A 57,493-nucleotide genomic window follows, 5' to 3' on the forward strand; every position below is an offset into this window, starting at 1 on the left:
GTCATTGACCTTGTCGGCCAGCAGCAGCAGGGCGCTATCGGCAAAAAACAGCAGGCCCGCACCGATCAGCGTCGACCAGAACAGCAGTGCGCCGGACCGACGTGCGCCGGTCAGCCGCGCCAGCGTCGGCGCCACCAGGCCGATGAAGCCGATGACGCCGACAGCGCTGGTGACGAAGGCCGCCAGCAGTACGGCAAGCGCAATCGCCATGGCCCGCAAATGGCTGGTCTTGACGCCAAGCGCGGTTGCCCCCGCCTCCCCGAGCTCGATCAGCGCAAGCGGCCGCAGCAGCAGCGCCGAGGCGACGGCGGCAAGACCGACCTTGGGCAGCAGGCTCAGCGTCGGCGTCCAGCTTTGCTGGGAGAGCGATCCCGCCCCCCAGATGAACAGACTGACCAGATAGCGCTCGTTGAGCAGCACCAGCACGCTCGACAGCGCCCCGCACCAGAGGCTGACAACGAGGCCGGCCATGACCAGCGAAAACGGCGAGAAGCCGCGGCGCAAGCCCATCAGCAAGACAAGGCAAGCGGCAAGCGTACTGCCGACCAGCGCCACCAGATCACGGCCCCAGCCGATCAGACCGGGCGACAACAGCAGGGCCAGCACGATGGCCAGATTGGCGCCGGCGGAAACACCAAGCGTGGTCGGCGAAGCCAAGGGATTGCGCAGCACCTGCTGGAAGAGAGCACCCGACAGCGCCAACGCGCCGCCGCAGATCAGCGCCATGGCCAGGCGCGGCAGGGTGGCGTTGTAGAGCACGACATAGTCGGCGTCATAGCCTTGCAGTTCCGGCCGCGCCAAAATCGGCGCGATGCCGTGCCAGGCAAGCAGAACACCAAGGCCCACCAGAAGGACGGTGACGAGAGAAGGACCGGCATGGGACGTAAGGCTCATGGATGCGCATCCAGGTAATCGGTCAACAGGCGGGCAAAGCGCATGGCTTCTACCACCATTCCGAACATCAGGGTCGACGGCAAAACGGTGAAACGATCGGGCTTTGCCATCGGCAGGGCCTGCCAGAGCGGGCTCGTGGCAAGCGCCGGCATGACGTCTGATGGCACAGGCTCGAAGGCGATCAGCCGCGCGCGCGGATCGGCCACGCTGGCCAGGCTCTCGATGCCGATCAGCTCGAAGCCCCAGTAATCGCCTGGTTTCTTCCAGGCATTGGCAAGGCCGAGCCGCTGCAGCACATCGTGATAGAGGCCCGGCGCGGTATAGACCCGCACATGTCTGGGATCCATGAAATTGACCAGCGCCAGCGGCGGCACATTATGCCGGGCCAGCCTATCGCGGCAGGCATCGAAGAACCGATCTGCCTCGGCGAGGAAGGCCTCGGCCTTGGCCTCCATCCGCATCGCCTTGCCGAGGTCCCGCGTCGCGCCGTAGGAGGCGTCGAGGATATTGTTCGCGCCCGGCACATAGACATTGGCGCGGTAAAGCGGCGCCACCTCGGCCAATCTCGGGTTCAGCGGGTCATTATAGGCAGTCGACAGGATCAGATCGGGCTTCAGCGCGATCAGCAGCTCGAAATTGACCTCCCAAGAGGAACCGAGATCGATCACGCCTGGCGGCATGCGCGGCTCTTCGACCCACTTGTCCCAATCGGCAAGTGCGGCCACCGCCAACGGCTTGACGCCGAAGGCCAGTAAGGTCGAAGCAAGCCCGTAATCGAGGCAGACGACCCGCGAAGGTGCCGCATCGGCGGCAAATCCCTCGGCCACAAATCCGTGCGTAGCGGCAAGCAGGGTCATGCCGCCAGCCAGCATCTGGCGGCGGTTGAGCATCAAAAAGCGATCAGCAGACATAGGCGAGCGGGATCTCCAGGGCCGGGTGACGGGTCACGTCCATGTCGACGCCGTAGATGTCGTTGAGCGTCTCCCGGGTCATCAGGGTCGACGGGCTACCCTCGGCGATCAATTGCCCGCCCTTCAGCGCAAACAAGCGGTCGCAGAAGCGGCTGGCCATGTTGATATCATGCAGGACGATAATGACGCTCAGGCCCTTTTCGCGCGACAACCGCCGCACCAGCGCCAGAACTTCCATCTGATGGGCGATGTCGAGCGCAGACGTTGGCTCGTCGAGCAGCAGGCAATCGCTGTTCTGCGCCACCAGCATGGCAATCCAGGCCCTTTGCCGCTCGCCGCCCGACAGCGTGTCGACCATGCGTTTTGCCATCGGCTGGATGTGAGTGAGCGCCAAGGCCTCCTCGACCTTGTCACGGTCGGCCTCCGTAAAACGGCCAAGCGCGCCATGCCAGGGATAGCGGCCACAGGCGACTAGTTCGCGCACCGTCATGCCATGCGCCGCCGTCACGTCCTGAGGCAGATAGGCAACCTTGCGGGCAAAATCACGCGCGCCAAGGGCCGCGACATCGCTGCCGGCAAACAGGATCTTGCCCGCTGTTGCCCTCTGCTGGCGAGCCAGCAGTTTCAGAAGCGTCGATTTACCGGAGCCATTATGGCCGACGAGACCGGATATCTCGCCTTTGCGAAACGAGATCGACACATCCTGCAGCAGCGCCCGCTCTTCGACCGCAAAGCCCAGGGCCCGGGTCTCGAAAATCGCCTGGGCGTCGCCTTCAACGGAGTTTATCCTGTTGTCGCTCACCATCGAATATCCCTAAATAAGCAGTGACGCCCGGCTTGAACCGGAGCGAAAAAACATGATAATAAAATTCAACTATACGCAGACTTGATGCTGCGCAAGCCTGTTTTCACCCCTGGCACCACAAGGTTGCAAGCGCGCCGTGCGGCTGTCGGGGCTGTTTGTTTTTGCTGGCCTTTTCCGGAGAGCACTGCGTTTTCTCTTCGTAATAGAGCCCATCCGCCATGCCTTGCGCAGACGCGCCCGGAACACCAGATGTCCTACCTGCCCCGCATGACCAGCAAGATCGACGGCCTCTCCGTCGCCTCCGGCCTGCATCGGCGCTATTGGAACGGCATGGTCGCCGATCTCTGGACGGTCGATTGCGAGACCGATGCCGGCGGCCATTATCTCAGCCGCGATCCACGCCTGTTCATCCTGCTCGACGCCGAGGGCGAAGACGGAGCCAATCTGCACCTGACGGAAACCGGCGGACGGCGCATTTCCGGCGCCATCGCCCGCGCCGCCCATTTCATTCCGGCGGGGCTGGAAATGTCGAGCGCGATCCGGGGCGTCAAAAGTCTCCGGCATCTCGACCTGCATTTCGATGCCGACAGCCTGCTGCGCCGCCTGGGCGAGGATGCCGACCGGGCAAGGCTCGATGAGCCGCGCTACCTGCTGAACGATGCGCGCATCCTGGCGCTGGCAGACCTGATTGCCGCCGATATCGCCAGTCCGGAACCGCTGCACGATCTCTATGGCGATGGCCTTGCCTCGGCACTTCTGATCGACGTGCTGGATCTCAGCGCCAAACCGGTGCGCAAGCGCAGCAAGCTGGCGGTCTGGCAATTGCGCCGGGTCTGCGATTTCATCGAGGCCAATTGCCTGCGCAATATCCGATTGGAGGAAATCGCGGGGCTGACCGGCCTCTCCCCCAGCTATTTCAGCCACGCCTTCAAGGCCTCGACCGGCGTCTCGCCGCAGCAATGGCAGATGAAGCGGCGGATCGACAGGGTAAAGCAGCGCCTGTCGGACCCCACTGTGCCGCTGACGGCGATTGCCGCCGAGACCGGCTTTTCCGATGCAGCCCATTTCGCCCGCAGCTTTCGCCGCGTCACCGGGCTTTCGCCATCGGAATGGCGCCGGACCCGGCTGCGGTGACGCAACATCGCGCACCAGGCAAACCCGTTAAAATTCTGTGCAGGTGGACGAGGTTTGCCCAAATCCGTTCAAGCCATCCCGGCTCGAGACAAGCGCCAAGTTAAAACATGAATTATTCAGTCATCAATTCTCAAGTCCCGCTTCGGCAGGGCCTTGCTGGTGATTGACGACAGGGGATGAAGGCGCATGGGGACGATGAGCAACCAGGCTTGCACAATATCGCAACGGGCAGAACAGGGCCGCTTCGGCCACGCCGGTAACCGCCGTCGCAGACATCTGCTACTGGCAGGCACCGCCCTTCTGGCGCTCGGCCTCAGCTTCGCCCTGCCCCACCCTCTGCATGCCGAGGAGGCCGAAACGCAGCTCTCCACCATAACGGTCAAGGGCAAGAGCGACACGGCAACCGGTCCGGTCGACGGCTATGTCGCCACCCGCACCGCGACCGGCTCGAAATCCGACACGCCGATTTCCGAAGTGCCGCAATCGGTCTCAGTGGTCGGCGCACAGGAAATGACCGATCGCGGCGTGACCAACAAGGTGGATGAGGCGCTCCGCTACACGGCGGGCGTCTATACCCAGCCATTTGGCGCCGACGGCGACACGAACTGGATCTATGTGCGCGGTTTCGATGCCACCCAGGCCGGCAGCTTTCTCGATGGCCTCAACCTCTGGAGCTACGGCTTCGGCGGCTTTCTGGTGGACCCTGTCGTGCTGGAGCGGGTGGAAGTGTTGAAAGGCCCGGCCTCGGTCCTCTATGGCGGCGCCAATCCCGGCGGCATCGTCAACATGGTCGGCAAGCGCCCGACCGGCGACAAATTCCTGACCACGGAAACCGGCATCAACAGCAATGGCAATGCCTTCCTGACCTTCGATGCCGGCGACACGTTCAAGGACAGCGACCTCAGCTACCGCCTGACCGGCAAGATCGCCGGCGGCGACAAGGCCGAAGACTATGCCCATGATTTTCGCGGCGTGATCATGCCGCAGCTGACTTGGGCTCCGGATGACGGCACCAAGCTGAATGTCTACGCCTATTACTCCTATCTCGACCAGACCTCGGGCACCAACGGCTTCCTGCCCTATGTCGGCACGGTGGAAAAGGCTTCGTTCGGGCGCATCTCGCGCGATGCCTATTATGGCGAGCCGGACAGCGATTACAGCTATTCCCGCCAGACCATGGTCGGCACCGATTTCAGTCACGAGATGGAAAACGGCTGGACCTTTTCGCAGACCGCGCGCTACGCCCATCTCAACAAGGCGGAAAATACGCCCTATACCTATGGCTATTACGATCCCGCCACCGGCAGCAATTATCTGAACGAACCGGCGAGTAGCCCGGCCTATCTCACCCGCCTCGGCTTCAATCACCATACCGAGGTCGATTCCTTTGCCATCGACAACCATGTGAATGGCGAGGTCGAGACCGGAGCGCTCAAACACGACCTGACCCTGGGCTTCGACTATAAATTCTACCAACTCGACCAGGTGCAGGCGAGCACGACCGATACGCCGATCAGCGTCACCGATCCGGTCTATGGCACGGTCCAGCCGGCCAATTCCGTCTATCTCAATCAGGTTCTGCGCCAGCAGCAGATCGGCGCCTATGTGCAGGATCAGATCCATTTCGGCGGCGGCTTCATTGCAACGCTGAACGGCCGCTACGACTATGTCTATACGACGTCAAACGACCGCACCGCCACCAATGCCGACTATGACGGCAGCGACAACGCGGCCAGCGGCCGCGCAGGCCTCGCCTATCAATTCGACAACGGCGTGACGCCCTATGCCAGCATCGCCAGCTTCTTCAACCCGCAGATCGGTGCCACGCAAGGCGACCCGCTGAAGCCGGAGGAAGGCGAGCAATACGAGGCAGGCGTCAAATATGAGCCAACCGCCTTTCCCGGCATGATCACCGCCTCGGTTTTCCAGATCAACAAGCGCAACTGGACGGTGACCGATCCGCTGACCTTCCTCTCCAGCCAGATCGGCGAAGTGCGCTCACGCGGGTTCGAGCTGGAAGGCAAGGTGGACCTGAATGCCGATTGGAAGGCGCTTGCCTCCTTCACCTACCAGGATCTTGATATCCTCGAACATGCCGACCGCTCGCTGATCGGCAATTCACCCTATCTCGTGCCGAAAATGCTGGCCTCGGCCTGGCTGGATTATGCCGTTCCTACCAACGTCCTTGCCGGAAAGCTCGACGGCGTCAGCCTGGGCAGCGGCATCCGCTACCAGGGCGAAAGCTGGGCCGACAACGCCAATACCGCAAAAGTGCCCGATGCCGTGCTGTTTGATGCCGCCATTCGCTACAAGAAGGACGATTGGGGCGCTGCACTCACTGTCACCAACCTGTTCGACAAGCGCTATGTCTCGGGCTGCCAGGGCACGCTGACCTGCGGCTACGGCGAAGGCCGCACCGTTACGCTGAAGATCTCGAAAAGCTGGTAGGCGGCACATATTGGCCAGATGGTGCCATGTGTGTGACGCGAAAGCCGACAGGCGGTTGCCCGCCATGAATCGTTCCGCAGATTTCGGCCTTATCAATAAAGAACCAGATTTCGCCTTATAGTCGAAATTTGCCAGAGAACTTGCACTGAGAACGATGTGGTCGCCGCCAGACATTATGTCGTCTTGCGGCGATTCCACTTTATTCTGCAGGCAAGACGCAAACCCGATCGGGCTTAGCGCAACAGATCCAGGCTGCGGCTGGTCAGCGGGGCAATCGACAGGGTCTGCATCAATTGCGCCAGTTGCTCTGGCTTTGCCTTCGGATCGCAATAACGCAGGGTGACGCGCACAGGCAGTTTCAGCTCGGTCTTATCAGCGAGGCTGACAGCCGTCTTGAACGCACGTGTGTCCTTCACCGCCTGCCAGGCATAGACGCAGGCGCCGCCACTCTTGCCAATCGCGCCGGTCGCCACGCCAAACTGCCCATAGACATTCTGGTGCAGGCCAGCATCAATCACCATACGCATGCCGGGAAACTGTTTTTTCACCGCAGTAGACGCCTCATTGGCCATCGTGGTCTGCCGGAAACGGTCGCTGTCGGAGAGACCAACTTCGATGGCGAGACTGTTTTCGCCGAGCTTGCCGCTGGTCGGATAGAGCAGTGTCTGGTAGGCCGAGGCAGCTTCGATATGATGCCGGTTGCCGGTAACGGGCGCAGACAGCCCGTTGAGCTTGACCATCGCCAGCTCCGGCGCGCCCTTTTCCGTCACGATTGCCTTGGCGGCCGGTGGCCGTTTTTTGGAAACCGAGGCGGTCGATAGCGGATCGACCCCGCCGGCGACGCAGGAAGATGCAGCAAGGGCAATGCCGAGCACCGACAGCAACATCCCTGCCCGGCGGATATGCCGGCGTCCGGCCGGATGCCGCGGATTACCCGCGCGACATGTCATCATCGGATCCACCGCCTGCAGCATTGTCACCCCACCACCCTTGCCCGGCGTACCAGCCGGGCCATGGCCGGAGCGTTGCTGATCTTTGGTTTTCATAGCCTGTACCTCGTCAAACCCATCTTACCGCGGTCGGATCAAACTCCGGCGCACAACGTCCTACGGCAGAGCCGAGCGTCAGGATCAATCAGGCGCGAAATGACGCCGCCAAGACTGTTCTGCTCCGTCCAACCGTTGTCGGCAAGAGGGGCATTTCCATCTTTGTGGCACGCTTTAGTGAAAGAAGTGTCAACAGAGCCTTAACGTCACTCGCGTTGGCGACGAGCAGGGCCAACCAAGGATTGACGGAAGCGAGACCATTCTTTCGAGAGTGGCGGCCGTAAAGGAAATGAAAACTTTTCGTTAAATTTTAGCGAATAGGATGAGGCGTGATAGAAGAGGCTTGTTTTGTAATGCGTAAAATCCTCATCATCGCCCTCTTGCTGGCAGTGGCAAGCTGCGCCCGGCCTCCGAGCCAGATCCGCAATGCCTGCGCGATCTTCGAGCAGAAGGATGGCGCCTTCGACAATTGGAAACGCGCGGCCCGTTCGGCCGAGCGCGAATACGGCGTGCCCGTGCCCATCTTGATGGCGACCATCTATACCGAATCCAGCTTCCGCGCCCGCGCCCGTCCGCCCCGGCGCTACATTCTCGGTTTCATTCCCTGGAAGCGTGTTTCGACTGCCTATGGCTATTCGCAGGCACTGGACGGCACCTGGAACCGCTATCAGCGCGAAACCGGCCGCTATCTGGCCCGGCGCACCAATTTCGCCGATGCCGTGCGCTTTATCGGCTGGTATCACTACCAGAGCCATCTCAGAAACGGCATTCCCTTCTCACAGCCCTATAACATCTACCTGGCCTATCATTCCGGTCAGGACGGCTACAGCCGCGGCGCCTATCGCGCTCGCCCGGAAGCGCTCGCCGGCGCCAAGCGCTTCGCCGCCATTGCCGCCATGTATGCCGACCAGATGCGCCGCTGCCCTTGAGGGGCGGCGGTGACGGGCGGACTTGGGGCTTGGTTTAAGGGCAGCCGACCTGAAGGCTGCGTAACGGCGAAAGCCTAGCGATGTCACGTACCTGCCATAAAAAACCTGTCGAGAGCGGCGGCAGTAGACGCCACATCCAGCTGGCTTGTCAGGGAAAATACGGCACCATAGCTACTCGGTGAGGCTTTGCTCTTACACAAGAGCGAGATTAACGGGCCGAATACGTATCATGATCACGCTTGAGATAAAGAAAACCCGCACGGGCTGTCAGCAACCGTGCGGGTCTAATTCATCATCTAGCGGAACGCTTATGGCAATTAGCCGCTACCGGAAGCATTCCATACAGGGGAAAAAGCGACTTAGTTGCGCTTAAAAGCCACCGTTACCAGCCGCCTCACGGAGACTGGATAGCGGAGATGCTCCAGCCGCTGCCGGGGCGGCGCACGAAGGTCCAGATCTCGACCGACTGCTGCGGATGCACGGCGTCACCATCGACGATCGCACCACTATTGCGGTCACGCATCACGTCGATCGCTTCATAGCGCATGGCGACAGTAGCGTAATCCACAGGGCCTTCGCGCCAGGCTTCGGCAAGGTCGCCCTGCAGCAGGCGCACGTCATGCACCTCGTTGCGCAGGCCCTTGGTGGCGTGTTCGCTCAGTTCCTCGGCAAGATAGGACATAGCTTCCGGCGTGCAGATCCGGCGCAGGGCCGAGTAATCCTCGGCGCCATAGGCGCGCTGCATCTCTTTCAGCAGCTCCTCGAAAGTTGCGAAATCCTTCTGACCGATGCCAACGTCATCCGTGCCTGACTTGACGACAGCGGGCGCAACGCCAGCCGGCTGCTGGCCAGCGCCGAAAGCTCCACCGGAGCCGATCTTCGGGACCGAGAAACCACCGAAGCCGGAGCCCTGCGGCGGCGGGCTGGACGGGGACGCATCACTGCGCGACGTGGGGCCGGCATAGGAGGACGCGGTGCGGCGACCAAAGAAACGCATGGCCAGCATGATGGCGCCACCGATCAGCAGCAGCTGGAACAGCATGCCGAACATGCCGGCCGCCCCGCCGAAGCCGCCGCCGAGCAGCATGCCGAACAAGCCACCCATCAGCAGGCCGCCCATCAAACCGCCGCCAAGCCCACCAAACAGGCCGCGCGAAGGGGCCGGCTGCTGATATCCTGGCGAGTTCACGCCACTATTGGGCGTCATGCTGCGCTGAATGGGTGCTGCCGTTGTCGGTGCCGTGCTTGTCGTTGGCGGCGCCGTATAGGTGCGCGTGCCGCGGCTGCCGAAACTGCTAGAGCTGCCGGCCCGCCGGGCCTCTGCGAAATCGACGGCCGACACTGTTACTGCCAGTCCGATTGCGACGATGCCCAAGATCCTGCCTGCTTTGCCCATAACATCCTCTCTCCAAAATGCCCTTTTGGGGGCGTTACCATGCATATGGCGATGGCAGACAAGGATTTTAAGGGCAGGACCGGCGAAAAGCGACCAGCTCCACCGACAGGCTTGAGCAGAGGTTAATTATGCATCAGCACCAGCCGGATCGATGCCGCAACGGCACCGACCACGGCAACACCGGCGATCCAGAAGATCGCGAACCACAGGAGCTTCTGCTTGACGGTCTTCGGTTCGCTGACCTCGTCTTGCGTCATCAATGATATCCTTCTTCCGGATCGATCTTGCCCCTGAATACCCAGTAGGCATAGGTCGTATAGATCAGAATGACCGGTACAAGGATAGCCGCCCCGACCAGAAGGAATTTCAGGCTGGTATCGGGTGCAGCCGCCTCCCAGATCGTGACCGAAGCCGGCACGATATAGGGATAGAAGCTGATGCCGATACCGACATAGCCGAGCACGAACAGGCCGAGCGAGGCAACGAAAGGCAGCCAGTCACGCCCATCGCGCAGGCCCCGGAAGATCAGGTAGAGGCAGGCAAGCACCAGAGCCGGCACGACGAAAGAGAACACCGCCGTGGGCAGGCTGAACCAGCGATCGAGATAATGCGGCTTCAGCCAAGGCGTCCACAGGCTGAACACGCCCATGGCGCCAACCGTCAGCACGGCAGACAGCAGCGCATAGCGCTGGGCCTGGTCGCGCAGCGGCCCCACGGTCTTGAACACCAGCCAGGTGGCACCGAGCAGAGTATAACCGAGCACCAAGGCGACACCGGTGGCGATGGAAAACGGCGTCAACCAGTCCCACCAGCCGCCGGCATAGGCGCGGTCGACAACCGGGATGCCTTGAACCAGCGCGCCGAGCGCCACCCCTTGCGAAAAGCCCGCCACCAGCGAACCGCCGGTGAAGCCCACATCCCACACACCCTTCCAGCGCCGTGTGCGCCAACGATACTCGAAGGCGACACCGCGAAAGATCAGGCCCAGCAGCATCAGGATAATCGGCATGTAGAGCGCAGGCAGGATGGTGGCATAGGCCAGCGGAAACACCGCCAGCAGCCCGCCGCCACCCAGCACCAGCCAGGTCTCGTTGCCGTCCCAGACCGGGGCGACCGAGTTCATCATCTGGTCGCGGTCATGCTCGCTCTTGAAGAAGGGAAAAAGCAGGCCGACGCCAAGATCGAAGCCGTCGAGAATGACATAGGCCAGCACCGCAAAGGCGATGATCGCAGCCCAGATGAAGGCGTAATCAATGGGCATGGGAGCCTCCTTTGCCACTCATATGCGGACCCGGATGCTGAGCTGGCCCGGGCGTGATGCCGGCCGAGCGCAGCGGTGCATCGCCGATTTCAGGCGTCGGATCGCGCGGCAGGCGCGCCATCAGCCGCAGGATGTAGAAGGTCCCTGCCCCGAAGACGAAGAAATAGACGATGATGAAGGCGATCAGCGAGGTCGCCACCGCAGGTGCTGCAATCGGCGAATGCGATTGCGCCGTCAGCAGATGACCGTAAACCGTATAAGGCTGGCGGCCAACCTCCGTGGTGATCCAGCCGCTCAGCACCGCGATGAACCCGGCCGGACCCATGGCAAGCGCTGCGCGATGCAGCCAGGCATTGCTGGTCAGCGTACCGCGATAACGCGCCCAGAGGCTCCAGAGCCCGAGGCCCAGCATGGCGAAGCCAAGGCCGACCATCACCCGGAAGGACCAGAACAGCACCGCGACAGGAGGCTGCAGCTCAGGCGGCACCGTATCGAGGCCGGCAAGCGGCGCGTTGAGATCGTGCTTCAGGATCAAACTCGACAGCTTCGGCACTTCGATTGCGTAATCGATCCGCTTTTCGGCGGGATTTGGAATGCCGAACAGGATTAATGGCGCGCCATCGGGATGGCTGTCGTAATGACCTTCCATGGCCATGACCTTGGCCGGCTGATGTTCCAGCGTGTTCAAGCCATGCGCGTCACCAGCAAAGATCTGGATCGGCGCGACGACGGCAACCATGCCCATGGCCATGGAAAACATCATGCCTGCCCGGCGCGGCGCGGTCTTGCGCAAGAGGTGCCAGGCGCCGACCGCACCAACCACAAGCGCCGTGGTGAGATAGGCGGCGAGAACCATATGCACGAGGCGATAAGGAAAGGATGGGTTGAAGATCACCGCCCACCAGTCGAGCGGAATGAACTGGCCCTTGTCATTCATGCCGAACCCGGCTGGCGTCTGCATCCAGGAATTGACGGCGAGGATCCAGGTAGCCGAAATCAGCGTGCCGAAGGCAACCATGCAGGTGGCAAAGAAATGCAGCTTAGGTCCAACCCGCTGCAAGCCAAACAGCATGACCCCGAGAAAACCTGCCTCAAGGAAGAAGGCCGTCAGCACCTCATAACCCATCAACGGCCCGATGACCGGCCCGGCCTTGTCTGAAAACACCGACCAGTTGGTGCCGAATTGATAGGACATGACGATACCGGAGACGACGCCCATGCCGAAGGCAACGGCGAAGATCGTCTTCCAGAAATTGAACAGCTCGAAATAGACCTCGTTCTTCGTGCGCAGGTAAAGCCCGTTCAGCACGGCGAGATAGCTGGCCAACCCGATGGAGAAAGCCGGAAAGATGATGTGGAAAGACACCGTGAAGGCGAATTGCATCCGGGCGAGAAGGACGGCGTCGAAGTGATCGAACATGACAGTTGCACTCCCCCAAAACCGGATCTGCATCTGCATCAGGCAGGGAAGATCCGTGTTTAAGCAAAGATAGAACAGCCCGCACCGAGATCAATGCGACAAGCCGCCATGCGACATCTTGACGGATATCAAGCTGCGAAGCGACATGAAAAAGCCCGGCGAGGATTTCTCCTGCCGGGCTTCTTTAACATCAAGGCTTTTGAGGCCGCTTATTCGACCGCGAAGGTCAGAAGCCGGGCCTGCTTGATCGCCGGGTTGGCGGTCAGCTGGTCAAGCACAGCCTGTTCGACCGGGCCGTCGACATAGAGAAGCGCGATGGCGTCGCCCGACTCTTTTTCACGGCCAAGCTGGAAGTTGGCGATGTTGACGCCGGCATTGCCGAGCGTGGTGCCCATGAAGCCGATCATGCCGGGCACGTCGGTGTTGGAAATGTAGATCATATGCGGGCCGACATCGGCGTCGAGATTGATGCCCTTGATCTGGATGAAGCGCGGCTTGCCGTCGGAGAATACGGTACCGGCAATCGAGCGGGTCTGCTTTTCAGTGGTCACCGTCAGCTTGATATAGCCGTCATAGACACCTGTCTTGTCGCGCTTGACCTCAGAAAGGACGATACCCTTTTCCTTGATCATGATGGGCGCGGAGACCATGTTGACATCCGACACCTGAGCACGGATCAGGCCGGCCAGCAGCGCAGACGTCAGCGCCTTCGTGTTCATCGTGGCCGTCTGGCCGTCATAGAGGATCTCGATTTCCTTGATCGCACCATCGGTGACCTGACCGACGAAAGCACCGAGAACATCGGCAAGCCGGATGAACGGCTTCAACAGCGGTGCTTCCTCAGCGGTGATCGACGGCATGTTGATCGCGTTGGAAACGGCACCCTTGACCAGGTAATCCGACATCTGCTCGGCGACCTGCAAAGCGACATTTTCCTGGGCTTCGGTGGTCGAAGCGCCCAGATGCGGGGTGCAGACCACGTTTGGCAGGCCAAACAGCGGGCTCTCGGTGGCAGGCTCGACTTCGAACACGTCGAAACCGGCACCGGCGACATGACCGGACTTGATGGCTTCGGCAAGCGCTGCCTCATCCACCAGGCCGCCGCGGGCGCAGTTGATGATGCGGACGCCGGGCTTGGTCTTGGCGAGGTTTTCCTTGCCGAGAATGCCGCGGGTCTTGTCGGTCATCGGTACATGCAGGGTGATGAAATCGGCCTGGGCGAGCAACTCGTCCAGCTCGACCTTCTTCACGCCCATTTCCTGGGCGCGCTCAGCCGACAGGAAGGGGTCATAGGCGATGACATGCATGCCAAGGCCAATGGCCTTCTTGCAGACGATACCGCCGATATTGCCGGCACCGATAACGCCCAGCACCTTGCCGGTGATTTCGACGCCCATGAACTTCGACTTTTCCCACTTGCCGGCCTGGGTGGAGGCATCGGCTGCGGGCAACTGGCGGGCAACAGCGAACATCAATGCAATCGCGTGTTCGGCGGTCGTGATCGAATTGCCGAACGGCGTGTTCATCACGATGATACCGCGACGCGAAGCAGCCGGAATATCGACATTGTCGACGCCGATACCAGCGCGGCCGATGACCTTCAGGTTGGTGGCGGCAGCGATCAGCTTTTCCGTGGCCTTGGTGGCCGAGCGGATGGCCAGACCATCGTAATTGCCGATGATTTCGGCAAGCTTGTCCTTGTCCTTGCCGAGTTTCGGCTGGAAATCCACTTCAACGCCGCGATCGCGGAAGATCTGGACGGCGGTTTCCGACAATTCGTCGGATACGAGAACGCGAGGTGCCATGACGAGGCCTCCAATGAGAGTTCGTTTGTAACGATCAGGAATGAGAAGAAAGGTTCCGCCACAGGGCGGAACCGAAAAATGCTTTACGCCGCAGCCTTGGCAAGCGTCGCCTTCTGCGTCTGGTAAGCCCAGGTCAGCCAAGGCATCAGCGCCTGCATGTCGGCGGTCTCGATCGTCGCACCTGCCCAGATACGCAGGCCAGCCGGCGCATCGCGGTAAGCACCGATGTCATAGGCCACGCCCTGCTTTTCCAGAAGCGTTGCAATGCCCTTGGCAAACGCGGCCTGCTCTTCGGCAGGCAGTGCCAGAACCTCAGGATCGGCAATGGTCAGGCAAACAGACGTGTTGGAGCGGGTCTCGTCAAGCTGCGCAAGGTTGGCGATCCAGTCATTGGCAGCCACGAAATCGAAGATCACCTTGGCATTGGCATCCGCACGCGCAATCAGCGCATCCAGGCCACCCAGCGACTTTGCCCAGTTCAAGGCATCGAGATAGTCTTCGACGCAGAGCATCGAAGGCGTGTTGATGGTTTCGCCCTTGAAGATGCCTTCGATCAGCTTGCCGCCAGAGGTGAGGCGGAAAATCTTCGGCAGCGGCCAGGCCGGAGCATACGATTCAAGACGGGCAACCGCACGGGGGCTGAGGATCAGCATGCCGTGACCGCCCTCGCCGCCCAGAACCTTCTGCCAGGAGAAGGTCACGACGTCGAGCTTGGAGAAATCCATTTCCTGCGCAAAGGCAGCAGAGGTTGCATCGCAGATGGTCAGACCCTTGCGATCAGCAGGAATGAAATCGGCATTGGGAACGCGAACGCCTGACGTGGTGCCGTTCCAGGTGAAGACCACATCGCGGTCGAAATCAACATCAGCGAGGTTTGGCAGCAGGCCGTAATCGGCATTGAACTTGCGAATATCGGCAAGCTTGAGCTGCTTGACGACGTCTGTGACCCAGCCGGCACCGAAGCTTTCCCAAGACAGCATGTCGACGCCACGCTCACCGAGCAGCGACCACAGCGCCATTTCAACGGCACCGGTGTCAGAAGCGGGAACGATACCGATGCGGTAATCGGCGGGAACCTTGAGGATTTCGCGGGTCAGGTCGATGGCCAGCTTCAGCTTGTCCTTGCCGACCTTGGCGCGGTGCGAACGACCGAGCGGGGCATCAGACAGCGCGTCGAGCGACCAACCGGGGCGCTTCGAGCAAGGGCCAGACGAAAAATGAGTGTTTGCCGGACGTGCGGCGGGGGCGAGAATCTCAGCCATAATCAGATACCCTTCCAGGTAATTAGCCTCTCGTTGGGGAGAGGTGTCCCGCCGCTGTTGCTATTCGAGTTTGATATTTCCGTCAAGCGACTTTTATCGGCCTGCAACCGACAACGCGGCATCCAACAAAAATGTGATCCACAACCCATGGGCGATCTTGACCGAGATCAAATGGGATTGCCGGAGCCTCTGGCAGGATCATGGCGAACCGAGATCAAGCCCCCAGGGCACCTTCAGGAAAAGCGAGTCGGCGCTCTGGAAAATACGTCAAAGCAGCCGCTTAACGCAAAGGACATACACCGCCATGACGACCGAAACCATTTCCCCGGCACCCACAGCCAGATCCGGCATTGCACAACCGTCGGCGGCCCAGACCAGGGACACGAAAGCGCCTCGGCTGATCCTGCCGTTCATGGAAAAATTCTATTCCGGCTTCGCGGAGCCGCTGGCCTTCACGGCCTTCCGTGTGGCGATCGGTGCCATGCTGGTCATCGAGGGCTACCCGAAGATCATGGCGCCGATGGCGCAGATCGGCTTTGTCGAAAACCTCGGCTTTTATCCCGGCTGGCTCTGGTCACCGATGCTGGCCGCCATTCAGTTTTTCGGCGGCATCCTGATTGTCCTGGGGCTGTTGACCCGGCCGGTGGCGCTGGCCAATGGCGTGATGCTGGCAATCACGCTCTGGTTCCATGTGCATTTTCCGTACGGCCATGCCTTCCTGACCCCTGATGGCATCGCCGCCCTGAAGGCAGGCAGCGGGTTCTTCACGCCCGAGGCTGCCAAGCGACTGGCCGACGGGGGAACCGCTTTCCTGGAACAGGTTCAGAGCAAGGCCGAGATTGCCTCGCTGTTCTGGACCGGCGGCGCGTTGTTTTACGCGGCCTTTGGCGGCGGCGCGCTGTCGCTGGACAGGGTGTTAATCAAGCGCGAGTTCTGAGCATCCGTGCTGGCGGCAATCACAGGCTCCGATGCCGGTCGGGCGCCCAGGATCTGCCGCTGGCCCTTCACGGTGAAGGGCTGGACCAACTGGCCGATAAAGGTGTCGGAGACCTTGCCGCTGATGCCGATATTGGTGCTCGGGCCGTGGGCCGGATTGTAGTAGGTGCGAAACAGCAGGTCGAAAAGAACGAGGTTCTCGCCGTAGTTGGTGTTGCCTTCGCGCAGGTCCTTGGAATGATGCCAGCGATGCAGGCGCGGCGTGCTGAACACATAATCGAGAATGCCGGTCTGCACCGCAACGTTGCAATGCGTGAGAATGCCGACGAAGGCGGTGACGGCGCCGATCCACAGGAACACCGAGACCGGTGCGCCCAGTAGATAGAGCGGGGCCTGGCTGAGCGCCACCTTGAACAGCGAATCCATCACATGGAACCGCCCGGTATTGACCACCCAAAGCCTGGCAACGCTGTGATGCAGCGCGTGAAAGCGCCAGAAATACAGCCGCTCGTGGGCGATGCGATGCGCCCAGTAAAGTCCGAATTCGGCAATGATCAAACCAAGCACCACCTGCAGCGCCATAGGAAGACCGGTGGGCCAGAGATGGAACTCCAGCGCCGCAAGCGGCTGCAATACCTTGGCAGCGGCCATTGGAAAGATCACCGTCAAACCGGAAACGAACTCCACCAACCCCTTGGTCAGCAGCGTGTGGGCGACATCGTTGAAGGTCTCGCCATCGCCATCAAGCCATTCGGGCTCATAGGGCAAAAGCCGCTCGCTAAGACCAAGCAACGCGAAGGCGCCGATATAGACGGCAACGAACGCAGCCAGCGGATGTGGACTGGAAAAGGCGAAATAGGAGCCCGTTAACCCGAACAGGAAAACGCCCGGCCAAACGAGGAAGGCGGTGAATGACTTGAGGTGGACCATGACACGGTGCTTCGAAACGATGTTGCCAGTGAAGGCGATGATGGAGACGGCGATAACAATGACTGATGCAAATGGATGCGGAAAAGTTTAGGTCGGCGGAAAACCCAATGCACCGCCGATAGTCTCTTTTCCGGAGCTAGCTTTAGAACGAGCCGCGAGAAAAGCAAGCCGCCCGCACCTTACGACCTGACACATTCCAGACGAACGGCCGGACGAACGGCCCGACAAGCAACCCGACAGACGAAAAAACCGCGCATCCCCTGGGGATGCGCGGTCCGTTCAAATGACAGTGATGAGCCGAAGCGATTACTTGTATACGAGCGGTTGCGGCGGGGGCTCATAGGCCACCGGTGTCGGGCAGCCGCCGAACTGGTAGCGGGCGCCAACATGCAGGTCGTGGCTGTAGAAACCCTTGTCACTGCCGGGGCCGCCATTGGCCTTGTAGCCGAACATGTTGCCCGAGGAGGTCTGGCGGAAGCGATAGCCGATATCGGCCTTCCAGTCGCAAGTGATGTCGATCGAGGTGCCGACCATCAGCTGGTAGGCAAAGCGCCAGCTGCCGCGGCCGCCATGTTCTTCCGAGCCATCGCAACCGCTGCCGTCGTCGGCGCAGGAGGTGTTCTTCAGCTTATCCCATTTGACATAGGAGCCGCCGATGCCAGCGCCAACATAGGGCGTAAATGCAGCATAGGTGCCGAGGTCGACATAGGCATTGGCCATCAGCGTATAGGCCTGCAGCGACGACAGGTCACGGGATGTACAAGCGGTGGAGACGCCGCAGGAGCCGTGGGTAGAGCCGGTAAAGTCTGACTTTCCGAGATAGTCGAACGTCAGATCGGTGCGCAGATGACTGTTGATCTGGTAACCGACACCGGCGCCGAGGCTATAGCTGTTGTCGAGATCGTGGCGATCGAAGCTTGCCTGGGTCGCATTGGAGCCCTGGTAGAACTTCGCGCCGCGCAGCTGGTTGAAGGAATAGCCGACGTCACCGCGCAGGTACCAGCCGCTCGTGTCGGCAACCCGAACTTCCGGCGCATCCTGCAGCGGCGGTTCTGGCTGGTAGAGATCCGCGGCACCGGCCTGACCGGCCAGGAGGACGGCGGCAAACATTGCCCACAAATGTCTTTTCATAGGAAAGGCCCCAAAAAATCCAGGAAGATCGGGGCCGCGCCCCATGTTTCAACCGTGGATAATGGGGGGTAAAGGTTAACACGTCATTAAGCGTATCGCTTAACCATAACGCTGCGTGAGACTGTTTTCAGGCCGCAGCGCCGGCCGCGTTTTGCAGACCTGCAAACAGCCGGACGGACTTGAGCCGCGCCTCGATGTCATGGATCGGCATGGAAACAATGACTTCATCGGCGCCGGTGTCGTTCAAGAAGCGTGCAAGCTTGGCCTTGGCTGTTGCCTCGCTGCCCACGACCGCATGTTGCAGCGTGTGTTCGACACCGAACCGTTCCATTTCGCTCCAGACCCCGTCCATGGTGTCGACCGGGCGTGGAAATTTTGTTCGCACGTTGCGCCGCAGGTTGATGAACTGCTGCTGCGCGGAGGTAAACAGCCGCTGCGCTTGGGCGTCCGTATCTGCCACCGCTGCCATGACCCCGACAATCATATAGGGCTCGGCCAGGCTCTCGGACGGCTGGAACCGGTCGCGGTAGATCGAGATCGCTTCAAACAACTGGTCCGGCGCGAAATGCGAGGCAAAGGCGTAAGGCAAGCCCAAGGCAGCAGCCAAGTGGGCGCTGTAAAGGCTCGAACCGAGCAGCCAGACCGTCACGTCGCTGTTGACGCCGGGCACCGCCATCAAGCTTCCATCGCCGACTGGCGGCCCGAGCAGCAATTGCAGCTCCTGAATATCCTGCGGAAAGTTTTCAGCGCCCGCCTCCAGATTGCGCCGCAACGCCCTGGCCGTGCGCATGTCCGAGCCCGGCGCGCGGCCGAGCCCCAGATCAACACGGCCTGGAAACAGCGCGGCCAGCGTGCCGAACTGTTCGGCGATCACCATCGGCGAGTGATTGGGCAGCATAATGCCGCCGGAGCCGATGCGAATGCGCTTGGTCGCCGCACCGACATGGGCAATGACAAGCGCGGTCGCAGCGCTGGCAATGCCCGGCATGCCGTGGTGCTCGGCCAACCAGAAGCGAGTATAGCCACTGTCTTCGGCCGCGACAGCCATGCGCCGCGACGCCTCCAAGGCATCGGCCACCCCCTGCCCCTCGCCGATCGGCGACAGGTCAAGAATGGACATCGGCACGGTTTTGGACGCGATCATGGTGCTTGCTCCGGAACTGGTGATGGTCGTTATGTATGGATAGCCACCACCAATACCAAGGGCCGGACAAGACACGGCCGATCAAATCTTCCCGTGCAGGCTGTAAGCAGTTTGTTCATTCTGGGATAAGAACCGGGTAAATGTTTTTGTTTTGTTCACTTTTTGCTGGCAAATCTGACGCAAAACGGACTAGAGTCGGCTCGGTGCAGATTGAACCGGAAAGACCGTCGATTCCTCTATCTTCGTTTGTGTTTTTGGAAAAACCGGACTTCACTTCTGCTGACAACCTCTAGGATTTTGCATGACAGGCGCGATTCGCATCATCGGCATCGACCCGGGACTTCGCCGCACCGGCTGGGGCGTGATCGAGACGCTCGGCAACTCCTTGCGCTTCATTGGCTCGGGCACGGTCACGTCGGATGGCGACATGGATCTCGCCTCGCGGCTCTGCCAGTTGCATGACGGGCTTGCCGATGTCGTGCACCTCTATCAACCCGAGGAAGCCGCTGTCGAACAGACCTTCGTCAACAAGGATGCGGTGGCGACGCTGAAGCTCGGCCAGGCGCGCGGCATCGCCATGCTGGTGCCGGCCCGCGCCGGACTGCCCGTTGCAGAATACGCGCCGAATGCTGTGAAGAAATCGGTGATCGGCGTCGGCCACGGCGACAAGCAGCAGATCCACATGATGCTGAAAATCCTGATGCCAAAGGCCGAATTCAAAGGCAATGATGCGGCCGATGCGCTGGCCATCGCCATCTGCCATGCCCATAATCGCGGTGGCGACCGGATGCGCAAGGCATTGGCCGGCTGACCCTCACTTCTTTTCTCTGGCTTTCTGGATGATACCTAATGATCGGCAAGCTCAAAGGCACCATTGACGAGATCGGCGACGACCATGTTCTGGTCGATGTGCACGGCGTCTGCTACGTTGCATATTGCTCGGCACGCACCCTGTCGCGGCTCGGCTCGCCCGGTGAAGCGATCGTGCTGTTCATCGAGACCTATGTGCGCGAGGACCAGCTGAAACTCTATGGTTTCATGAGCGCGCTGGAACGGGAATGGTTCAACCTGCTGCAAAGCGTCCAGGGCGTCGGCGCCAAGGTGGCGTTGGCGATCTTGGCCACCCTTACCCCCTCGGAACTGGCCAATGCCATCGCGCTTCAGGACAAACCCGCCATTTCGCGCGCGCCCGGCGTCGGCCCGAAAGTGGCGTTGCGGCTGGTCACCGAGCTGAAGAACAAATCCCCAGCCTTTACCGGCGACGCCGGCAGCGCCATCGGCCTCAAGCAGGAACTCGGCGAAGGCGTGGCCTCGGCTCCGGTTTCCGATGCCGTCTCGGCGCTGACCAATCTCGGCTATTCCCGCGACCAGGCCGCCAATGCCATCGCCGCCGCCTTGAAAAATGGCGGAGAAGGTGCCGACAGCGCTAAGCTGATCCGCCTCGGCTTGAAGGAACTGTCGCGGTGATTCCTTGCTTTCGGCATCATTCCTTACTATTGTGAAAATGTAAGGAATGCAGTCAGCAATTCGCTCCTTGGGAGGCAGAGCATGAATGTCTTCTACGCCACGATGACCTCCAAGGGTCAAACCACGGTGCCCGCCGAAATCCGCGAACTGTTAAAGTTGAAGCCGGGCGATCGGCTTCGCTATATCGTGAAAAACGGTGAGGTCACGCTAAAGGCAAAGAACAAGCGGCTGAGCGATCTCGCCGGCATCCTGCATCGTCCTGATATGCCGACCTTGACGGTCGAGGAGATGAATGATGCCATTGGCGATGCGATCGTCGACCACGTGATGGAATGCGAATGATCGGCATCGACACCAATGTCCTGCTGCGTATCACCATGCAGGACGACGACGTACGGACAAAACAGGCGCTGACGTTTGCCGAAAGCCTGACGCTTGAGCAGCCCGGCTTCATCAACAGCGCCGTCTTATTGGAATTTATCTGGACGGCCCGCCGGCGGCTCAAGATGTCCAAGGACGAGTTGAAGATCATCCTCTCGGGGCTGCTCGATTCCGAAAATCTGGTGCTGGAAGACGAAAACGTCATCGAGCTGACACTGGATGAAATGGATCGCAGCAACGAGGAATTCGCCGATATTTTCATCGCTCTCAAGAACCGGGAGCTTGGCTGCAGGACGACAATGACATTCGACCGAAAGGCCGCAAGGACAGTGCCCCATATGGAACTCCTCGCATGAGCACGCAAAACCCGATCCTCACCCCGGAAAAGCGTGGAGAAGACGTCGATGCGGCGCTGCGCCCGCAAACGCTCGACGATTTCACCGGCCAGGCGGAGGCACGCGCCAACCTGAAAGTGTTCATCGAAGCGGCCAAGAACCGGGGCGAAGCGCTGGACCATGTTCTGTTCGTCGGCCCGCCCGGGCTCGGCAAGACGACGCTGGCGCAGATCATGGCAAAGGAGCTTGGCGTCAATTTCCGCTCGACATCAGGCCCCGTCATTGCCAAGGCCGGCGATCTCGCCGCACTGCTGACCAATCTCGAAGAACGCGACGTGCTGTTCATCGACGAAATTCATCGCCTGAGCCCGGCTGTCGAGGAAATCCTCTATCCGGCCATGGAGGATTTCCAGCTCGACCTGATCATCGGCGAAGGCCCGGCGGCCCGCTCGGTAAAGATCGATCTCTCCAAATTCACCCTGGTCGCCGCCACCACCCGGCTCGGCCTGTTGACGACGCCGCTGCGCGACCGTTTCGGCATTCCCGTGCGCCTGTCCTTCTATACCGTCGAGGAACTGGAGCTGATCGTGCGGCGCGGTGCCCGCCTGATGGGGCTCGGCATGACCGATGACGGCGCCCGCGAGATTGCCAGGCGTGCCCGTGGCACGCCACGCATCGCCGGCCGGCTATTGCGCCGGGTGCGCGATTTCACGGAAGTCGCCCGCGCCCCGGCGGTGACCCGCGAGATCGCCGACGAGGCGCTCACGCGCTTGTTAGTGGACAATATGGGCCTCGATCAGCTCGATAAGCGCTACCTGACGATGATTGCCGTCAATTTCGGCGGCGGCCCTGTTGGCATCGACACCATTGCAGCCGGGCTGTCGGAACCGCGCGATGCCATTGAGGATATTATTGAGCCCTATATGATCCAGCAGGGTTTCATCCAGCGCACTCCGCGCGGTCGTGTTCTGACCGCAATTGCCTGGAAACATCTGGGCATGCTGCCGCCAAAGGATATGGAGGCCGCGCAATTCCGCCTGACCCTCGAGGATGACGATTGATCAGCCGCCGCACCTTTTTCAAACTGCTGGCCGGCACCGCCGCCGGCATCCTGTCGCTCGGCGGTTATGCCGGCGGGGTCGAGCCGCTGCTGCGGCTGGAAACCACCCGATACAAGCTGTCCCCGCGAGGCTGGCCGAAGGGCCGGCCCCTGCGCATCGTCGCCCTTGCCGATTTCCATGCCTGCGAGCCCTGGATGCCGGCAGAGCGCATCGCCCGGATCTGCGATTACGCCAACACGCTCGGTGGCGACGTCATCCTCATGCTCGGCGACTATATGTCCGGCATGAAGCTGGTGACCGGCGTGGTGCCGCCGGATGATTGGGCAAGAGCGCTCTCGGTGCTGAAGGCGCCCTACGGCGTCCATGCCGTCTGCGGCAATCACGATTGGTGGCAGGATAGCCAGGCGCAGGAACTGCGTCTGAAGGAGACCGTTGCCCATAAGGCACTGCGCGCCGTCGGCATCAATGCCATGTCCAATTCGGCCGCGCGGCTCGGGCCTGCCGACCAGCCTTTCTGGGTTGCCGGGCTTGAGGACCAATGGGCCTATCTCACCGGCAATCACCGCATGCGCGGCCTCGATGACCTGCCAGGCACGCTTGCTCAGGTCACCGACACGGCCCCGGTCATCCTGCTGGCCCATGAGCCGGATATCTTTCCAAGCGTGCCCAATCGGGTCTCGCTGACGCTCTCGGGCCATACCCATGGCGGCCAGGTCAATCTGTTCGGCTGGACCCCGGTCGTGCCCTCGCGCTACGGCTCGCGCTATGTCTATGGCCATCACGAAGAGGGCGGTCGCAACCTGATCGTCTCGGGCGGGCTTGGCTGTTCGGTCGCGCCGATCCGTTTCGGCTCGCCACCGGAAATCCTGGTGATCGACCTTGTCTAAAAAGCCCGACGACCGCATCCGCATCAAGCAGGGCGGCCGCGTCTTCCAGATGCGCATCGCTGGCCTTGCCTTTCGCAACGGCCATGTGCTGGTCCACCGCGCCGCGCATGAAAAATTCTGGACCTTTCCGGGCGGGCGCGCCGAAGTCGGCGAGACCTCGCAAGAGACATTGAAGCGCGAAATGGTCGAGGAACTCGGCGTCGAGGCTAAGATCGACCGGCTGCTGTGGAGCGTCGAGAATTTCTTCCACTACGAAGGCCGCGACTGGCACGAGCTTGGCTTCTATTACCTGATGCATCTGCCTGACACCCTGCCCTTCCACGAGACGGACATCATCCACCGCATCCAGGACGGCAAGAACGCGCTGGAATTCAAATGGGCACGCGCCACCGGCCAAGCCTTGACCGCTCTCGACATCCCTCCTTATTTCATCGCGGACGAGATCGAAACTCTGCCCGCCTCCCCGCGCCACTTGGTGTGGAACGATGGCAATCTGGACGAGAAATGACCCTTGAGCGCCACATGATCCGGCTCGACAGGAAGCCACAGCTGTTTTCCTTCCGGGTGGCGGGTCTGATTATCCGGAATGACCACGTCCTGGTGCAAGCCGGCGTCAACGATCGCTACTGGGCCCTGCCCGGCGGGCGGGCCGAAATCGGCGAGACCAGCGAAGAAACCATCGTTAGAGAAATGCAGGAAGAGCTTGATCGCACGGTCAGGATCGAGCGGCTGCTCTGGGTGGTCGAGAGTTTCTTCGGCTTTGACGGCTACAGCGCGCATGAGCTGGGATTCTATTATCTCCTGACCCTTCAGGATGCCTTCCCCTTCCACCCAGAGAACATCGTGCATCGGGTTGTCGATGGTCCCTCGGAAGTCGTATTTCGCTGGGTACCCGCTAAAGCCGACGCTTTCCTGGCTCATGATGTCAGACCGGCTTTTCTGGGCGATGCGCTCACCAGGCTGCCGGAAACGGTCGAGCACCTGATCATCAACGAAGGCCAGCCACGATCATGACATCAAGCACAGCCTACGACCCCTGCCGGACCTATCGCAAACTGGCGCGCAACAACGCACTCGCCAATGCACGCCTTCTCTCCGCCTGTGCAGGGCTGCAGCCCGGCGAATTCGAGGCTGTCAGGACCAATTTCTTCCCATCCATCAAGACAACGCTCAATCATATCCTCACCGTCGACTGGTTCTATGTCGATGCACTGGAGGGTGGCAGGCTGGGCCTGGCTGCTTTCGATGAAGAAGAGCCCTTTGCCGATCTGAAAAGCCTGCATCAGGCTCAATCTGCCGTGGATCTGCGCCTTGTCGCCTTCTGTGACGGTCTGACGGCAGAGCGCCTTCTGGCCAAGACCACCGTCGATCGCGGGTCTCGGCTGCAGATCGAGCGAACCGACGATCTCTTATCCCATCTTTTCCAGCACCAAACCCATCATCGCGGCCAGGTCCATGCCATGCTGGCCGGAAGTACCGTCAAGCCGCCACAGCTCGACGAGTTCATCACCGCCACAGACTTCCGCGACCGGGTCGACATCATGGAAATCCTGGGCTGGACCGAAGCCGATCTCGGGCATTAAACAGGTAAGATCATGACCGAAACCTTTTCCCTCTCCGGCCACCTGATCGAAGGCGGCCATCGTCTGCATCAACGGGTCTATTATGAAGACACGGATTTTTCCGGGTTGGTCTATCACGCCCGCTATCTGCATTTTCTCGAGCGTGGCCGCACCGATTATCTGCGCTGCCTGGGCTGCGAGCAAAGTGAATTGATCGGCGTCGACGAGGAAGGCCTGGTCTTCGTCGTTCATCGCATGGAGCTCGATTTCAAGAGCCCGGCGCGGATGGACGATATTCTTGATATCGAGACGATCACCGAAAAAGCCGGCGGCGCCAAGATGGTGCTGCGCCAGACCATCCATGCCGGTGAGCGGCGGTTGATCGAGGCGAAGGTAACGATTGCCGTCGTCAACCGGCTCGGCCGCCCCCGCCGCCTGCCCGATACCATCGCCGAGAAATTCCTCGGACGCCCGATCGAACAGGCATGATCGTCGAGCTTAATCGCCCTCGATAACCGATCGTTAACGATAATAGTGTCTTAATCCCGCTGATACAGATTGTGCGCTGCACGCCTTCCTTTGACCAAAATTTGCGGCAAGAAGGCAAAGCGGGTGTATGGGGTCTGATTTGCGGTTCGCCGCCGCGTGACGATCTTCGGTCGGCTTCGATTAAAGATCAGGCGGTCGATGAGCGAGCGCTTATCTCCGTGCGCCGGCAAGGGTGCATGTCGCCGCAAGGCAGCCACGCCCAATCTGATTTGAAGGTTTCGGAGCATTGTTCCTTAAATCCACCGCGATTTACGGAATGATGCAAGCCGTATGGAAATGGTGAAGCGACCGGTTTTCTTATGGAAACAGGGCGCGTCTTGGCCGCCCGGGCGCATGTATCTTGCATCATGCACCATGCCCTGGGCATTTGGTATTTGGGAACGATAGAGCGATGGAACAACTAGGAGCAGTGGCCGCGAGCCATGACGTCAGCCTCTGGGCCCTGTTCATGCAGGCCGGCTGGGTCGTGAAACTGGTAATGATCGGGCTTCTGGGCGCCTCCGTCTGGACCTGGGCGATCGTCATCGACAAATATGTCAGCTTCTCCAAGGCACGCCGCCAGTTCGATCAGTTCGAACAGGTATTCTGGTCCGGCCAGTCGCTGGAAGAATTGTATCGCACGCTGGCCGAGCGCAACAACACCGGCATGGCGGCAATCTTCGTATCCGCGATGCGCGAGTGGAAGAAGAGCTTCGAACGCGGCGCCCGCTCCCCGATCGGTCTGCAGATGCGTATCGACCGCTCCATGGACGTAACCTTGGCGCGCGAGGCCGAGCACTTCGAAGCTCGCCTTGGCTCGCTTGCCACCATCGGTTCGGCCGGCCCGTTCATCGGCCTGTTCGGCACGGTTATCGGTATCATGACCTCGTTCCAGGCGATTGCTGGATCGAAATCCACCAATCTGGCGGTTGTCGCGCCCGGTATCGCCGAAGCGCTGCTGGCCACCGCCATCGGCCTGGTTGCGGCTATTCCAGCCGTCATCGCCTACAACAAGTTTTCCGGGGAGGCAGGCAAGCTGTCGGCCCGCATGGAAGGCTTTGCCGACGAGTTCTCCGCCATACTGTCGCGACAGATCGATGAGAAACTGCAGCCGCGCCAAGCTGCAGAATAACTCGAGAGCATAAGACGCAGGCGAGAGGCCAGCGATAAGGAATTGATCAGATGGGCATGTCGGTTGGAGCAAATGGAGGCGGCGGTGGCCGTCGCGGCGGCAGACGCCGGGGCGGCGGCAAGCGTGGTCCCGTGTCCGAAATCAACGTGACGCCGCTGGTCGACGTCATGCTCGTTCTCCTGATCATCTTCATGGTGGCAGCACCGATGATGACCGTCGGCGTGCCGATCGATCTGCCGGAAACCAAGGCCAGCGCCATGAATTCCGATACGCAGCCGATCACCATCTCGGTCAATCCGGCCGGTGAAATCTATCTGCAGGAAAGCCCAATCGCCATCGATGAAGTCGTGCCGAAGCTGCAGGCGATTGCCACGACCGGCTACAATGAACGCATCTATGTACGCGGCGATACCGCCGCAGCCTATGGCACCGTCATGAAGGTCATGGCGCGCATTTCTTCGGCTGGCTACAAGAATATCGGCCTTGTGACCCTGCAAGAACAGGACAAGTGATCTTTCGAAATGAAAGGCAGTCTCGTCACATCCGCGATTTTGCACGTAACGCTGCTGGCCATGGCGCTGGTGACGCTGAGCGCGCCTGCGCCCATGCAGGTCGCCGATGTCGAGGCATTGCCGGTCGATATCGTGCCGATTTCCGAGCTGACGCAGATCCAGCAAGGCGATAAGAAGGCCCCCAAGCGCGAAAAATCCGCGCCGACCCCCACCAAGAAGCCGGACACCGTGGCGAATGCCGAAAACATGGGCGACAATGAAGTCGACATGAAGACGCCGCCGACGCCGTCCAAGAAGCCGTCGCAGCAGCAGACGGCGGCTGCCCCGGAAAAGGTCGACAAGGTCCTGCCCAACAAGGACACCGAAACCAACGACGTCAAGGACATCACCAAGGAAGAGACGGCCGTTGCCCCTTCCAAGGATACCGTGCCTCTCCCGAAGGACGTGCCAACCCCGACGCCAGAACCTAAGCCCGAGCCTCCCAAGCCGGAGCCGCCGAAGCCTGAGGCAAAGCCAGAGCCGAAAGCCGAGGCCAAGCCGCAGGAAGTGGCCAAGACCGAGGAAACCCCGCTGCCGTCGAGCATCCCGCTGCCGGCCGTGAAGCCCAAGCCCGAGCCGCCGAAGCCTGCCGAGACCAAGGTGCCCGAAGCAAAGCCGACCGAGGCAAAGCCGAAGACGGAGACCGCCAAGGCGCCTGATGTGAAGAAGGCCGACAAGAACCAGCAGATGGCCAAGGCCAAGACCTCGAAGGAAAGCGACTTCAACGCCGACGAGATCGCAGCTCTGTTGAACAAGACGGATGCGGCTGGCGGCGGTGCCAAGCGCTCCACCCAGCAGGCAGCTCTCGGCGGCAAGAAGACCACCGGCGGCTCGACGCTGAGCCAGAGCGAAATGGACGCCCTGCGTGGTGCGATCCAGGAGAATTGGACGGTGCTGTCAGGCATGGCCGATGCCCAGGGCATGGTCATCCGCGCCCATTTCAAGCTGGACGAAGGCGGCAACCTGATCGGCGAGCCTGAAGTGACGGCCACCGGCGGCTCTCCCAGCGCCCAGCAGGTGCTGATCGGCAGCGCCCGGCGCGCCATCCTCAAGTCCGCTCCATTCAAGAACCTGCCTGTCGAAAAATACGATGCCTGGTCCGAAGTGGTCGTCAACTTCGATCCAAGCGAATTCATGTAATGCCAATTCATGCCTGGCGAATCCGTGCCTAGCCAATTCATGTAAAAAGCTGAAAGGCTTGTCCTTATGAAGACATTCTCACTCCTGCGTATCCTGATCGTCCTCGTCGGCATGGCTGGCGCCTTTGCCACGCCGGCCATGGCGCTTGTCGAGATCAACATCAATAAGGGCAATGTCGAGCCGATGCCGATCGCCATTCCCGACTTCCTGTCGAGCAATGGTATCGGCGCGAAGATCTCGGCGGTGGTCGAGGCCGATCTCAAGCGCTCCGGCCTGTTTGCCCCGGTCAATCACGGTGCTTTCATCGAAAAGCAGATCAATCCCGACCAGGCTCCGAACATGCAGAACTGGACGGTGCTGAACGCCCAGGCGCTGGTCGTCGGCCGCATCACCCAGGAAGGCGATGGCCGCTTGCGCGCCGAGTTCCGCCTGTGGGATACCTATGCCGGCCAGCAGATGAGCGGTCAGCAATTCTATACCCAGCCGGAAAACTGGCGCCGGGTCGCCCATATCATCGCCGACGCGATCTATGAGCGCATCACCGGTGAAAAGGGCTATTTCGACACGCGCATCGTGTTCGTCGCCGAAAGCGGCCCCAAGACCGACCGCAAGCGTCAGCTGGCGATCATGGATCAGGACGGCGAGAACGTCCGCATGCTCACCAACAATTCCAACCTGGTGCTGACGCCGCGCTTCTCGCCGAACCGGCAGGAAGTCACCTATATGTCCTTCGAAGGCGGCCAGCCGCGCGTCTATCTGCTGCAGTTGGAAACCGGACAGCGCGAAGTGGTCGGCAATTTCCCCGGCATGACCTTTGCGCCGCGCTTCTCGCCTGATGGACAGCGGGTCATCATGAGCCTGCAGCAGGACGCAAACAGTAACATCTACACGATGGACCTGCGCTCGCGCACCACGACACGGCTGACCAACACGGCTGCCATCGACACCTCGCCCTCCTATTCGCCTGACGGACGCCGGATCGTGTTCGAAAGCGACCGTGGCGGCCGCCAGCAGCTTTATGTGATGAATGCCGACGGCTCCGGCCAGACGCGCATCTCCTTCGGCGAAGGCTCCTACTCCACCCCGGTCTGGTCGCCGCGCGGCGATCTGATCGCCTTCACCAAGCAGTCTGGCGGTTCCTTCTCGATCGGCGTGATGAAGCCGGACGGTTCGGGCGAGCGTCTCCTGACCACGGGCTTCCACAATGAAGGCCCGACCTGGGCGCCGAATGGCCGCGTGCTGATGTTCTTCCGCCAGGCAGCAGGCTCCGGCGGTCCGCAGCTCTACTCGATCGATCTGACCGGCTATAACGAGCAGTTGATCAAGACCCCGAGCTTCGCTTCCGACCCGGCCTGGTCACCGCTTCTCGAATAGTAACGCCTCACAACGCCTTCCGGCCCAGCCGGAAGGCGTTTGCATTTGCCGGATGGCCGTGAATTAAGTAAACTTTAACCATGACCATTTGCTTCTGGTTAACCAGAAATGATTAGAGTTCGGCAACCACGATTGACACGACCGTCAGTCGAGACGCTTTCCCCGGACGGCCTGACCGTCGTCCATCCAACTGCACCGAAGACTGCCCCACACTACTTGCAAGGAGATCGGCCATGAGCCGCACTGTCACCCCGGTAATGAGCCGCATGCAAAAGCTGGCCAGCAATCCCGCCGTCGTCGCTCTCGCCCTGACCCTGGCGCTCGCTGGCTGCGCATCCAAGAAGAACATGCCCAACAGCGCGTCGGAGCTCGGCCTGAACGGCGCTGGCGCCGCAACCCCCGGCTCGACCCAGGACTTCACGGTCAATGTCGGCGACCGCATTTTCTTCGACACGGACTCGACCTCGATCCGCGCCGATGCACAGCAGACGCTCGACCGTCAGGCCCAGTGGCTGCAGCGCTATTCGAAGTATCCGATCACGGTTGAAGGCCATGCCGACGAACGCGGCACGCGCGAATACAACCTCGCGCTCGGCGCACGCCGTGCGGCCTCCACCAAGGCCTATCTCGTATCGCGCGGCATTCCTGCCAACCGCATCAAGACCATTTCCTACGGCAAGGAACGTCCGGTCGCTACCTGCGACGATATTTCCTGCTGGTCGCAGAACCGCCGTGCCGTTACCGTCCTCGGCGGCGCTGGCATGTAATTCACGCGATCGTGCAACAAACGGTCGAGAATTGGGCGGTCTTCGGGCCGCCCTTTTGTTTTGTTCACACTTTGGCCGAACTCCGGTTGCCTTTTGCAAAGATCGGAGAAAAGCTTTAAGGGCAGTCACGAGTCCGCGGGCTCGGGGTCAGCAGGCTTGGGCACGGGCATAAGGGTCATGATCGCCTTGGCCAATGCCTGGCTCTTGAGTAGCAACAACACGGGAAACGGGAACCATATCGATGAAGAGACTTGTCGTGGCTGGGATGGTGGGCATGGCCGCAATCCTTGGCCCTCAAGCGAGCACCAGCGCATCAGCCTTTTCGCTGTTCAGTCACCAGCATGCTCAGCAGGTGCCGCCAAGCGATCTTCCGGTACAGCAGGTCCAGCAGAGCGGCAATGACATCGTCCAGGTACAGCAGCTGCAGGATCAAATCCGCCAGCTGAACGGCCGGATCGAGGACATGAGCTACCAGCTGCTGCAGATGCAGGAATCCATCCGCAAGGCGCAGGAAGACAACGAATTCCGATTCCAGGAGCTAGAAAAAAAAAGAAGTGACGCCGGCTCGCCGGGCCAGTCCAGCCCGTCGGTAGCCTCGCGCCAGCAGCCTTCTGCCGCATCTGGTAACGGTGCGGGCGGCGGCGACAGCGTCGGCCAGATCATCGGCGAAACCGCCGGCAGCCAGGCAAGCAGCCAAGGCTCCGGTGGCCGCTCTGCTGCGCCCGGCGAAATGACGCTCGGCTCGATCGAGATGGACAAAAGCGGCAATCCCGTCGGTGCCAATGTCAACGGCCAGGCCGGCGCCAATGCCAGCACGATGCCCGGCGCTGCCGGCGGCCAGGGCTCGGCGGGCACCAAGACTGCCTCGCTGGGCGGTGAGCAGGACCTTTATCAGGTCGCCTACAGCCATGTCCTCTCAGGCGATTACAAATCCGCCGAAGGCGAATTCCGCGATTTCATCAGCCGCTATCCGAAGAGCAGCAAGGCCGCCGACGCCAATTTCTGGCTGGGCGAAGCCCAGTATTCGCAGTCGCGCTACAAGGATTCGGCCGAGACTTTCCTCAAGGCCTACCAGACCTACGGCAAGACGCCCAAGGCGCCTGAAATGCTGCTGAAGCTCGGCATGTCGCTGGCCGCCCTCGACAACAAGGACACCGCTTGCGCTACGCTGCGCGAAGTCGGCAAGCGTTACCCCGACGCCTCCAAGGCGGTTCAGAACAAGGCGATCAGCGAACAGAAGCGCCTGGCCTGCTGATGCCGGCACGTGGCGCCCAAACGCCGCTGACGGAACCCCGTCCCGAGGGGCCAGCACATGACGCCATGCCCATGACCGACCCTGCCGCAGCTATCCATACATTCCTTGACCGCATTGCGGCCCGCCGTCTTGAGACCGCCGACAACAAGCCGCTGCGCCTGTTGGTCGCTATATCGGGCGGTAGCGATTCGACCGGACTGCTCCTCCTGCTGCACCGCACCCTGGCCTCATGCTCCGACACTCAAATCAGCCTGCAGGCCGCCACCATCGACCACGCCCTGCGACCGGGCTCAGCCGAAGAAGCGCAAGGCGTTGCTGATCTCTGCGCCCATCTCGGCATTGCTCATATGACCCGGCGCTGGGACGGTGACAAGCCAGCCACCGGCCTTGCCGCCCGCGCCCGTGCCGCCCGCTACCGGCTGCTGGCTGAGATTGCCGAGGAGACCGGCTGCACCGCCATCCTGACCGGCCACACCGCAGACGATCAGGCCGAAACCATTGCCATGCGAGCCGCTAGAGCGCGCCCCGATCCTGAGACCGGTTCGCATCAATCGGCTCCCGGTCTTTCCGGCATGGCGCAAAACGTCCTCTACGAGAATCGTGTCTGGATTTACCGACCGCTGCTCGCCAGCCGGCGCCAAGCCATCCGAGACTGTCTGCGGGCGCAAGGCCAGGACTGGATCGACGATCCCAGCAATGACAACCCTGCTTACGAACGCGCCCGTGTTCGCGCCGATCTGGCGCGGCGAAGCTCGGGAGACACATTGCCGCAGGCAGGGCGCATCGACCGCCTGGAACTGTCGCGGCAGGCCGCCGATCTGCTTAGCCGCCATGCCACCATGCCTGTGCCGGGCTTGTTTCATCTCGATACGGCTCTGTTCGAGGCAGAAGGCGCTGCCCTGCGGCACGGGTTGCACGCCCTGGTCGCCACGGTCGGCGGTCAGCCGCATGGGCCAGAAAGTGCTGCACTCGAGCGCCTGCTACAGCTCGGCCGCCAACCGCCGGGCGCCCGGCTGACCCTTGGCCGCTGCCTCGCCCATCGCCACCGCAGCGGCGTGTTTTTAGTCCGCGAAGCGCGCGCCCTGCCGCATCTCCTTATCAACCCAAGCGAAACGGCGATCTGGGACGGCCGCTGGCGGGTCACCAACACGGGCAAAGCTATTGCCGAGGTTTGTCCTGCGGCACCCGAACAGCCGCTTCAGACAGCAGAGACACTGCCTGCCTCGCTTGCGGTACTCGCCTTGATGTCGGAGCCGATGAAGGCGCCAAATCTGGAAGTAGAACCGGTCATTGCACCCTATCAGGGGTTTCTCCCGGGCTTTGATTTGCCGCTCGCCCAGGCTTTGGCGGATCTTTTCAGGGCGAGGCGCTTTTTATCGCCCTGTTTTTAAATCTTATTGACGGAAAACGAAGCAGAGACCGCGCTTTGCCTTGGCAAGGCGCTTCAGGAAACCTATGTTACTGGACGACGATACGGCGCCTTTACGCGCCGAACATTTTTTCCGGGGAGTTCGATGAACCCAAATTTCAGAAATCTCGCGCTGTGGGCCATCATAGCTTTGCTATTGATCGCGCTGTTCAGCATGTTCCAGACGTCACCGTCGCAAACAAGTTCCCGCGAGATTCCCTATTCGCAATTCCTGCGCGAAGTTGATTCCGGCCGTGTGCGTGACGTGACCGTCACCGGCAACCGCATTATCGGCAGCTATGGCGAAAACGGCGCCGCCTTCCAGACCTACGCACCTGTCGTTGACGACAACCTGCTCGACAAGCTGCAGACCAAGAACGTGATGATCGTCGCCCGCCCCGAAAGCGATGGTTCCTCCGGCTTCCTGAGCTATCTCGGCACGCTGTTGCCGATGTTGCTGATCCTTGGCGTCTGGCTGTTCTTCATGCGCCAGATGCAGGGCGGCTCGCGCGGCGCGATGGGCTTTGGCAAATCCAAAGCCAAGCTTCTGACCGAGGCGCATGGCCGCGTGACTTTCGAGGACGTCGCCGGCGTCGACGAAGCCAAGCAGGATTTGGAAGAAATCGTCGAATTCCTGCGCGATCCCCAGAAGTTCCAGCGTCTTGGCGGCAAGATCCCGCGCGGCGTGCTGCTGGTTGGCCCTCCCGGAACCGGTAAGACGCTGCTCGCCCGCTCCGTGGCTGGCGAAGCCAATGTGCCCTTCTTCACGATCTCAGGTTCTGACTTCGTAGAAATGTTCGTCGGTGTCGGCGCCAGCCGCGTCCGCGACATGTTCGAACAGGCCAAGAAGAACGCGCCATGCATCATCTTCATCGACGAAATCGACGCTGTCGGCCGCCATCGTGGTGCCGGTCTCGGCGGCGGTAACGATGAGCGCGAGCAGACGCTGAACCAGCTTCTGGTCGAGATGGACGGCTTTGAAGCCAATGAAGGCATCATCCTGATTGCCGCGACCAACCGTCCTGACGTGCTTGACCCGGCCCTGCTGCGTCCCGGCCGTTTCGACCGTCAGGTCGTGGTGCCGAACCCAGACATTATAGGCCGTGAGCGCATCCTCAAGGTGCATGCCCGAAACGTGCCGCTGGCACCGAATGTCGATCTGAAGGTTCTCGCCCGCGGCACCCCCGGTTTCTCCGGCGCCGACCTGATGAACCTCGTCAACGAAGCTGCCCTGATGGCCGCACGCCGCAACAAGCGCGTCGTCACCATGGCCGAATTCGAAGATGCCAAGGATAAGATCATGATGGGTGCCGAGCGCCGCTCGTCCGCCATGACCGAGGCCGAAAAGAAGCTGACCGCGTATCACGAAGCCGGCCATGCGATCACCGCCCTGAATGTGCCAGTGGCCGATCCGCTGCACAAGGCGACGATCATTCCGCGCGGTCGTGCATTGGGCATGGTCATGCAGTTGCCGGAAGGCGACCGCTATTCCATGAGCTACAAGTGGATGGTTTCGCGCCTCGTCATCATGATGGGCGGCCGCGTTGCTGAAGAAATCACCTTCGGCAAGGAAAACATCACCTCAGGCGCGTCTTCCGACATCGAGCAGGCTACCAAGCTTGCCCGTGCCATGGTCACCCAGTGGGGCTTTTCCGACATCCTCGGCCAGGTCGCCTATGGTGAAAACCAGCAGGAAGTGTTCCTCGGCCATTCCGTGTCGCAGAGCAAGAATGTGTCGGAGTCGACTGCCCAGAAGATCGACGTGGAAGTTCGTCGGCTGATCGATGAAGCCTATACCGAGGCGCGCCGTATCATCACCGAGCAGCACGACGCCTTCGTCACGCTGGCAGAAGGCCTGCTGGAATACGAAACCCTGTCGGGCGAAGAGATCAAGGCCTTGATCCGCGGCGAAAAGCCGGTGCGCGACAGCGGCGAAGATGGTCCCACCAGCCGTGGTTCCGCCGTGCCCTCCGCCGGCAAGAAGGATGCGCCCAAGGGCGGCGAGCCGGAAGGCGGATTGGAGCCGCAAGCTCATTAAGCCTTCAGATCTCGGTATGATCTTGAAAAACCGCCCGCGACAACGGGCGGTTTTTTTATGGTAACGGCTTATAATCAATGTTGATGGTAATTTAAGTGAATATAGCAGCGAAACATGCGATGAGCGGATGATCAGCAGCACGATCAATGGCATCGTCTGCCAGCCATATTGTAAACGTAGGCTCTGCCGTAAAAGGTGTGACGCGACGGTTGCGGGCGGATTGTGACAGGAAAGCGGGCCTGAGGGGTACGCACCGGGCATAGCTTGACGTGAATTCAGGAGACAGCATGACACGACGTTACTTCGGAACCGACGGCATTCGTGGCCAGTCCAACGTGTTTCCCATGACGCCGGATCTCGCCATGAAGGTCGGCATTGCCGTCGGCACGATCTTTCGCCGTGGCCATCACCGCCACCGCGTGGTGATAGGCAAAGATACGCGCTTGTCGGGCTATATGCTGGAAACCGCACTGGTCGCCGGCTTTACCGCCGCTGGCCTCGACGTCTTCCTGCTCGGCCCGATCCCGACGCCTGCTGTGGCCATGCTGACGCGCTCGCTGCGTGCCGATATTGGCGTCATGGTTTCTGCCTCGCACAATCCCTTCGCCGACAACGGCATCAAGCTGTTCGGGCCCGATGGCTACAAGCTCTCCGATGAGCTTGAAGGCGAGATCGAGGCGCTGCTCAACCAGGAAGCCCCGCTGCCGCTCGCCAAGGCCGAGGATATCGGCCGCGCCAAGCGCGTCGACGGCGACATCTACCGCTATATCGAATTCGTCAAGCGCACCCTGCCCCGCGATGTCACGCTGAGCGGATTGCGCATTGCCATCGACTGCGCCAATGGCGCCGCCTACAAGGTCGCGCCGCTGGCGCTGTGGGAGCTGGGCGCGGAAGTCGTCACCATCGGCAACGAGCCGAACGGCACCAATATCAACCTCGAATGCGGCTCAACCCATCCGGCGGCACTGCAAAAGAAGGTCCATGAAGTGCGCGCCGATATCGGCATCGCGCTCGACGGCGACGCCGACCGGGTCATCATCGTCGATGAGACCGGCGCTATCGTCGATGGCGACCAGCTGATGGCCGTCATTGCCGAGAGCTGGGCCAATGACCAGACCTTGAAGGGCGGCGGCATCGTTGCGACCGTCATGTCCAATCTCGGCCTGGAACGCTTCCTCGGCGACAAGGGCCTGACGCTTGCCCGCACCAAAGTCGGCGACCGGCACGTGGTCGAACACATGCGCCAGAACAATTACAATATCGGCGGCGAACAGTCCGGCCATATCGTGCTCTCGGATTTCGGCACGACCGGCGATGGCCTGGTGGCGGCCCTGCAGATCCTTGCCGCCGTCAAGCGCACCGGCAAGACCGTCAGCCAGATTTGCCATCGCTTTGACCCCGTGCCGCAATTGCTGCGCAATATCCGCATTTCAGGCGGCAAGCCGCTGGAAGACAGCTTCGTGCGCCAGGCGATTGCAGAGGCCGAGCACGAACTATCGCGCAACGGCCGCCTGGTTATCCGCCCCTCCGGCACCGAACCCCTGATCCGGGTGATGGCCGAAGGCGACGACCGCAGCCAGATCGAGCGTATCGTCAACGACCTTATCGGCGTCATCGCCAATAGCCGCAACGAAGCGGCTTGAAGCCCTCCCGGCTCCAACGGTAAATCGTTCCGCACAACAAAAAGCCCGGTCATGTCACCATGACCGGGCTTTTTACATTGGATTATCGAGAGTGGATCAAGCCGAAAGCTTGGCCATGACCTCTTCGGAGACTTCGAAATTCGAATAGACGTTCTGCACGTCGTCATCGTCTTCCAGGGTCTCGATCAGCTTCATCAGCGACTGGGCCTTTTCTTCATCGACCGGCACGGTGTTCTGCGGCTTCCAGACGGCCTTGACCGAATCGGCTTCGCCAAGTGCAGCTTCAAGCGCCTTCGACACTTCATTCATGTCTTCAAAGCCGCAGATGATCGTGTGGCCGTCTTCGTCGCTGACCACGTCTTCGGCGCCGGCTTCGATAGCGGCTTCCATGACAGCGTCGGCATCGCCGACGCTGGCCTTGTAGACGATTTCGCCGACCTTATCGAAGGAGAAGGACACCGAGCCGGTTTCACCGAGCGCGCCGCCCGACTTGGAAAAGGTCGAGCGAACGTTGGAAGCGGTGCGGTTGCGGTTATCGGTCAAAGCTTCGACGATGACGGCGACGCCGCCCGGGCCGTAGCCTTCGTAGCGGACTTCGTCATAGTTCTCGCCGTCGGCGCCCGAGGCCTTCTTGATGGCGCGCTCGATATTGTCCTTCGGCATGGACTGCGCCTTGGCGTTCTGGATGGCCAGGCGCAGGCGGGCATTCATGGTTGGGTCCGGCAGTCCACCCTTGGCCGCAACCGTGATTTCACGGGCGAGCTTGGAGAACATTTTCGATCGCACAGAGTCCTGCTTGCCCTTGCGATGCATGATATTCTTGAACTGTGAATGGCCTGCCATGGCACCCCTGCATCATCTGTTCTGCGGCAACCCGCGTGGTCGGTGGCGACACGGCGGATGCGCTCTAACGCTGTTCATCTTCTGCACGATCGTGAGCCGGCAACCGGCTGACGTATCGATGCACGCTCGAATTGGCGCCCTTATACGGCCCTGCCGCCCGCCATTCAAGAGGGGGCGATGGCAGGAAGAGCCGTTGCTGACCGGAACAATTAGCCTTTCCTGCCGTTGCTCCCCCGAAGCAGATTAGCAAGACGAAAGGAAGACCCATGGTCAATCTCACGGAAGCCCGCGAAGAACCCGCCCGTCAGCTTTGGGAGGAAATCGAAGCCATCCACGCCGGCATGCTTGGCCTTGAAGGCTCGACCATGCACATGCAGCCGATGGCGCCCTATGGCGACCCAAAGACCAATACCGTCTGGTTCTTCACCCGCACGGATTCCGAACTGGTCCAGCAGATCCGCCCCGGCAGCCGGGCGCATTTCTGCGTGGTCGGCAAGAACCACGACTATCATGCCTGCCTGTCTGGCGTGATCGATGTGCGCCGCGACCCAAACAAGATCGACGAATACTGGAGTTCGGTCGTCGAGGCCTGGTATCACAATGGCAAGAAAGACCCCGACCTGACCATGCTGGCTCTGCATATCGACGATGCAGAGGTTTGGGCCTCCACCGGCAATCCGCTGAAATTCGGCTGGGAAATCGCAAAGGCCAATATGAACAGCGACAAGATGCCCGACGTTGGTCAGCACCACCACCTGACTTTCGCCTGATCAAGCGCCATATACTGAGCTGCAAGAGCCGCTTCCCACCGAGAGTCTGTCAGGTTCAGATTGAACCAGAGAGGCTCTCGATTCTTTTGTTTCCGTTTGTCTTTTCGGGAAAACCGGGTTCCACTTTTCCCTGACAAACTCTAAGAGGCGGCTCTATTTTTGCCGTACGGTCTTCAACTTCTGGCCAAGACCTTTCAGCCAATTCAGGCTGCCGGTGAGGCTGAGGAAAACAGGAGCATTGTCGCGTGGTGCGACAGCTTCCATCGACACGCCAACCGACGAAATATGGCCGCTTTCGTTGAGATCGCGCACGATCAGGATGATATGGCCAAGCCTGACACGGTCGGCATAATCGGCGCGCCCACCCAGCCGCGCCTCCATATATTCGCCCAGCGTCTTCTGCCGGTCTGCCTCATTGAGCAGGCCGGGGCCATAGGCGGCATCGAGTTCGCCCGCCGGGCGCGAGGGGGAAATGGTGAAGGTGCCGAAAAACTCGCTGTCATCCTCATCGACAGGCGCCTTGCTGGCAAACAGCCTGTCGAGCAACCGGGAATAGCCGGGGGCGATGAACAGATAGACCTGATCGTTTTCCCTGAGCCGCCCAGCATATTGGTAGCGCATCGACTTGCCGTCGCGAATGACCAGCGAGGGCATGGCCCAGCGTGGAATGCGCGCGCCGCTCAAGACAGGGCTGCCGGCCACGACGCGGTAGGACAGAAGCTCGTGATGGGCCGCACCTGGCAAGTCGAGCTCTACCTTGTCGATAGCGCCGATGCGCGGCGGAATGATCAGGCCGAGCCGCTTGGCCATCGGCTTGATTGTCCAGCCCTGCAGCAATAGCGAGATCATCACGACGATGAAGGCGGTATTGAAATAGGTCTCCCCGCCTTTCAAATCGCCAAGGATCGGCAGGATGCCGAGCAGGATCGACACGGCACCGCGCAGACCCACCCAGGAAATGAAGCGCTTTTCTTGGGTGGTATAATCAAAGGGTATCAGGCAGAGCCAGACCGCGATCGGCCGGGCGACGAACACCAGGAACAGGCCGAGAAACACAGCCGGCAGCAGGATCTTGATGAAATGCGAGGGCGTGGCAAGCAGGCCGAGCACCAGGAACATGATGATCTGGGCAAGCCAGGTCATGCCCTCCTGAAAGCGCGAGATCGCAGCGCTGCCGGGGATCTTGCGATTGCCCGCATAGATGCCGGCCACATAGACCGCCAGAAAGCCGCTGCCGCCGATGGCGCCGGTGTAGGAGAACACCACCATGGACATGGCGAGCACGATGATCGGCAACAGACCGCGATCGATCGGGATCTTCTTGACGATCAGCACGATCAGCGCCCCGCCGATCAGCCCGAGCGCCAGTCCCATGCCCATCTGCTCGATAAACAGTTTCAGCACGCCCCAGTCGAGCCCGGTATGGTCCTTGCCGGTCGACAGCATCTGCACCAGCGCCAGCGTCAAAAAGATCGCCATCGGGTCGTTGGTGCCGGATTCCACTTCCAGCGAGGAGCGCACCTTGTCGCGGATATTGATGCCGCCGATGCGCAGCAGGAAGAACACCGCCGCCGCATCGGTAGACGCCACAATCGAGCCGAGCAACAGGCCCTCGAGCAGCGACAGATGCAGCACCCAACTCGCGAGCACCCCGAACAGACCGGCCGTCAAGAGCACGCCCAATGTCGCCATCGTAATCGACGGCCCGGCGGCCTGCTTGAAGGATTGCAGCGAGGTCGTATAGCCGGAATCAAACAGAATGACCGCCAGCGCCAGCGAACCGATCGTATAGGCCACCGAATGATTGTCGAAATGAATGCCGAGCCCATCGACCCCGGCCACCAGCCCGATAACGAGAAAGAGCAAGAGCAAAGGCGCGCCGAAGCGAAAGGCGATCAGGCTGGAAAAAGCCGCAAACAGGATGAGCGCCGTCAGCACCAGCGTGACGATATAAAAATGCTCCAACCCTTGGCCCCTTTCTTACCCGGTGACCCACCATCTCAGCCCACCACACAGTCCGGTGCCCAACCCGGCGCTCAAGACCGCATGATCTGACACTGTGGCTGACGAAGAGACGGCAGAATCGCCTTGAATTCCCTTGAGAATACTATTCCCAGACTGGGGCGAAATTACAAAACGAATTATGGCGATAAGGGGGAAAATGGGGGTGGGTGGGAGGAGTTTTTAGCGCGGAGTGCTCGGCAATCCTCATTATGTCATCGTTTGTCTGAGCAGGATCTAAGCACTCCGAGAGTAGGCTAACGGTTTAAGTGTTGGCACCGCATAAACCTTGAAAGCGGCGGTTTCGCGCCTCCAATATGGACGGGTCGGCTCTAGCTTTGCATTCTGCATAGCGGACATTCTGCTAATCTCATAAACGCCTAAAAGGGTGGTAGGAAGCAGCTCACTGCCTCCGGCGCGGTGGCCCTCTTTGCGGGGCTTGGTTTAGGTCAAGCTTCAGGGCGGGCGGGTTCAAAACAGATGATCCGATCACCGTCAGGCGTGCTCCAGTCGCTGCTGACGAATGATTCCGCAGCAGATCATATTCCTGGGCGAATACTGTCGAGCGCTGATTTGGCTTTCTCCTTTTGATATCCGGAAGGAAGCACGCCGATTCGCTGATGGGCATAGATTGAGAGCTTACGCAGCCGCTCATCGAGCAATGCCTTAAACGTGGCGTCCAAGTGATGACCTAGCACGTCATAGTTTTGCGCGATATGCGCAAGTGTTTCGAACGGATAGTACTGCGGGTCGTCCTGGCGCAAGATCTTGTCAGTAAGTTCTATTGCTTCCTTGATATCCCTGAATAATTCGGCTCCGACGCGGGCGTTTTTTTCCGCACGTAACATAAGAAACTTTGCGCGCCGGTCGTCGAGTTGGCGACGGTCGAAAGTCTTTCTGGTGCGCCGTTCGTATTCCTCGGCTTCACTATATCCCTGTTCGAGAAATTTTTCCGCGTCCATAAGGGCGCCGGCTGCACATTTCGCTATGTGCCATTGCAGCCAGAAAAGCGGCATTCGTCTGATTTGCGGTTCCTGCTTGTTATGTTCGAAGAACCGGTCGATTGAAGTTCTGTCGGTGACGACTTTGGAAAGTATGGAGAACCGCATCATCTGATTGAACATGCGCTGTTCGAAAGGGTCGCGATAGGTCGCCGCAAGGTTCTTCAACAAATAAACGATGGCATCAACGACTTCGTCATCCGCGAAAAGGTTTTGGAGGATGTTCTCAGCCCCAATCGAGGGTACTGTCTGGATAATCTCACCGTTCCGACGCACCAGGAGGAAAGCGTTATTTCCGGCCCTGGCATTCATACCGTCGATGATGGCGCCGTAGTCCATATGCATCGCATTGCTGAGGAAGGAGACTGGTGCATTCTCGCCGATATGGGCGACATAAAGCGCGACGATGATCGCTTCGCGTTCGGTGTGGCTAAGTGACAGCTTATTGAATTCTTCCCGATATCGGTTGGAAACGTAGTCTGACCGGAGCAGCCGCATCAAGAAATGCGGCAGGCTTGCTTGGCAGGTATTCTCGATGAAACGAAGCCGCGCATTGTGATCAAGCGTATGAAAATCTCGCCATCCAGCAATCTGATCGGCGAGGTCGCTCAAAACAAGCGCTTCGTCCCTGCTTAGACGGGCAAGGGGCATTTTTCGAAAACTGCCGAGGCCTTGTAGCGAAGCAAGGCCAGCAGTGCTGGCATCGACGGCCACGGCCCGACTGGTTAGGATCAGAACGCCATCCTGACGATCAAATTGACGCGCGATGCTCAAAAGCCGTTCTGTCGGCAGATCAAAACAGTTTTCTATAATTAATACGGCGTTCGGCGCGTAGTGAAGGATGTCAGCAACTTCGTTCAATACGTTCTCATAGGCTTGGCGCATCTGGTAGACCGGCCTTGTCCCTGACAAGCGATAGGCAAGATCAATTATGAGCAAGGACTTGCCATCACAGGGGTATCCGTCAAAGAGCATGATCCGGGTATGATCTGCGATGGCGTCCAGAGTTTCTTGTATAGCGCTGCGCCGTATGTGGTACTCGGACACATCGTTGGATGCATCCCGCGCGAGTTGCGAGGGTTCAACCTTGCCGTAGAGAAACAGGTTTTCGATCTGCTCTTGCGTTGGAACAGTTGCTGAGGGATTCGCAGGCGTGTACTTCGCAAAACTGGCAAGGCGTGGCTCTTTCGGTGCGTCCTCGGCCAGAAGGTTTCTTATTGTGGTGGCAAGCCCGGCCCGACCCGTGAAGAACGGTGTGCCGAGCCGCTTTTGAGCGGCTGTGACATCGGGGTCAGCTTGGGCGGTAGGACGATTGATGAAGAAGGCCTTTTCGCGCAAGCCTGTCAGGTCGTTGATCGCCTGGTTAATGTGGAAATCACCGGCATTGAACCCGACGAAGACCACGATCTGAGCCTGATCGATGTCGCGCCGAAAGCGGTCGAGCCACTTCTTTACATGGGTGAGCTTTGAGTAGCTTTCGGTGCCGAGCACGCAACTTTCACGAATGTTGTGAATGTTCCATTTCTGGACATAGCCGTGCAGATGGATAATTGGAAGATTTTGCGCAGGGATGCTGGGATCGTCGGTGTTGTTGAGGGGCTCCGCCTGTTTGTGCGCGGCCTGAGCCGCATTCTCGAGCGCGTTATCGTAATTTGTCGTGTAGACCGCCTGCCAAGGGTAGCGTAACAGATCAGCCATATCAGAGGTTATGTTGGAAACGGTGAACCGCTCTTTAAGGAGTGTCATCATGCCGTTGTCGGCAATCTTGTTCCATAATTCATCGGCGGCGTTTTGCAGATTCCTGTATGGCGGATTCTGGTGGAGTTCGGCATTGAAGAGATCTAGCAGTTGTGCGCCCGTGCCGAGCGTTTCATCTGGCTTGAAATTCAGACAATCCGCGGAAAATCCGGCACCGCAGAATAGGATACCACCGCCGCTGCGAGCTAGGTTGAAACGCCTTTGAAACTCATCCATTGAGTTGCTCGCCATAGGTTTAAACTCCGAAGCTAAAATTAATTTCCAGCGAACCGTGACAGCTTTTTGACCACGTTTCTAGGTTGTACTATCTTCTAAACATGTCTAGTGGCTTTCGTCGACGCTCCATTCAAGCTACTTCGGCAAGTATCGATAACGAATCCTGTAGCCATAAGATGCAAAAATGAGAGCCCTGTCGAAAGACGACTCTGGGGAGAAGCGTCGCGGCATGCCTACAGGTCAATGTCCGTTATGTTCGACTATACCTCTAAACGCCGCCATTATCCTCACGGCTCCAAATCCGTCACTATCCCGAGCATTCCGTTCTCCTTCATCGGAAAAGACCTTTTGCCAGTCCCCTCACCCACCCTCCCCCCGCAAAAACGCCCGCACCCTCTCCAGCGCCTCAGCGGGCTCCGATCCCCGATAAAACTACTCCTGATAATCTCCTCCATCCTCTCGCGCACCTCCGCCCTGTCCAGCACGGACCGGTCCGGCAGCAGCCGTTGCCGGGCCTCTTCCAGCCGGAAGTGCAGGTCGCTGCCGGCGTCGAGGATGTCGGGCTCTATCGGGTCAGCCGCATCAACGGACGGTGGCAATAGGAAGGCATAGGGGGCGACACGGCAAAGCCTTTGCGCCGGCATAACGCCAATAAAAAAGCGGACCGGTTTCCCGATCCGCTTTCGTCATTTCATTCAGGCAGACAAACTACTTAGATCAGCTTGCCCATGGCGACGGCAGTGTCGGCCATGCGGTTGGAGAAGCCCCATTCGTTGTCGTACCAGGACAGGATGCGCACGAGCTTGCCGCCGTCCATGACCTTGGTCTGGTCGCCGGAGAAGGTCGAGGAATGGCTGTCGTGGTTGAAGTCGATGGAAACCAGCGGCTCTTCGGTATAGCCTAGAATGCCCTTCAACTCGCCTTCAGCGGCAGCCTTGATGGCAGCGTTGATTTCTTCCTTGGTCACGGCGCGCGACGGGATGAACTTCAGGTCGACGACCGAGACGTTCGGCGTCGGGACGCGGATGGCCGAACCGTCGAGCTTGCCCTTCAGTTCCGGCAGAACCAGGCCGACGGCCTTGGCAGCGCCGGTCGAGGTCGGGATCATCGAGAGAGCAGCGGCGCGGGCGCGGTGCAGGTCCTTGTGCATCGTGTCCAGCGTCGGCTGGTCGCCGGTATAGGAGTGTATCGTCGTCATGTAGCCGCTCTCGATGCCGACGAGCTTCTGCAGGATGTAAGCGACCGGTGCCAGGCAGTTGGTGGTGCAGGACGCGTTGGAAACGACGAGGTCGTCCTTGGTCAGCGTGTTATGGTTGACGCCGAAGACGATGGTCTTGTCAGCGCCGTCAGCCGGAGCCGAAACCAGAACGCGCTTGGAACCGTTGGCGAGATGCAGCGAGGCCTTGTCCTTGGCGGTGAAAATGCCGGTGCATTCCATGGCGATATCGACATTGGCCCAAGGCAGATCCTTGGGGTCGCGCACGGCGGTCACCTTGATCGGCGCGCGGCCGTCGATGATGATGCTGTCGCCTTCAACCTTGACGGTCGAGGGGAAGCGGCCATGGACGCTGTCATAACGCAGCAGGTGGGCATTGGTCTCGACCGGGCCCAGATCGTTGATGGCCACGACCTCGATATCGGTCCGGCCGGATTCGATGATGCCGCGCAGCACGTTGCGGCCGATGCGGCCAAAGCCGTTGATGGCAACTTTCACAGTCATTGCATAACTCCCGCTTCTCGGATGGCTCCGGGCAGCTGGGTGGCTCCCGGAACGTTGGTTGTCTGCAGCCGAGACGGTACGAGGCGGGGCGCCTGCGTGCCGGACAGCTCCAGCGATCTGGTCTCAGACGAAAGGCAGGTCGCTTAAGACCTGCCCACGTCTGTATTCGGCCCGTTTTGATCAGGCCAGCTTGGCTTCTGCCGCCTCGACAATCGCTTCGACGGTGATGCCGAAATGCTTGTACAGCTCCTTGTAGGGGCCGGAAGCGCCGAAAGACTTCATGCCGATAAAGGTGCCGTGCGAGCCGATGATCTCATCCCAGCCCTGGCGGATCGCCGCTTCGACGCCGATCTTGACCGGGGCCGTGCCGATAACGGCCTGGCGATACTCTTCCGGCTGTTCGAAGAACAGTTCGAAACAGGGGACGGACACGACGCGGGCGGCAATGCCCTTGGCGGCGAGAGCCTCGCGGGCCTTGATGGCCAGCTCGACTTCCGAACCGGTGGCGAAGATCGACACCTGCGCATTGTCGGCGCCGAGCAGCTCGTAACCGCCCTTGGCCGACAGGTTTTCAGCCGAGTATTCGGTACGTGCCGCAATCAGGTTCTGACGGGTCAGCGCGATGCCCGACGGACGGTCCGTGTGGGTCAGCGCGATCTGCCAGCATTCCGCCACCTCGGTGGCGTCGCATGGGCGGAACATCATCAGGTTCGGGATGGCGCGCAGCGCCGCCATCTGCTCGACCGGCTGGTGGGTCGGGCCGTCTTCGCCAAGACCGATGGAATCATGGGTCAGGACGTGGATGACGCGAATGCCCATCAGCGAGGCGAGACGGATCGGCGGACGGCAATAATCCGAGAAGATCAGGAAGCCGCCGGAGTAAGGAATGAGGCCGCCATGCAGCGCGATGCCGTTCATCGCAGCCGCCATGCCATGCTCGCGAATGCCCCAGTGCACGTAGCGACCGGAGAAATCGGTCGGCGTGATCGAGGCGGTCTGGCTGGTCTTGGTGTTGTTCGAGCCGGTCAAGTCGGCGGAACCGCCAAGCGTTTCCGGAACAATGCCGTTGATCACCTCAAGCGCATCCTCGGAGGATTTGCGGGTGGCGAGCACGGGCTTAGTCTCGGCCAGCTTCTTCTTGTAGGCGTCGATGGCAGCGTTGAAGCCTTCCGGCAGCTTGCCGGCGAAGCGACGGGTAAACTCGGCCTTGTGGGCAGAGCCTTCCACCAGTTTTTCGTATTCGGCGCGCATAGAGGCGCCACGGGCACCGGCTTCACGCCAGGCGTCCAGCACGTCGGCCGGCACGTGGAAGGGCTCGTCGGCCCAGCCGAGCGCCTTGCGGGTCGCGGCGATTTCATCGGCACCGAGCGGCGAGCCGTGCACCTTGTGGGTGCCGGCCTTGTTGGGCGAACCGAAGCCGATCACCGTCTTGCAGGCAATCATCGTCGGCTTTTCCGACAGCTGCGCGGCGCTGAGGGCTGCGGCAATTGCTTCGGGATCGTGACCGTCGACAGCCATGGTGTTCCAGCCGGAGGCGCGGAAGCGGCCGTGCTGGTCGGTGCTGTCAGCCAGCGAAATCGCGCCGTCGATGGAAATGCCGTTATCGTCCCAAAGCACGATCAGCTTGTTGAGCTTGAGATGGCCGGCCAGCGAAATCGCTTCCTGGCTGATGCCTTCCATCAGGCAGCCGTCGCCGGCAATCGCGTAAGTGTGATGATGCATCAGATCGCTGCCGAACTCGACGGCGAGCTTCTTTTCGGCAATCGCCATGCCCACGGCATTGGCAATGCCCTGGCCAAGCGGGCCGGTCGTCGTTTCGATGCCGGCGAGGTGACCATATTCCGGATGGCCGGCGGTCTTGGAATCGATCTGACGGAAGTTCTTGATGTCTTCGATGGAAATGTCTTCGTAGCCCGTAAGATAAAGCAGCGAATACAAAAGCATGGAGCCGTGGCCGGCCGACAGCACAAAGCGGTCGCGGTTGGCCCATCTTGGTGCCTTCGGGTCGAAATTCAGGAACTGTGTAAACAGCACCGTCGCCACGTCGGCCATGCCCATTGGCATGCCGGGATGGCCCGAATTGGCCTTTTCGACAGCATCCATGGACAAAAAGCGGATCGCGTTGGCCATCCGGTTATGTTTTTCGGGAGAAATCATGACTATTCCGCCTGTTCCGGGTCTCGATGGACGATCGCCGTTCGGGCGAACGTCAGGAAGTGGGAGATCCTTAACATCTAGGGCTGGCAAGTCAATAAAGTGAGGGCGGGTGATTGTCACGAAGGCATTATTTCAGATTTTGCCTTAATATTGATCATTGTCTCCTGTTGATGCCCCGGGCGAGCGGCCCCGGCAGCGCCGTCCACAAGCATGATGAGCCCAAACCCGCTGCAAACGCGGGGGTTTGTTGACGCAGGCTTATCTCAATGACTAATGTCGCGTGAGAACTACGGGAGCCAAAGGGTCGATTCGGCTTGCCTTTTGGAGTTTGCCGGAGAAAAATGCCGGTGAAAATGATTGTCGGTTTCTCGTCGATCGACGAGCCAAACCGGAGAATGGGCGAGAGGCAGATGGCGACGGATAGAGCGGAAGCCGTGCTCGGCGCATTGAGACAGGCGATTTCCGGGCTGGAAAATGCCGTTGAAATGCGGCTGGAACTGCAACGGTCCAGCGCCGAAGTGGAGCAGGAAGTCCGGCGCGTTCACGTTGATCGCGCAAGGCTGGCCCAGGAGCTGGATCAGTCTCAGTTTCGGGCGAACAGGCTCGAAGAAGTCAATAGAGAAGTCTCGCGCCGCCTGGTAACGGCAATGGAAACCATCAGGGCCGTGCTGGACCGATAAGGTCCGCGTGGGTTCGATCAGGGGTCAAGCGACAGACATGGCACAAGTCACGGTCACCATCGATGGAAAAGCCTATCGCATGGCCTGCGAAGAGGGGCAGGAGCCGCATCTGATCGATCTGGCGTCCCAGTTCGACCGCTATGTCAGCCACCTCAAGGGCCAATTCGGCGAGATCGGCGACTTGAGGGTCACGGTCATGGCCGGCATCATGGTCATGGACGAGCTGTCCGAGTTGAAGCGCAGGATGACCGCCCTCGAGTCGGCATCGGCCGGCGCCACGGGTCGCGAGGACGACATTCTTGCCGCCATCATGGAGCTGACGGACCGCCTGAACGGCCTGACCCGCCGGCTCACCGAAAGACCGCAAACAGAGGCTGCTCAGCCAGCCCAAGGCCCTGGCGGCGCAGGCCAGCCGCATTGACCGGCTGCCTGCAGAAATAAACCTTCGCCAAGACCTTATCGCCACTGGTACAAGCCAGCGAATACGCCTATATCTGTCTTGCGGTCTGCGCCTCTCGACAGGAAACACAATCCCTGGGGCCATACCCGATCTTGAGGGAGCTGTCCCTGTCCGGACCCGTGGGTTCGGTCATACGGCGCCCACCTACTTTGTAGGCTCCCAGGATCGAAAATCTCCATCGGTTGCGTGGATCGCACTTATTCATTGTTTTGATAAATGGCATGTTTCTCTTGCCGACTGGCGGGCCTTGCAGCACCGTGCGTTTGATAAAACGCACTTAGGAATGCTGCAAAACTAAATCGGCCGCACAATGCCCGGGGCGACAGTTAAGAGAACGCCGATGTATCTACCTTCCCATTTCCGCCAGACCGACACCGAAGCCCTGTTCGGCTTCATCCAGCGCAATCCGCTCGCCTTGCTGGTGACGGCAGGAAGCGGTGGTTTGGTCGCCAATCCCCTGCCCTTCTTTGTCAGCCGCGCCCGTGATGGCGAGGACAAGGATCGGCTGATCGCGCATATGGCGCGGGCCAATCCGCAATGGCAGGCCATTGAGGCCGGCGATGAAGTTCTGATTAGCTTCATGGGCGCAGATCATTACGTCTCGCCGAACTGGTATCCAAGCAAGCAGGAGAGCGGCAAAGTGGTGCCGACCTGGAATTACCAGATCGTTCAGGTCAGGGGCACGACAACGGTCCATCACGATGCCGCCTGGCTGCTCGACCAGGTTAACCGCCTGACGGACCAGCAGGAAGCCAAGGGCGAGCACCCCTGGGCTGTCAATGACGCGCCGGAGCCCTTCGTTACCGCCCGGATGCGCGGCATCGTCGGGCTGGAACTTGCGATCACCGCCATCGAAGGCAAACTCAAGGCCAGCCAGAACCGCACAGAGGCCGACCGCAAGGGCGTGATCGACGGGTTGGAGTCTGAGGGAAAGCCGCAAGCCGAGGCGATGGCTGATGTGATGCGGTCGCTGGGGTAAGCCGCAAGCTCAGAATGCCAGCATCATGGCGACGCGCCATCGTGGGTCGAGACCTTTGTCCGCTTCGCTGGCCAGAATGGCCTTCAGCCTTGGTGAACAAGCCGCCGCGTCCAGAGGCCGAAAGCCGAGCTTCTGATAGAAAGGCGCGTTGAATGGCGCGAAGCGATCTGTCGTCAGGGTCGCGCCGTTGAGATCCCGTTCCCGAGCGGTCGCGAGCATCTTCCCAATCAGACACCTGCCGATGCCCTGCCGCTGCCACAACGGATGGACGTCCATTTCCCCGATATGCAGCCAGCCCTCAGCCTCGTATCCGCCAGTATAGCCGAACAGCCCGCCACTATCTTCTCCCGCCACAAACAGGAAACCGGAATCGAGATAGATCTGCAATTCATCATCGCTGCTAGCAGCCGCCTCGCCCGTCACGGCCTGGGCAGCCCGTAGTGTTTCGAAGGATGCGAGTTCAATGCCCCGCAGGGCCTCGAAATCGTGCCGAACACCGGCTCTGATTACATGCGGCATCGTCTTGTCTCACCCACAAAGGAAGGATCGGCCTTGCACTTTCTAAAAACCAGAACGGCCGGGAGCAAGTCCCGGCCGTTTCGTTATAAAGCGCAGACGTGGTCCGGCCTCAGAACTCTTCCCAATTGCCGTCAACTTTTGCGTTGGAGGCCGCAGCGGCACCGCCGCCGAAGGCTCCAGCCAGTTTGCCCATCATCGAGCGGGCCGGCGAAGCGACAGGACGAGATGTCGCGGAACCGGCTTTTGCCGGCACCGGACGGTTGCGGGAAGCAGCGGCGGACGGCTGCTGGGCAGCAGGTTGGTAGGTCGCCTTTGGAGCCATGCGGTGCTGTGGCGCGACTTCACCCGGCACCTTGAACTGGCCGACCAGGCCAACCAGCGTCGTGGCGCTTTCGGCAAGCCGGTGGGTGACAGCCGTGGTTTCCTCAACCATGGCGGCGTTCTTCTGGGTGAACGTGTCCATGTGGTTAACCGCAGTGTTGATCTCGGCCAAGCCGGTGCTCTGCTCACGCGAAGACGTGGCGATCTCTCCGATCAACCCGTTGATCTGCGAGACCTGGCCGGAAATGGCGCTCAGCGCATCGCCGGTTTCGCGCACCAGCTTGACGCCGCCGGCCACTTCCGTGCCCGACTTGGTGATCAGCCCCTTGATGTCCTTGGCGGCATTGGCAGAGCGCTGGGCAAGCTCACGCACTTCCTGGGCAACGACGGCAAAGCCCTTGCCGGCCTCGCCGGCGCGGGCCGCTTCAACACCGGCATTCAGCGCCAGAAGGTTGGTCTGGAAGGCGATCTCATCGATCACATTGATGATCTTGGAAATTTCGCTCGACGCCTGCTCGATGCGGCTCATGGCTTCCACCGCATCGGACACCACCTTGGAAGAGCCCTCAGTGTTGACCTGGGCATTGGCGGCAAGGGTCGCTGCCTGCTGGGCGCGGTCGGCAGCGCTGCGGACCGTCCCGGTGATCTGCTCCAGCGCGGCCGAGGTTTCCTCCAGCGAAGCGGCCTGCTGTTCGGTGCGGTTGGCCATTTCGCTGGCGGCGCTGCGCATCTCGCTGCCGCTCGCTTCAACTGCCATCGCCTCATTGCGCAGTTTGGCGAAGGCAATGCCGAGCGTGCTGACGGCATTGTTGAAGTCGGTGCGCAGGCCTTCCAGCTCGGGCAGGAAGGGCTCCTCGATCCGGCTCGTCAGGTCGCCGGCGCTGAGCCGGTTGATCGCAATAGCCAGCGCATCGGCATTGCGCCGACGGGCAACGGCATGCGCATCCTTCTCTGCCTCATGCGCGGCCCGCTGTTCTTCATTGCGAACCCGCTCTGCATTGGCCTCGCGCTCCAGCTCAATTTTAAGCAGCGCTTCCTTGCGGAACACGTCGAGCGCCTGGGCCATCGCCCCAATCTCGTTTTTCAGGTCCTGATGCGGCACGACCACATCCGTGCGGCCTTCCGCCAGGCTCGACGCGGCAGCGGTCAGCTGCGGGATCGGACGCATGATCGCCCGGGTCAGAATCACAACCAGGACCAAGGCGATTGCCAGCGCTATCCCGGCGGTCATGGCCACGGTCCAGGCCATCTCGTCGCTCATGCTGGCAATTTCGGCAACGCGCACGCCGGCATAGAGAATGCCGATAACAGCGCCTGAAGCGTTCACGATCGGCTTGTAGATCGTATAGTAATCCGTGCCCAGCACAGCGGCTTGGCCGCGATAGGTATCGCCCTTGACCACGGCCTTGTAAGCCAGGCCGGTCGCATCGAGCGGCGTGCCGACGGCGCGCTGGCCATCAGGCTTGACGATATTGGTGGTGCGGCGCACGTAGCCCTTGCTGGCGTCATCAAGCGTAAACAGCGTCGCCGTCTGGCCGGTGGCGCGGCCCACCTGATCGATCATGTGGTGATCGGCAAACTGCACCGGCAGGGTGTCAGCCGAAATCCGCTCGACATTGCCGTCACTGCCCCAGTCGACTTTAACGCCCGGCACGTCGCGTTGAAGCAAGATCGCGGCAACCCGCAACCCGGCATTCTGCCCATCGATCGCCTGCTTCGCGATACGCGCGTGCACCGACTGGGAAATCTGCCAGGCAACAGCACTCAGACAGACGACAAGAACCAAGGTCGTCACCGCAGTAATCGTTCCGACAAGCCCGAAACGGGAAAGAAATTTCATAACCAAACCCTCGAAAATCCAGAAGTCCCCCAGGGCAGGCTATTTGATGAATGTTAAAGCAATCTTGTCGCAGATTGACAAACAGCCGCGATCGCCCGATCCACCTGACGGTAGCGGGTCGATGACAGCGGCGGGGTTTGACGGCACAACCGTCGACTAAGGCACAACCCCATGAATTTTAGGGAATTTCTTCCAAGCTTCAACCTAGGCGCCTTCATGGCGGCAGCAAGGCGGGCCGCGGCGGCCTTGCAAAGCAATTGCTGGACATGGTTAAACAACCACTAACCGATGCATCGACAACTGAACCGGATCGCGCCAAGGCAGCGCTGGTCGGACCTGACGTGTTAAACAACGAGAAAGACGAGACCCTGTCCAATCTCAAAAGCCAGTTGCGCCAGGACAGTCTGGCGCGCCGCGACGCGCTTTCCCCTGCCCTTCGCCAGGAACTGTCGCTGGCCATAGCGCGGCACGGCAGTGAGCGACTGCCAGAAATAGCTTCGCTAGCCGGCATGATGGTCTCCGGATTCCTGCCGATCCGCTCGGAAGTGGACCTTCGCCCGCTGATGGCGCAATTGCGTCATGCACAAGCAAGGCTCTGCCTACCCGTCGTGCTCGACCGCCAGACCATCTGCTTTCGCGAATGGCGCGCTGACGTGGCCCTCACCGATACCGGTTTCGGCACCAGCGGCCCGGGCCCGGATGCCCCTGTGGTCGACCCCGATCTGCTGCTGATGCCGCTCGCCGCCTTCGACCGCAACGGCAACCGGATCGGCTACGGCGCGGGCCATTACGACCGGGCGATTTCCCGCCTGCGCGACAAAGGCCGCATTCCTGTTCTGATCGGCATTGCATTTTCCTGCCAGGAAGTGGCAGAAGTGCCCTTTGAACCTCACGACGTTCCCCTGCAGGCCATTCTGACCGAACATGGGTTGAGAACTGTCGACATCTGACTGGATATAGGGAATGCGGCTGCTTTTTCTGGGCGACATGGTTGGCAAGACGGGCCGTACGGCGGTCTGGGAGAAATTGCCGGGCCTGATCTCCGACCTGAAACTGGATTTCGTGATCGTCAACGGCGAAAACGCCGCTGGTGGCTTCGGGATCACCGAAGACATCTTTCTGGAAACGATCAATGCCGGCGCCGACGTCGTCACCACAGGCAACCATGTCTGGGACCAGAAGGAGGCGATCACCTTTTCCGGCCGTCACGACCAGTTCCTGCGCCCCGCCAATTATCCCGCCGGCACGCCCGGCAAGGGCTCCGGTCTTTATTATGCGCGCAATGGCGCGCGCGTGCTGGTTGCCAATATCATGGGCCGGGTCTTCATGCATCCCGAGCTGGACGACCCCTTCAAGTCGGCTGAAACCATCCTCGCCGCCTGCCCGCTGAAGGAACAGGCCGACGCCATCATCTTCGATTTTCACGCCGAGGCCACCAGCGAGAAGCAATGCTTCGGCCATTTCGTCGATGGCCGCGCCAGCTTCGTGGTCGGCACCCATACCCATGTCCCGACTGCCGATCACCAGATCCTCAACGGTGGCACAGCTTATATGTCCGATGCCGGCATGTGCGGCGATTACGATTCCTCGCTCGGCATGGAAAAGGAAGAGCCGCTCAACCGGTTCATCTCGAAAATGCCGAAGGGCCGGTTTGAAGCTGCCCATGGCCCGGCAACCATCTGCGGCGTCGGCGTCGAGATTTCCGACAGCACCGGCTTGGCCGAAAAGATCGCGCCCTTGCGCATCGGGCCACGGCTTGCCGAGACCATCCCCGATTTCTGGGCGTGAACCTAAGACCGCACTGTAGAGTCCACGACGCAAGCGTTTATACTTGTGGCCTTCCCCCTCTGCCTTGCCAGGCATCTCCCCCTCAAGGAGGGAGATCGGATGGAGTGGCCCCGCGCTCCTCCTGAACGGATCTGCGGGAGATGATGTGGATTGGAAGCCCAATCCTTGTCGATCTCCCCCCTTGAGGGGGAGATGTCCGGTAGGACAGAGGGGGGTAAACCACGGACGAAAAGTTGTGGACCCCACTTGGTAAGGCAACCTCTATAGTCTCAGCTTGTTCAGGAATTGCCATTTTCGAGCTGTCAGCGGCAGTTCTTGGGCAGGCTGAAAGTCTTGCCTCTTGGCCGAACCGGTGTAAGGTCCGGCGCAGCGTACCGTCTCGACATTCAACACGGGAATTTCACTATGCCTGCTTTCAAGACACTCGACGATCTCCACGATATCGCCGGCAAGCGCGTGCTGTTGCGCGTCGACCTGAACGTGCCGGTTTCCGGTGGCAAGGTCACCGACGCAACCCGCATCGAGCGCGTCGCGCCGACCATCAAGGAACTGTCCGCCAAGGGCGCCAAGGTGATCCTGCTGGCCCATTTCGGCCGTCCGAAGGGCGAGCCGGTTGCCGATATGTCGCTGTCGCAGATCATTTCCGCCGTGGAAGAAGTGCTTGACCAGGCCGTGGCCTTCGCCGATGACTGCATCGGTGAGTCCGCCGCCAACGCCGTCGCCGCGCTTAACAACGGTGATGTCCTGCTGCTCGAAAACACCCGCTTCCACAAGGGCGAGGAAAAGAACGACGCCAATTTCACGGCGGAACTCGCCAAGAACGGCGACATCTATGTCAATGACGCTTTCTCGGCCGCGCACCGCGCCCATGCCTCGACGGAGGGCCTTGCCCATCTGCTGCCCGCCTATGCCGGCCGCACCATGCAGGCGGAGCTCGAAGCGCTCGAGAAGGGCCTGGGACAGCCGACCCATCCGGTCGTTGCCATCGTCGGCGGCGCCAAGGTCTCGTCCAAGATCGACCTGTTGATGAACCTGGTGAAGAAGGTCGACGCGCTCGTTATCGGCGGCGGCATGGCCAATACATTCATCGCCGCCCAGGGCATCGATGTCGGCAAGTCGCTTTGCGAGCATGATCTCGCCGCGACCGCCAAGCAGATCATGATCGAAGCTGAAACCGCCGGCTGCACCATCGTGCTCCCGGTCGACGGCGTCGTCGCCCGCGAATTCAAGGCCAATGCCGCCAATGAAACCGTCAGCGTCTCGGCCATTCCCGCCGACGCGATGATGCTGGATGTCGGCCCGCAGTCGGTGGCACTCGTCAACGACTGGATCAGCAAGGCCGCCACCCTGGTCTGGAACGGCCCGCTCGGCGCCTTTGAAATCACGCCCTTCGACACCGCAACCGTTTCAGCCGCCAAGCATGCCGCCGAACGCACCAAGGCCGGCAAGCTGGTCTCTGTTGCCGGCGGCGGCGATACCGTCTCGGCGCTCAACCATGCTGGCGTTGCCGACGACTTCTCCTATGTCTCGACCGCGGGTGGCGCCTTCCTGGAATGGATGGAAGGCAAAGAGCTGCCGGGCGTTGCCGTACTGCAGTCGGCTTAACCATACCAAAAAAATTCGGGTGCGGCCGGAACAAAGGCCGCACCTGAAATTTGTTTAAAAAATTTTGAATTTTAAAACGATTGAAACGATTTCAATCGTTTCAATGACTTAAGCACCCATTTTCCTTGCCAAAAACATCTGTTACGCGATTACCCCAGTGGTAACGTTTTTGGGAGCATGGATTATGAGTGAGAGACTTGAAGACATCGCCGTTAAGATGATGGCTGATGGCAAGGGCCTTTTGGCAGCGGACGAATCCACGTCCACCATCAAGAAACGTTTCGACACGATCGGGCTTGAATCCACCGAGACCAGCCGGCGCGACTACCGCGAAATGCTGTTCCGGTCCGATGAGGCGATGAAGAAATACATCTCCGGCGTCATTCTCTATGAAGAAACCCTCTATCAAAAGGCCGCCGACGGCACGCCTTTCGTCGACATCATCAAGGCTGCCGGTTCCATTCCCGGTATCAAGGTCGACATCGGCGCCAAGCCCATGGCTGGCTTTCCCGGCGAAACCCTGACGGAAGGCCTCGACGGCCTGCGCGAGCGCCTCGCCAACTACTACAAGGCCGGTGCTCGTTTCGCCAAGTGGCGCGGCGTCATCGCCATTGCCGACGGCCTGCCTACCTGGGGTTCGATCAAGGCCAATAGCCAGGCGCTCGCCAGCTACGCCGCTCTCTGCCAGGAAGCCGGCATTGTACCGATCGTCGAGCCTGAAGTGCTGATGGACGGCGCACCGGGTACCCACGACATTGCCAAATGCGCAGAAGTCACCGAATGGGTGCTGCGCACCGTGTTCCAGGATCTCTATGACGCCCGCGTCAAGCTGGAAGGCATGATCCTGAAGCCGAACATGATCATCGACGGCAAGAATGCCCGTAAGGCTTCCGTGGACGAAGTTGCTGCCGCAACCGTCAAGGTGCTGAAGGCGACCGTTCCCGCGTCCGTTCCCGGCATCGCCTTCCTGTCCGGCGGCCAGAGCACCGAAGAAGCAACCGCCCATCTCTCGGCCATGAATGCCGGCTACGACCTGCCTTGGGCACTGACCTATTCGTATGGTCGCGCCCTGCAGGACAGCGCCCTGAAGGCCTGGGGCGGCCGCAGCGAAAACGTCGCCGCTGGTCAGCGCGCCTTCACCCACCGCGCCCGCATGAACAGCCTTGCCGCAACCGGCACCTGGAAGCAGGATCTGGAAAAGGCCGCTTAAGCAACCCTTCAAGATTTGATTGATCTGAAGCCTCGCCCTCACCGGCGGGGCTTTTGCTTTTGCGACAGCGCAGACTTGAAACCGATACAGCGAGGCTGATAACGGTCGCAACATGATGAGAGCGTGTCAGCAAAACGCCGGGACGCTTTATGGAGGAGAACGGCAGCATGCAGCCAGGCAGCACGAACGCGTGGAAACGCCTGTTCTCATCCCTCACCCCGCATGTGACATCGATCAGCTATGCCGAACAGGCCCGGTCGGCGGTTGGAGCGCTGCTCGGTATTTTTTTGACCGGGCTCATCAGCGCCTTTGCGCTCGGACCATCCTCAAGCCTGCCAGTGCTTGTCGCGCCGATGGGCGCCTCGGCCGTGCTGTTGTTTGCCGTGCCGGCAAGCCCGCTGGCACAGCCCTGGTCGATCATCGGCGGCAATCTCTGTGCGGCGTTGATCGGCGTGACCATTGCCAAACTGATACCTGATCCGTTCGTTGCCAGCGCACTGGCCATCAGCGGTGCGATCGCAGCGATGATCGCCCTGCGCTGCCTGCATCCGCCGAGCGGCGCCATCGCGCTGACGGCGGTGCTGGGTGGCCCCGCCATTCATGGACTTGGCTACGGTTTCGTGCTTTGGCCGGTGCTGGGCAAC

General features: G+C 60.4%; 52 protein-coding genes and 1 other RNA gene (2 of these 53 only partly in view). 33 read left to right on the forward strand and 20 right to left on the reverse strand.

Going from position 1 to position 57,493, the window contains the following annotated elements:
- The 3 genes in view from fhuB to BJF91_RS15390 are tightly spaced (each overlapping or abutting the next) and all read right to left on the reverse strand, a layout consistent with a single transcriptional unit that may run on beyond the window.
- Window positions 1-894, reverse strand: partial view of a Fe(3+)-hydroxamate ABC transporter permease FhuB gene (gene fhuB / locus BJF91_RS15380; protein WP_075615325.1) — the 5' end (the start) only. Its footprint begins 1,071 nt before the window's first position; only the first 894 of its 1,965 coding nucleotides appear in the window; the start codon lies at window positions 892-894; its stop codon lies off the left edge, out of view.
- Window positions 891-1,805, reverse strand: a complete 915-nt coding sequence (locus BJF91_RS15385; RefSeq protein ID WP_083943321.1) for an iron-siderophore ABC transporter substrate-binding protein — start codon at window positions 1,803-1,805, stop codon at window positions 891-893. Before BJF91_RS15385 ends, fhuB begins: the two co-directional genes overlap by 4 nt.
- Window positions 1,795-2,610, reverse strand: a complete 816-nt coding sequence (locus tag BJF91_RS15390) for an ATP-binding cassette domain-containing protein (RefSeq protein ID WP_075615326.1) — start codon at window positions 2,608-2,610, stop codon at window positions 1,795-1,797. Before BJF91_RS15390 ends, BJF91_RS15385 begins: the two co-directional genes overlap by 11 nt.
- A gap of 249 nt (window positions 2,611-2,859) precedes the next feature.
- On the opposite strand from BJF91_RS15390, the gene BJF91_RS15395 reads away from it, so the two are divergent.
- Together BJF91_RS15395 and BJF91_RS15400 are read left to right on the forward strand one after the other, a co-directional pair.
- A complete protein-coding gene (locus BJF91_RS15395; protein ID WP_075615327.1) occupies window positions 2,860-3,744 on the forward strand; it encodes a helix-turn-helix transcriptional regulator in 885 nt (294 codons plus the stop codon).
- A 195-nt stretch (window positions 3,745-3,939) separates the two neighbouring features.
- Complete coding sequence (locus BJF91_RS15400; RefSeq protein WP_083943354.1) at window positions 3,940-6,192, forward strand: TonB-dependent siderophore receptor; 2,253 nt, start codon at window positions 3,940-3,942, stop codon at window positions 6,190-6,192.
- 233 nt (window positions 6,193-6,425) lie between these two features.
- Here the strand turns inward: BJF91_RS15400 and bcsN are convergent, their stop codons facing one another.
- Window positions 6,426-7,238, reverse strand: a complete 813-nt coding sequence (bcsN, locus tag BJF91_RS15405; RefSeq protein WP_075615328.1) for a cellulose biosynthesis protein BcsN — start codon at window positions 7,236-7,238, stop codon at window positions 6,426-6,428.
- Window positions 7,239-7,591: 353 nt separating this feature from the next.
- On the opposite strand from bcsN, the gene BJF91_RS15410 reads away from it, so the two are divergent.
- Window positions 7,592-8,167, forward strand: a complete 576-nt coding sequence (locus BJF91_RS15410; RefSeq protein WP_075615329.1) for a transglycosylase SLT domain-containing protein — start codon at window positions 7,592-7,594, stop codon at window positions 8,165-8,167.
- A 394-nt stretch (window positions 8,168-8,561) separates the two neighbouring features.
- On the opposite strand, the gene BJF91_RS15415 is transcribed toward BJF91_RS15410, so the two are convergent.
- From BJF91_RS15415 to BJF91_RS15435, 6 genes are all read right to left on the reverse strand, one after another.
- Complete coding sequence (locus BJF91_RS15415; RefSeq protein WP_075615330.1) at window positions 8,562-9,563, reverse strand: Tim44 domain-containing protein; 1,002 nt, start codon at window positions 9,561-9,563, stop codon at window positions 8,562-8,564.
- A gap of 122 nt (window positions 9,564-9,685) precedes the next feature.
- A complete protein-coding gene (locus BJF91_RS24815; RefSeq protein ID WP_139310712.1) occupies window positions 9,686-9,820 on the reverse strand; it encodes a DUF2474 domain-containing protein in 135 nt (44 codons plus the stop codon).
- On the reverse strand, window positions 9,820-10,824 hold the full coding sequence (cydB, locus tag BJF91_RS15420; RefSeq protein WP_075615331.1) for a cytochrome d ubiquinol oxidase subunit II: 1,005 nt from the start codon (window positions 10,822-10,824) through the stop codon (window positions 9,820-9,822). Before cydB ends, BJF91_RS24815 begins: the two co-directional genes overlap by 1 nt.
- Window positions 10,814-12,244, reverse strand: a complete 1,431-nt coding sequence (locus tag BJF91_RS15425) for a cytochrome ubiquinol oxidase subunit I (protein ID WP_139310713.1) — start codon at window positions 12,242-12,244, stop codon at window positions 10,814-10,816. Before BJF91_RS15425 ends, cydB begins: the two co-directional genes overlap by 11 nt.
- A gap of 209 nt (window positions 12,245-12,453) precedes the next feature.
- Entirely contained in the window at window positions 12,454-14,049 is a 1,596-nt protein-coding gene (gene serA / locus BJF91_RS15430) for a phosphoglycerate dehydrogenase (protein WP_075615333.1), read from the reverse strand.
- 83 nt (window positions 14,050-14,132) lie between these two features.
- On the reverse strand, window positions 14,133-15,311 hold the full coding sequence (locus tag BJF91_RS15435) for a phosphoserine transaminase (protein WP_075615334.1): 1,179 nt from the start codon (window positions 15,309-15,311) through the stop codon (window positions 14,133-14,135).
- Window positions 15,312-15,615: 304 nt separating this feature from the next.
- On the opposite strand from BJF91_RS15435, the gene BJF91_RS15440 reads away from it, so the two are divergent.
- Window positions 15,616-16,248, forward strand: coding sequence for a DoxX family protein (locus BJF91_RS15440; protein ID WP_184412697.1), 633 nt, complete (start codon window positions 15,616-15,618; stop codon window positions 16,246-16,248).
- On the opposite strand, the gene BJF91_RS15445 is transcribed toward BJF91_RS15440, so the two are convergent.
- From BJF91_RS15445 to BJF91_RS15455, 3 genes are all read right to left on the reverse strand, one after another.
- Window positions 16,185-17,177 (reverse strand): sterol desaturase family protein, encoded by a 993-nt coding sequence (locus tag BJF91_RS15445; RefSeq protein ID WP_075615335.1) that lies wholly within the window; start codon window positions 17,175-17,177, stop codon window positions 16,185-16,187. The genes BJF91_RS15440 and BJF91_RS15445 overlap by 64 nt on opposite strands.
- Window positions 17,178-17,483: 306 nt before the next feature.
- Window positions 17,484-18,308 (reverse strand): outer membrane protein, encoded by an 825-nt coding sequence (locus BJF91_RS15450; protein WP_075615685.1) that lies wholly within the window; start codon window positions 18,306-18,308, stop codon window positions 17,484-17,486.
- Window positions 18,309-18,435: 127 nt separating this feature from the next.
- Window positions 18,436-19,452, reverse strand: coding sequence for an LLM class flavin-dependent oxidoreductase (locus tag BJF91_RS15455; RefSeq protein WP_075615336.1), 1,017 nt, complete (start codon window positions 19,450-19,452; stop codon window positions 18,436-18,438).
- A 301-nt stretch (window positions 19,453-19,753) separates the two neighbouring features.
- Between BJF91_RS15455 and ruvC the strand changes: the two genes are divergently transcribed.
- From ruvC to glmM, 19 genes are all read left to right on the forward strand, one after another.
- Window positions 19,754-20,263, forward strand: coding sequence for a crossover junction endodeoxyribonuclease RuvC (gene ruvC / locus BJF91_RS15460; protein WP_075615337.1), 510 nt, complete (start codon window positions 19,754-19,756; stop codon window positions 20,261-20,263).
- 38 nt (window positions 20,264-20,301) lie between these two features.
- Window positions 20,302-20,919, forward strand: coding sequence for a Holliday junction branch migration protein RuvA (gene ruvA / locus BJF91_RS15465; RefSeq protein ID WP_075615338.1), 618 nt, complete (start codon window positions 20,302-20,304; stop codon window positions 20,917-20,919).
- An 81-nt stretch (window positions 20,920-21,000) separates the two neighbouring features.
- Window positions 21,001-21,261, forward strand: a complete 261-nt coding sequence (locus BJF91_RS15470; protein WP_075615339.1) for an AbrB/MazE/SpoVT family DNA-binding domain-containing protein — start codon at window positions 21,001-21,003, stop codon at window positions 21,259-21,261.
- The gene (locus tag BJF91_RS15475; RefSeq protein WP_075615340.1) at window positions 21,258-21,656 is read left to right on the forward strand and encodes a PIN domain-containing protein; all 399 of its coding nucleotides are present in this window, start codon (window positions 21,258-21,260) and stop codon (window positions 21,654-21,656) included. Before BJF91_RS15470 ends, BJF91_RS15475 begins: the two co-directional genes overlap by 4 nt.
- Window positions 21,653-22,696: a Holliday junction branch migration DNA helicase RuvB gene (gene ruvB, locus BJF91_RS15480; RefSeq protein WP_075615341.1), complete on the forward strand. Its 1,044-nt coding sequence runs from the start codon at window positions 21,653-21,655 to the stop codon at window positions 22,694-22,696. The genes BJF91_RS15475 and ruvB overlap by 4 nt, the downstream gene beginning before the upstream one ends.
- Window positions 22,693-23,583 carry a metallophosphoesterase gene (locus tag BJF91_RS15485; RefSeq protein WP_075615342.1) on the forward strand — a complete coding sequence of 297 codons (891 nt, stop codon included), beginning with the start codon at window positions 22,693-22,695 and terminating at the stop codon, window positions 23,581-23,583. The genes ruvB and BJF91_RS15485 overlap by 4 nt, the downstream gene beginning before the upstream one ends.
- Before the next feature lie 49 nt (window positions 23,584-23,632).
- A complete protein-coding gene (locus tag BJF91_RS15490; protein ID WP_083943355.1) occupies window positions 23,633-24,091 on the forward strand; it encodes an NUDIX hydrolase in 459 nt (152 codons plus the stop codon).
- Entirely contained in the window at window positions 24,088-24,597 is a 510-nt protein-coding gene (locus tag BJF91_RS15495) for an NUDIX hydrolase (protein ID WP_075615344.1), read from the forward strand. Before BJF91_RS15490 ends, BJF91_RS15495 begins: the two co-directional genes overlap by 4 nt.
- A complete protein-coding gene (locus BJF91_RS15500) occupies window positions 24,594-25,166 on the forward strand; it encodes a DinB family protein (RefSeq protein ID WP_075615345.1) in 573 nt (190 codons plus the stop codon). Before BJF91_RS15495 ends, BJF91_RS15500 begins: the two co-directional genes overlap by 4 nt.
- 12 nt (window positions 25,167-25,178) lie before the next feature.
- Window positions 25,179-25,634 (forward strand): tol-pal system-associated acyl-CoA thioesterase, encoded by a 456-nt coding sequence (gene ybgC, locus BJF91_RS15505; RefSeq protein WP_075615346.1) that lies wholly within the window; start codon window positions 25,179-25,181, stop codon window positions 25,632-25,634.
- Window positions 25,635-26,085: 451 nt separating this feature from the next.
- Window positions 26,086-26,805, forward strand: coding sequence for a protein TolQ (gene tolQ, locus BJF91_RS15510; RefSeq protein ID WP_075615347.1), 720 nt, complete (start codon window positions 26,086-26,088; stop codon window positions 26,803-26,805).
- A gap of 50 nt (window positions 26,806-26,855) precedes the next feature.
- Window positions 26,856-27,317 (forward strand): protein TolR, encoded by a 462-nt coding sequence (gene tolR, locus BJF91_RS15515; protein WP_075615348.1) that lies wholly within the window; start codon window positions 26,856-26,858, stop codon window positions 27,315-27,317.
- 9 nt (window positions 27,318-27,326) lie between these two features.
- Window positions 27,327-28,496 carry a cell envelope integrity protein TolA gene (locus tag BJF91_RS15520; RefSeq protein WP_075615349.1) on the forward strand — a complete coding sequence of 390 codons (1,170 nt, stop codon included), beginning with the start codon at window positions 27,327-27,329 and terminating at the stop codon, window positions 28,494-28,496.
- Between the two features lie 66 nt (window positions 28,497-28,562).
- A complete protein-coding gene (tolB, locus tag BJF91_RS15525; protein WP_075615350.1) occupies window positions 28,563-29,870 on the forward strand; it encodes a Tol-Pal system beta propeller repeat protein TolB in 1,308 nt (435 codons plus the stop codon).
- Window positions 29,871-30,103: 233 nt separating this feature from the next.
- Complete coding sequence (gene pal, locus BJF91_RS15530; protein WP_075615351.1) at window positions 30,104-30,637, forward strand: peptidoglycan-associated lipoprotein Pal; 534 nt, start codon at window positions 30,104-30,106, stop codon at window positions 30,635-30,637.
- A 241-nt stretch (window positions 30,638-30,878) separates the two neighbouring features.
- Window positions 30,879-31,892: a tol-pal system protein YbgF gene (gene ybgF / locus BJF91_RS15535; RefSeq protein WP_075615352.1), complete on the forward strand. Its 1,014-nt coding sequence runs from the start codon at window positions 30,879-30,881 to the stop codon at window positions 31,890-31,892.
- A 71-nt stretch (window positions 31,893-31,963) separates the two neighbouring features.
- Window positions 31,964-33,283, forward strand: a complete 1,320-nt coding sequence (gene tilS, locus BJF91_RS15540; RefSeq protein WP_162843873.1) for a tRNA lysidine(34) synthetase TilS — start codon at window positions 31,964-31,966, stop codon at window positions 33,281-33,283.
- Between the two features lie 123 nt (window positions 33,284-33,406).
- On the forward strand, window positions 33,407-35,338 hold the full coding sequence (ftsH, locus tag BJF91_RS15545; RefSeq protein ID WP_075615353.1) for an ATP-dependent zinc metalloprotease FtsH: 1,932 nt from the start codon (window positions 33,407-33,409) through the stop codon (window positions 35,336-35,338).
- Between the two features lie 287 nt (window positions 35,339-35,625).
- The gene (gene glmM / locus BJF91_RS15550; protein WP_075615354.1) at window positions 35,626-36,981 is read left to right on the forward strand and encodes a phosphoglucosamine mutase; all 1,356 of its coding nucleotides are present in this window, start codon (window positions 35,626-35,628) and stop codon (window positions 36,979-36,981) included.
- Window positions 36,982-37,077: 96 nt separating this feature from the next.
- Here the strand turns inward: glmM and BJF91_RS15555 are convergent, their stop codons facing one another.
- Window positions 37,078-37,824, reverse strand: a complete 747-nt coding sequence (locus BJF91_RS15555; protein ID WP_075615355.1) for a YebC/PmpR family DNA-binding transcriptional regulator — start codon at window positions 37,822-37,824, stop codon at window positions 37,078-37,080.
- A 266-nt stretch (window positions 37,825-38,090) separates the two neighbouring features.
- On the opposite strand from BJF91_RS15555, the gene BJF91_RS15560 reads away from it, so the two are divergent.
- Window positions 38,091-38,594, forward strand: a complete 504-nt coding sequence (locus tag BJF91_RS15560; protein ID WP_075615356.1) for a pyridoxamine 5'-phosphate oxidase family protein — start codon at window positions 38,091-38,093, stop codon at window positions 38,592-38,594.
- 153 nt (window positions 38,595-38,747) lie between these two features.
- On the opposite strand, the gene BJF91_RS15565 is transcribed toward BJF91_RS15560, so the two are convergent.
- The 4 genes from BJF91_RS15565 to tkt form a co-directional block, all read right to left on the reverse strand.
- Complete coding sequence (locus BJF91_RS15565; RefSeq protein ID WP_075615357.1) at window positions 38,748-40,559, reverse strand: potassium/proton antiporter; 1,812 nt, start codon at window positions 40,557-40,559, stop codon at window positions 38,748-38,750.
- Window positions 40,560-41,134: 575 nt separating this feature from the next.
- Window positions 41,135-43,585 carry an SIR2 family protein gene (locus BJF91_RS15570; RefSeq protein WP_083943323.1) on the reverse strand — a complete coding sequence of 817 codons (2,451 nt, stop codon included), beginning with the start codon at window positions 43,583-43,585 and terminating at the stop codon, window positions 41,135-41,137.
- Between the two features lie 697 nt (window positions 43,586-44,282).
- Complete coding sequence (gap, locus tag BJF91_RS15580; protein WP_075615360.1) at window positions 44,283-45,290, reverse strand: type I glyceraldehyde-3-phosphate dehydrogenase; 1,008 nt, start codon at window positions 45,288-45,290, stop codon at window positions 44,283-44,285.
- A gap of 180 nt (window positions 45,291-45,470) precedes the next feature.
- Entirely contained in the window at window positions 45,471-47,447 is a 1,977-nt protein-coding gene (gene tkt, locus BJF91_RS15585; RefSeq protein ID WP_075615361.1) for a transketolase, read from the reverse strand.
- Between the two features lie 410 nt (window positions 47,448-47,857).
- On the opposite strand from tkt, the gene BJF91_RS15590 reads away from it, so the two are divergent.
- From BJF91_RS15590 to BJF91_RS15605, 4 genes are all read left to right on the forward strand, one after another.
- Entirely contained in the window at window positions 47,858-48,127 is a 270-nt protein-coding gene (locus BJF91_RS15590; RefSeq protein ID WP_075615687.1) for a DUF4164 domain-containing protein, read from the forward strand.
- Window positions 48,128-48,164: 37 nt separating this feature from the next.
- On the forward strand, window positions 48,165-48,548 hold the full coding sequence (locus BJF91_RS15595; protein ID WP_075615362.1) for a cell division protein ZapA: 384 nt from the start codon (window positions 48,165-48,167) through the stop codon (window positions 48,546-48,548).
- A 79-nt stretch (window positions 48,549-48,627) separates the two neighbouring features.
- A non-coding RNA gene (gene ssrS, locus BJF91_RS15600) (6S RNA) lies at window positions 48,628-48,784 on the forward strand.
- Between the two features lie 143 nt (window positions 48,785-48,927).
- Window positions 48,928-49,566, forward strand: coding sequence for an FMN-binding negative transcriptional regulator (locus BJF91_RS15605; RefSeq protein WP_075615363.1), 639 nt, complete (start codon window positions 48,928-48,930; stop codon window positions 49,564-49,566).
- Window positions 49,567-49,575: 9 nt separating this feature from the next.
- Here BJF91_RS15605 and BJF91_RS15610 read toward each other — a convergent pair whose 3' ends face one another.
- Together BJF91_RS15610 and BJF91_RS15615 are read right to left on the reverse strand one after the other, a co-directional pair.
- A complete protein-coding gene (locus BJF91_RS15610; protein ID WP_075615364.1) occupies window positions 49,576-50,085 on the reverse strand; it encodes a GNAT family N-acetyltransferase in 510 nt (169 codons plus the stop codon).
- Between the two features lie 109 nt (window positions 50,086-50,194).
- Window positions 50,195-52,246 (reverse strand): methyl-accepting chemotaxis protein, encoded by a 2,052-nt coding sequence (locus BJF91_RS15615; RefSeq protein ID WP_075615365.1) that lies wholly within the window; start codon window positions 52,244-52,246, stop codon window positions 50,195-50,197.
- Between the two features lie 266 nt (window positions 52,247-52,512).
- On the opposite strand from BJF91_RS15615, the gene BJF91_RS15620 reads away from it, so the two are divergent.
- The 5 genes from BJF91_RS15620 to BJF91_RS15640 all read left to right on the forward strand — a co-directional run.
- The gene (locus BJF91_RS15620) at window positions 52,513-53,196 is read left to right on the forward strand and encodes a 5-formyltetrahydrofolate cyclo-ligase (protein ID WP_083943324.1); all 684 of its coding nucleotides are present in this window, start codon (window positions 52,513-52,515) and stop codon (window positions 53,194-53,196) included.
- Between the two features lie 13 nt (window positions 53,197-53,209).
- Window positions 53,210-54,034, forward strand: coding sequence for a TIGR00282 family metallophosphoesterase (locus BJF91_RS15625; RefSeq protein WP_075615366.1), 825 nt, complete (start codon window positions 53,210-53,212; stop codon window positions 54,032-54,034).
- Between the two features lie 405 nt (window positions 54,035-54,439).
- Entirely contained in the window at window positions 54,440-55,639 is a 1,200-nt protein-coding gene (locus tag BJF91_RS15630; protein ID WP_075615367.1) for a phosphoglycerate kinase, read from the forward strand.
- A 184-nt stretch (window positions 55,640-55,823) separates the two neighbouring features.
- Window positions 55,824-56,849, forward strand: coding sequence for a class I fructose-bisphosphate aldolase (locus tag BJF91_RS15635; RefSeq protein WP_075615368.1), 1,026 nt, complete (start codon window positions 55,824-55,826; stop codon window positions 56,847-56,849).
- Window positions 56,850-57,016: 167 nt separating this feature from the next.
- On the forward strand, window positions 57,017-57,493 hold the start of the coding sequence (locus BJF91_RS15640) for an HPP family protein (protein WP_083943356.1). The gene runs 690 nt beyond the window's last position; 477 of the gene's 1,167 nt are visible here — the first part of the coding sequence; the start codon lies at window positions 57,017-57,019; its stop codon lies beyond the right edge, outside the window.

The sequence above is a fragment of the Gillisella taibaishanensis genome (assembly GCF_001938985.1).
Taxonomy (GTDB): domain Bacteria; phylum Pseudomonadota; class Alphaproteobacteria; order Rhizobiales; family Rhizobiaceae; genus Allorhizobium; species Allorhizobium taibaishanense.

Bases quoted from the DNA above. Each gene is read 5' to 3' on its own strand.
- BJF91_RS15450 (WP_075615685.1), bottom strand. From the start codon at position 18,308: ATGAAAAGACATTTGTGGGCAATGTTTGCCGCCGTCCTCCTGGCCGGT.
- BJF91_RS15625 (WP_075615366.1), top strand. From the start codon at position 53,210: ATGCGGCTGCTTTTTCTGGGCGACATGGTTGGCAAGACGGGCCGTACG.
- BJF91_RS15560 (WP_075615356.1), top strand. From the start codon at position 38,091: ATGGTCAATCTCACGGAAGCCCGCGAAGAACCCGCCCGTCAGCTTTGG.
- BJF91_RS15475 (WP_075615340.1), top strand. From the start codon at position 21,258: ATGATCGGCATCGACACCAATGTCCTGCTGCGTATCACCATGCAGGAC.
- BJF91_RS15590 (WP_075615687.1), top strand. From the start codon at position 47,858: ATGGCGACGGATAGAGCGGAAGCCGTGCTCGGCGCATTGAGACAGGCG.
- BJF91_RS15415 (WP_075615330.1), bottom strand. From the start codon at position 9,563: ATGGGCAAAGCAGGCAGGATCTTGGGCATCGTCGCAATCGGACTGGCA.
- BJF91_RS15630 (WP_075615367.1), top strand. From the start codon at position 54,440: ATGCCTGCTTTCAAGACACTCGACGATCTCCACGATATCGCCGGCAAG.
- BJF91_RS15615 (WP_075615365.1), bottom strand. From the start codon at position 52,246: ATGAAATTTCTTTCCCGTTTCGGGCTTGTCGGAACGATTACTGCGGTG.
- BJF91_RS15440 (WP_184412697.1), top strand. From the start codon at position 15,616: ATGACGACCGAAACCATTTCCCCGGCACCCACAGCCAGATCCGGCATT.
- BJF91_RS15490 (WP_083943355.1), top strand. From the start codon at position 23,633: ATGCGCATCGCTGGCCTTGCCTTTCGCAACGGCCATGTGCTGGTCCAC.
- BJF91_RS15455 (WP_075615336.1), bottom strand. From the start codon at position 19,452: ATGATCGCGTCCAAAACCGTGCCGATGTCCATTCTTGACCTGTCGCCG.
- BJF91_RS15495 (WP_075615344.1), top strand. From the start codon at position 24,088: ATGACCCTTGAGCGCCACATGATCCGGCTCGACAGGAAGCCACAGCTG.
- serA (WP_075615333.1), bottom strand. From the start codon at position 14,049: ATGGCACCTCGCGTTCTCGTATCCGACGAATTGTCGGAAACCGCCGTC.
- BJF91_RS15595 (WP_075615362.1), top strand. From the start codon at position 48,165: ATGGCACAAGTCACGGTCACCATCGATGGAAAAGCCTATCGCATGGCC.
- tkt (WP_075615361.1), bottom strand. From the start codon at position 47,447: ATGATTTCTCCCGAAAAACATAACCGGATGGCCAACGCGATCCGCTTT.
- ybgF (WP_075615352.1), top strand. From the start codon at position 30,879: ATGAAGAGACTTGTCGTGGCTGGGATGGTGGGCATGGCCGCAATCCTT.
- tilS (WP_162843873.1), top strand. From the start codon at position 31,964: ATGACCGACCCTGCCGCAGCTATCCATACATTCCTTGACCGCATTGCG.
- tolQ (WP_075615347.1), top strand. From the start codon at position 26,086: ATGGAACAACTAGGAGCAGTGGCCGCGAGCCATGACGTCAGCCTCTGG.
- tolR (WP_075615348.1), top strand. From the start codon at position 26,856: ATGGGCATGTCGGTTGGAGCAAATGGAGGCGGCGGTGGCCGTCGCGGC.
- BJF91_RS15410 (WP_075615329.1), top strand. From the start codon at position 7,592: ATGCGTAAAATCCTCATCATCGCCCTCTTGCTGGCAGTGGCAAGCTGC.
- BJF91_RS15620 (WP_083943324.1), top strand. From the start codon at position 52,513: ATGGTTAAACAACCACTAACCGATGCATCGACAACTGAACCGGATCGC.
- ruvA (WP_075615338.1), top strand. From the start codon at position 20,302: ATGATCGGCAAGCTCAAAGGCACCATTGACGAGATCGGCGACGACCAT.
- BJF91_RS15470 (WP_075615339.1), top strand. From the start codon at position 21,001: ATGAATGTCTTCTACGCCACGATGACCTCCAAGGGTCAAACCACGGTG.
- tolB (WP_075615350.1), top strand. From the start codon at position 28,563: ATGAAGACATTCTCACTCCTGCGTATCCTGATCGTCCTCGTCGGCATG.
- BJF91_RS15610 (WP_075615364.1), bottom strand. From the start codon at position 50,085: ATGCCGCATGTAATCAGAGCCGGTGTTCGGCACGATTTCGAGGCCCTG.
- BJF91_RS15445 (WP_075615335.1), bottom strand. From the start codon at position 17,177: ATGGTCCACCTCAAGTCATTCACCGCCTTCCTCGTTTGGCCGGGCGTT.
- BJF91_RS15435 (WP_075615334.1), bottom strand. From the start codon at position 15,311: ATGGCTGAGATTCTCGCCCCCGCCGCACGTCCGGCAAACACTCATTTT.
- BJF91_RS15605 (WP_075615363.1), top strand. From the start codon at position 48,928: ATGTATCTACCTTCCCATTTCCGCCAGACCGACACCGAAGCCCTGTTC.
- BJF91_RS15390 (WP_075615326.1), bottom strand. From the start codon at position 2,610: ATGGTGAGCGACAACAGGATAAACTCCGTTGAAGGCGACGCCCAGGCG.
- BJF91_RS15425 (WP_139310713.1), bottom strand. From the start codon at position 12,244: ATGTTCGATCACTTCGACGCCGTCCTTCTCGCCCGGATGCAATTCGCC.
- BJF91_RS15500 (WP_075615345.1), top strand. From the start codon at position 24,594: ATGACATCAAGCACAGCCTACGACCCCTGCCGGACCTATCGCAAACTG.
- BJF91_RS15400 (WP_083943354.1), top strand. From the start codon at position 3,940: ATGAGCAACCAGGCTTGCACAATATCGCAACGGGCAGAACAGGGCCGC.
- BJF91_RS24815 (WP_139310712.1), bottom strand. From the start codon at position 9,820: ATGACGCAAGACGAGGTCAGCGAACCGAAGACCGTCAAGCAGAAGCTC.
- ruvC (WP_075615337.1), top strand. From the start codon at position 19,754: ATGACAGGCGCGATTCGCATCATCGGCATCGACCCGGGACTTCGCCGC.
- ruvB (WP_075615341.1), top strand. From the start codon at position 21,653: ATGAGCACGCAAAACCCGATCCTCACCCCGGAAAAGCGTGGAGAAGAC.
- bcsN (WP_075615328.1), bottom strand. From the start codon at position 7,238: ATGAAAACCAAAGATCAGCAACGCTCCGGCCATGGCCCGGCTGGTACG.
- BJF91_RS15555 (WP_075615355.1), bottom strand. From the start codon at position 37,824: ATGGCAGGCCATTCACAGTTCAAGAATATCATGCATCGCAAGGGCAAG.
- glmM (WP_075615354.1), top strand. From the start codon at position 35,626: ATGACACGACGTTACTTCGGAACCGACGGCATTCGTGGCCAGTCCAAC.
- gap (WP_075615360.1), bottom strand. From the start codon at position 45,290: ATGACTGTGAAAGTTGCCATCAACGGCTTTGGCCGCATCGGCCGCAAC.
- BJF91_RS15570 (WP_083943323.1), bottom strand. From the start codon at position 43,585: ATGGCGAGCAACTCAATGGATGAGTTTCAAAGGCGTTTCAACCTAGCT.
- BJF91_RS15635 (WP_075615368.1), top strand. From the start codon at position 55,824: ATGAGTGAGAGACTTGAAGACATCGCCGTTAAGATGATGGCTGATGGC.
- ybgC (WP_075615346.1), top strand. From the start codon at position 25,179: ATGACCGAAACCTTTTCCCTCTCCGGCCACCTGATCGAAGGCGGCCAT.
- BJF91_RS15385 (WP_083943321.1), bottom strand. From the start codon at position 1,805: ATGTCTGCTGATCGCTTTTTGATGCTCAACCGCCGCCAGATGCTGGCT.
- pal (WP_075615351.1), top strand. From the start codon at position 30,104: ATGAGCCGCACTGTCACCCCGGTAATGAGCCGCATGCAAAAGCTGGCC.
- cydB (WP_075615331.1), bottom strand. From the start codon at position 10,824: ATGCCCATTGATTACGCCTTCATCTGGGCTGCGATCATCGCCTTTGCG.
- ftsH (WP_075615353.1), top strand. From the start codon at position 33,407: ATGAACCCAAATTTCAGAAATCTCGCGCTGTGGGCCATCATAGCTTTG.
- BJF91_RS15520 (WP_075615349.1), top strand. From the start codon at position 27,327: ATGAAAGGCAGTCTCGTCACATCCGCGATTTTGCACGTAACGCTGCTG.
- BJF91_RS15395 (WP_075615327.1), top strand. From the start codon at position 2,860: ATGTCCTACCTGCCCCGCATGACCAGCAAGATCGACGGCCTCTCCGTC.